Annotated in this window: 52 protein-coding genes (1 of these 52 running past the window's edge); 36 read left to right on the top strand and 16 right to left on the bottom strand. The window is 74.8% G+C overall.

The window, feature by feature from the left end; translation table 11 throughout:
* From ftsH to ACLWS4_RS16785, 3 genes are all read left to right on the top strand, one after another.
* A protein-coding gene (gene ftsH / locus ACLWS4_RS16795; RefSeq protein WP_416874476.1) for an ATP-dependent zinc metalloprotease FtsH crosses the window boundary here: on the top strand, positions 1–379 show its 3' portion. It extends 1,721 nt beyond the left edge of the window; only the last 379 of its 2,100 coding nucleotides appear in the window; its start codon lies beyond the left edge, outside the window; its stop codon occupies positions 377–379.
* 66 nt (positions 380–445) lie between these two features.
* Positions 446–1,285 carry an ammonia-dependent NAD(+) synthetase gene (gene nadE / locus ACLWS4_RS16790; RefSeq protein WP_416874475.1) on the top strand — a complete coding sequence of 280 codons (840 nt, stop codon included), beginning with the start codon at positions 446–448 and terminating at the stop codon, positions 1,283–1,285.
* Positions 1,286–1,437: 152 nt separating this feature from the next.
* A complete protein-coding gene (locus tag ACLWS4_RS16785; RefSeq protein WP_380780416.1) occupies positions 1,438–2,208 on the top strand; it encodes an SDR family NAD(P)-dependent oxidoreductase in 771 nt (256 codons plus the stop codon).
* A gap of 22 nt (positions 2,209–2,230) precedes the next feature.
* Here ACLWS4_RS16785 and ACLWS4_RS16780 read toward each other — a convergent pair whose 3' ends face one another.
* Positions 2,231–3,904 carry a DUF885 domain-containing protein gene (locus tag ACLWS4_RS16780; RefSeq protein WP_416874474.1) on the bottom strand — a complete coding sequence of 558 codons (1,674 nt, stop codon included), beginning with the start codon at positions 3,902–3,904 and terminating at the stop codon, positions 2,231–2,233.
* A gap of 330 nt (positions 3,905–4,234) precedes the next feature.
* The gene (locus ACLWS4_RS16775) at positions 4,235–4,663 is read right to left on the bottom strand and encodes a DUF5997 family protein (RefSeq protein WP_049657333.1); all 429 of its coding nucleotides are present in this window, start codon (positions 4,661–4,663) and stop codon (positions 4,235–4,237) included.
* A 67-nt stretch (positions 4,664–4,730) separates the two neighbouring features.
* Between ACLWS4_RS16775 and ACLWS4_RS16770 the strand changes: the two genes are divergently transcribed.
* Positions 4,731–5,564, top strand: a complete 834-nt coding sequence (locus tag ACLWS4_RS16770; protein ID WP_181970875.1) for a LysR family substrate-binding domain-containing protein — start codon at positions 4,731–4,733, stop codon at positions 5,562–5,564.
* A gap of 55 nt (positions 5,565–5,619) precedes the next feature.
* Positions 5,620–6,201 (top strand): DUF421 domain-containing protein, encoded by a 582-nt coding sequence (locus ACLWS4_RS16765; RefSeq protein ID WP_049657336.1) that lies wholly within the window; start codon positions 5,620–5,622, stop codon positions 6,199–6,201.
* A 55-nt stretch (positions 6,202–6,256) separates the two neighbouring features.
* On the opposite strand, the gene ACLWS4_RS16760 is transcribed toward ACLWS4_RS16765, so the two are convergent.
* The 3 genes from ACLWS4_RS16760 to ACLWS4_RS16750 form a co-directional block, all read right to left on the bottom strand.
* Positions 6,257–6,667, bottom strand: coding sequence for a hypothetical protein (locus ACLWS4_RS16760; protein ID WP_416874473.1), 411 nt, complete (start codon positions 6,665–6,667; stop codon positions 6,257–6,259).
* 10 nt (positions 6,668–6,677) lie between these two features.
* Entirely contained in the window at positions 6,678–7,406 is a 729-nt protein-coding gene (locus tag ACLWS4_RS16755) for a rhomboid-like protein (RefSeq protein WP_416874472.1), read from the bottom strand.
* A 95-nt stretch (positions 7,407–7,501) separates the two neighbouring features.
* Positions 7,502–8,851, bottom strand: coding sequence for a cytochrome P450 (locus tag ACLWS4_RS16750; protein WP_416874471.1), 1,350 nt, complete (start codon positions 8,849–8,851; stop codon positions 7,502–7,504).
* 325 nt (positions 8,852–9,176) lie between these two features.
* On the opposite strand from ACLWS4_RS16750, the gene ACLWS4_RS16745 reads away from it, so the two are divergent.
* On the top strand, positions 9,177–10,580 hold the full coding sequence (locus ACLWS4_RS16745; RefSeq protein WP_049657344.1) for an amidase: 1,404 nt from the start codon (positions 9,177–9,179) through the stop codon (positions 10,578–10,580).
* Between the two features lie 137 nt (positions 10,581–10,717).
* On the opposite strand, the gene ACLWS4_RS16740 is transcribed toward ACLWS4_RS16745, so the two are convergent.
* Positions 10,718–12,661, bottom strand: a complete 1,944-nt coding sequence (locus ACLWS4_RS16740) for an FUSC family protein (protein ID WP_416874470.1) — start codon at positions 12,659–12,661, stop codon at positions 10,718–10,720.
* A 430-nt stretch (positions 12,662–13,091) separates the two neighbouring features.
* Here ACLWS4_RS16740 and ACLWS4_RS16735 point away from each other — a divergent pair, with 430 nt between their 5' ends.
* The 5 genes from ACLWS4_RS16735 (at position 13,092) to ACLWS4_RS16715 (ending at position 18,641) form a co-directional block, all read left to right on the top strand.
* Positions 13,092–14,186, top strand: coding sequence for a phytanoyl-CoA dioxygenase family protein (locus tag ACLWS4_RS16735; protein ID WP_049657105.1), 1,095 nt, complete (start codon positions 13,092–13,094; stop codon positions 14,184–14,186).
* On the top strand, positions 14,168–15,481 hold the full coding sequence (locus tag ACLWS4_RS16730; RefSeq protein ID WP_416874469.1) for a DUF6271 family protein: 1,314 nt from the start codon (positions 14,168–14,170) through the stop codon (positions 15,479–15,481). Before ACLWS4_RS16735 ends, ACLWS4_RS16730 begins: the two co-directional genes overlap by 19 nt.
* A gap of 120 nt (positions 15,482–15,601) precedes the next feature.
* A complete protein-coding gene (locus tag ACLWS4_RS16725) occupies positions 15,602–16,828 on the top strand; it encodes a type III PLP-dependent enzyme (RefSeq protein WP_074004673.1) in 1,227 nt (408 codons plus the stop codon).
* Entirely contained in the window at positions 16,825–17,439 is a 615-nt protein-coding gene (locus ACLWS4_RS16720; RefSeq protein WP_416874468.1) for a GNAT family N-acetyltransferase, read from the top strand. Before ACLWS4_RS16725 ends, ACLWS4_RS16720 begins: the two co-directional genes overlap by 4 nt.
* 5 nt (positions 17,440–17,444) lie before the next feature.
* Positions 17,445–18,641: an MFS transporter gene (locus ACLWS4_RS16715; RefSeq protein WP_416874467.1), complete on the top strand. Its 1,197-nt coding sequence runs from the start codon at positions 17,445–17,447 to the stop codon at positions 18,639–18,641.
* A gap of 92 nt (positions 18,642–18,733) precedes the next feature.
* On the opposite strand, the gene ACLWS4_RS16710 is transcribed toward ACLWS4_RS16715, so the two are convergent.
* Together ACLWS4_RS16710 and ACLWS4_RS16705 are read right to left on the bottom strand one after the other, a co-directional pair.
* Positions 18,734–19,126: a MerR family transcriptional regulator gene (locus ACLWS4_RS16710; protein ID WP_049657112.1), complete on the bottom strand. Its 393-nt coding sequence runs from the start codon at positions 19,124–19,126 to the stop codon at positions 18,734–18,736.
* Positions 19,127–19,142: 16 nt separating this feature from the next.
* Positions 19,143–20,162 (bottom strand): MDR family NADP-dependent oxidoreductase, encoded by a 1,020-nt coding sequence (locus tag ACLWS4_RS16705; RefSeq protein WP_416874466.1) that lies wholly within the window; start codon positions 20,160–20,162, stop codon positions 19,143–19,145.
* Positions 20,163–20,400: 238 nt separating this feature from the next.
* Here ACLWS4_RS16705 and ACLWS4_RS16700 point away from each other — a divergent pair, with 238 nt between their 5' ends.
* A complete protein-coding gene (locus ACLWS4_RS16700) occupies positions 20,401–21,141 on the top strand; it encodes a PIG-L deacetylase family protein (RefSeq protein WP_416874465.1) in 741 nt (246 codons plus the stop codon).
* 7 nt (positions 21,142–21,148) lie between these two features.
* Here ACLWS4_RS16700 and ACLWS4_RS16695 read toward each other — a convergent pair whose 3' ends face one another.
* The 3 genes from ACLWS4_RS16695 to ACLWS4_RS16685 all read right to left on the bottom strand — a co-directional run bounded on the left by ACLWS4_RS16695 (position 21,149) and on the right by ACLWS4_RS16685 (position 22,880).
* Positions 21,149–21,859, bottom strand: coding sequence for a DedA family protein (locus ACLWS4_RS16695; protein WP_416874464.1), 711 nt, complete (start codon positions 21,857–21,859; stop codon positions 21,149–21,151).
* A 44-nt stretch (positions 21,860–21,903) separates the two neighbouring features.
* Entirely contained in the window at positions 21,904–22,098 is a 195-nt protein-coding gene (locus ACLWS4_RS16690) for a DUF1918 domain-containing protein (RefSeq protein WP_049659048.1), read from the bottom strand.
* Positions 22,099–22,217: 119 nt separating this feature from the next.
* Positions 22,218–22,880 (bottom strand): TetR family transcriptional regulator, encoded by a 663-nt coding sequence (locus ACLWS4_RS16685; protein WP_380776949.1) that lies wholly within the window; start codon positions 22,878–22,880, stop codon positions 22,218–22,220.
* Between the two features lie 376 nt (positions 22,881–23,256).
* On the opposite strand from ACLWS4_RS16685, the gene ACLWS4_RS16680 reads away from it, so the two are divergent.
* The 8 genes from ACLWS4_RS16680 to ACLWS4_RS16645 all read left to right on the top strand — a co-directional run bounded on the left by ACLWS4_RS16680 (position 23,257) and on the right by ACLWS4_RS16645 (position 34,269).
* Positions 23,257–24,084: a phytanoyl-CoA dioxygenase family protein gene (locus ACLWS4_RS16680; RefSeq protein WP_375875305.1), complete on the top strand. Its 828-nt coding sequence runs from the start codon at positions 23,257–23,259 to the stop codon at positions 24,082–24,084.
* Positions 24,085–24,095: 11 nt separating this feature from the next.
* Positions 24,096–24,665: a DUF6309 family protein gene (locus ACLWS4_RS16675; RefSeq protein WP_416874463.1), complete on the top strand. Its 570-nt coding sequence runs from the start codon at positions 24,096–24,098 to the stop codon at positions 24,663–24,665.
* Positions 24,662–29,092 (top strand): AMP-binding protein, encoded by a 4,431-nt coding sequence (locus ACLWS4_RS16670; RefSeq protein ID WP_416874462.1) that lies wholly within the window; start codon positions 24,662–24,664, stop codon positions 29,090–29,092. The genes ACLWS4_RS16675 and ACLWS4_RS16670 overlap by 4 nt, the downstream gene beginning before the upstream one ends.
* 11 nt (positions 29,093–29,103) lie before the next feature.
* On the top strand, positions 29,104–30,360 hold the full coding sequence (locus ACLWS4_RS16665; protein ID WP_074004675.1) for an aspartate aminotransferase family protein: 1,257 nt from the start codon (positions 29,104–29,106) through the stop codon (positions 30,358–30,360).
* A 12-nt stretch (positions 30,361–30,372) separates the two neighbouring features.
* On the top strand, positions 30,373–31,236 hold the full coding sequence (locus tag ACLWS4_RS16660) for a TauD/TfdA family dioxygenase (RefSeq protein WP_049659062.1): 864 nt from the start codon (positions 30,373–30,375) through the stop codon (positions 31,234–31,236).
* Positions 31,233–32,048: an SDR family oxidoreductase gene (locus ACLWS4_RS16655; RefSeq protein WP_375875307.1), complete on the top strand. Its 816-nt coding sequence runs from the start codon at positions 31,233–31,235 to the stop codon at positions 32,046–32,048. Before ACLWS4_RS16660 ends, ACLWS4_RS16655 begins: the two co-directional genes overlap by 4 nt.
* A gap of 3 nt (positions 32,049–32,051) precedes the next feature.
* Complete coding sequence (locus ACLWS4_RS16650; protein ID WP_049659063.1) at positions 32,052–32,798, top strand: class I SAM-dependent methyltransferase; 747 nt, start codon at positions 32,052–32,054, stop codon at positions 32,796–32,798.
* Positions 32,799–33,063: 265 nt separating this feature from the next.
* Entirely contained in the window at positions 33,064–34,269 is a 1,206-nt protein-coding gene (locus tag ACLWS4_RS16645; RefSeq protein ID WP_416874461.1) for a glycosyltransferase 87 family protein, read from the top strand.
* Positions 34,270–34,330: 61 nt separating this feature from the next.
* Here ACLWS4_RS16645 and ACLWS4_RS16640 read toward each other — a convergent pair whose 3' ends face one another.
* A complete protein-coding gene (locus tag ACLWS4_RS16640; protein WP_416874460.1) occupies positions 34,331–35,023 on the bottom strand; it encodes a Tat pathway signal sequence domain protein in 693 nt (230 codons plus the stop codon).
* Between the two features lie 305 nt (positions 35,024–35,328).
* On the opposite strand from ACLWS4_RS16640, the gene ACLWS4_RS16635 reads away from it, so the two are divergent.
* The 5 genes from ACLWS4_RS16635 (at position 35,329) to ACLWS4_RS16615 (ending at position 40,294) form a co-directional block, all read left to right on the top strand.
* On the top strand, positions 35,329–36,789 hold the full coding sequence (locus tag ACLWS4_RS16635; RefSeq protein ID WP_416874459.1) for a hypothetical protein: 1,461 nt from the start codon (positions 35,329–35,331) through the stop codon (positions 36,787–36,789).
* 66 nt (positions 36,790–36,855) lie between these two features.
* Complete coding sequence (locus tag ACLWS4_RS16630) at positions 36,856–37,659, top strand: methyltransferase domain-containing protein (protein ID WP_049660250.1); 804 nt, start codon at positions 36,856–36,858, stop codon at positions 37,657–37,659.
* A complete protein-coding gene (locus tag ACLWS4_RS16625) occupies positions 37,656–38,432 on the top strand; it encodes a maleylpyruvate isomerase family mycothiol-dependent enzyme (protein ID WP_387974517.1) in 777 nt (258 codons plus the stop codon). Before ACLWS4_RS16630 ends, ACLWS4_RS16625 begins: the two co-directional genes overlap by 4 nt.
* A gap of 268 nt (positions 38,433–38,700) precedes the next feature.
* Positions 38,701–39,336, top strand: coding sequence for an AAA family ATPase (locus ACLWS4_RS16620; RefSeq protein ID WP_416874458.1), 636 nt, complete (start codon positions 38,701–38,703; stop codon positions 39,334–39,336).
* Between the two features lie 88 nt (positions 39,337–39,424).
* Positions 39,425–40,294 (top strand): NAD-dependent protein deacetylase, encoded by an 870-nt coding sequence (locus tag ACLWS4_RS16615; RefSeq protein ID WP_416874457.1) that lies wholly within the window; start codon positions 39,425–39,427, stop codon positions 40,292–40,294.
* A gap of 48 nt (positions 40,295–40,342) precedes the next feature.
* Here the strand turns inward: ACLWS4_RS16615 and ACLWS4_RS16610 are convergent, their stop codons facing one another.
* Positions 40,343–40,984 (bottom strand): hypothetical protein, encoded by a 642-nt coding sequence (locus ACLWS4_RS16610; RefSeq protein WP_049658637.1) that lies wholly within the window; start codon positions 40,982–40,984, stop codon positions 40,343–40,345.
* Positions 40,985–41,810: 826 nt separating this feature from the next.
* Between ACLWS4_RS16610 and ACLWS4_RS16605 the strand changes: the two genes are divergently transcribed.
* The 3 genes from ACLWS4_RS16605 (at position 41,811) to ACLWS4_RS16595 (ending at position 44,639) form a co-directional block, all read left to right on the top strand.
* Positions 41,811–43,082: an MFS transporter gene (locus tag ACLWS4_RS16605; RefSeq protein ID WP_380738070.1), complete on the top strand. Its 1,272-nt coding sequence runs from the start codon at positions 41,811–41,813 to the stop codon at positions 43,080–43,082.
* 168 nt (positions 43,083–43,250) lie between these two features.
* Positions 43,251–43,697, top strand: a complete 447-nt coding sequence (locus ACLWS4_RS16600; protein ID WP_416874456.1) for a glutaredoxin domain-containing protein — start codon at positions 43,251–43,253, stop codon at positions 43,695–43,697.
* A gap of 228 nt (positions 43,698–43,925) precedes the next feature.
* Positions 43,926–44,639, top strand: coding sequence for a hypothetical protein (locus tag ACLWS4_RS16595; protein ID WP_416874455.1), 714 nt, complete (start codon positions 43,926–43,928; stop codon positions 44,637–44,639).
* A 114-nt stretch (positions 44,640–44,753) separates the two neighbouring features.
* On the opposite strand, the gene ACLWS4_RS16590 is transcribed toward ACLWS4_RS16595, so the two are convergent.
* Both ACLWS4_RS16590 and ACLWS4_RS16585 read right to left on the bottom strand, forming a co-directional pair.
* Positions 44,754–45,776: a hypothetical protein gene (locus ACLWS4_RS16590; protein WP_416874454.1), complete on the bottom strand. Its 1,023-nt coding sequence runs from the start codon at positions 45,774–45,776 to the stop codon at positions 44,754–44,756.
* Positions 45,766–46,287 carry a SigE family RNA polymerase sigma factor gene (locus ACLWS4_RS16585; protein WP_053112272.1) on the bottom strand — a complete coding sequence of 174 codons (522 nt, stop codon included), beginning with the start codon at positions 46,285–46,287 and terminating at the stop codon, positions 45,766–45,768. Before ACLWS4_RS16585 ends, ACLWS4_RS16590 begins: the two co-directional genes overlap by 11 nt.
* A 350-nt stretch (positions 46,288–46,637) precedes the next feature.
* On the opposite strand from ACLWS4_RS16585, the gene ACLWS4_RS16580 reads away from it, so the two are divergent.
* From ACLWS4_RS16580 to ACLWS4_RS16545, 8 genes are all read left to right on the top strand, one after another.
* Positions 46,638–48,158 carry a sialidase family protein gene (locus ACLWS4_RS16580; protein ID WP_416874453.1) on the top strand — a complete coding sequence of 507 codons (1,521 nt, stop codon included), beginning with the start codon at positions 46,638–46,640 and terminating at the stop codon, positions 48,156–48,158.
* Between the two features lie 343 nt (positions 48,159–48,501).
* Complete coding sequence (locus ACLWS4_RS16575; RefSeq protein ID WP_255357452.1) at positions 48,502–48,630, top strand: hypothetical protein; 129 nt, start codon at positions 48,502–48,504, stop codon at positions 48,628–48,630.
* Positions 48,631–48,650: 20 nt separating this feature from the next.
* A complete protein-coding gene (locus ACLWS4_RS16570; RefSeq protein WP_387974496.1) occupies positions 48,651–49,592 on the top strand; it encodes a phosphotransferase family protein in 942 nt (313 codons plus the stop codon).
* A gap of 155 nt (positions 49,593–49,747) precedes the next feature.
* Complete coding sequence (locus tag ACLWS4_RS16565) at positions 49,748–51,091, top strand: GH1 family beta-glucosidase (RefSeq protein WP_416874452.1); 1,344 nt, start codon at positions 49,748–49,750, stop codon at positions 51,089–51,091.
* A 369-nt stretch (positions 51,092–51,460) separates the two neighbouring features.
* Positions 51,461–52,621: an amidohydrolase family protein gene (locus ACLWS4_RS16560; RefSeq protein WP_375875323.1), complete on the top strand. Its 1,161-nt coding sequence runs from the start codon at positions 51,461–51,463 to the stop codon at positions 52,619–52,621.
* Between the two features lie 160 nt (positions 52,622–52,781).
* Entirely contained in the window at positions 52,782–53,414 is a 633-nt protein-coding gene (locus ACLWS4_RS16555) for a TetR/AcrR family transcriptional regulator (protein ID WP_049656129.1), read from the top strand.
* A 300-nt stretch (positions 53,415–53,714) separates the two neighbouring features.
* Positions 53,715–55,274 (top strand): MFS transporter, encoded by a 1,560-nt coding sequence (locus tag ACLWS4_RS16550; protein WP_416874451.1) that lies wholly within the window; start codon positions 53,715–53,717, stop codon positions 55,272–55,274.
* Between the two features lie 470 nt (positions 55,275–55,744).
* A complete protein-coding gene (locus tag ACLWS4_RS16545) occupies positions 55,745–56,464 on the top strand; it encodes a DUF2993 domain-containing protein (protein ID WP_388046196.1) in 720 nt (239 codons plus the stop codon).
* Between the two features lie 19 nt (positions 56,465–56,483).
* Here the strand turns inward: ACLWS4_RS16545 and ACLWS4_RS16540 are convergent.
* The coding region (locus tag ACLWS4_RS16540) for a transposase (RefSeq protein ID WP_416874450.1) at positions 56,484–56,900 on the bottom strand (417 nt) is incomplete at its 5' end.

The following is a 56,900-nucleotide window of genomic DNA, read 5'->3' as shown; positions in this document are numbered from 1 at the left end:
GGTCGGCTACTCCAGCGGCACCCCGCACTACCTCGGCGACAACCCCGAGGACCTGCTGCGCCGCCCGTACTCCGAGCAGACCCAGCGCGCGGTGGACGAGGCGGTGGCCCGCCTGCTGCGCGGCGCCGAGCGGCGGGCCGTCGCCCTGCTCACCGACCACCGGCACCACCTGGACGAGCTGGCGGCGCTGCTGGTCGCCCAGGAGACGGTGGACGGCCGGGTGGTGCTCGACATCCTGTCGCACCCGGCGCCGAGGCCGGAGCGGCCGGTCTCGCTGCGGAAGCCGGACGGGCCCGAAGGAGCGGCGGAGGCGGGTGCGCAGGCGGCACCGGCGGACACGGACGCGCAGGCGGAACCGGGGGAGGCCCCCCGCCCGTGACGGCCGCGTCGTGGGTGGTCGTATCCTCGTGATCGCGTCACGTACCCACCGTCCCGAGGAGTCGGAATGACCGAGCCCCTGCCCGCCGACGTCCAGCGGGAGATCGCCCGTGCCCTCGGGGTCGTCCCCGTGCCGGACCCCGCGAAGGAGGCCGAGCGGCGGGTGGAGTTCCTGGTCGGCCAGGTGCGGGCCACCGGCGCGCGCAGCCTGGTGCTCGGCATCAGCGGCGGCGTCGACTCCACCACCGCCGGGCGCCTGTGCCAGCTCGCCGTCGAGCGGCTGCGGGCCGAGGGGCACCAGGTGACCTTCACCGCCATGCGGCTGCCGTACGGCGTCCAGGCGGACGAGGCGGACGCCCAGCTCGCGCTCGGCTTCATCCGCGCCGACGAGGTGCTGACCGTCGACGTCAAGCCCGCCGCCGACGGCGCGCTCGCCGCCCTGAAGGCGGCCGGCCTGACCTACGGCGACCACGGCCACGAGGACTTCGTCGGCGGCAACGTCAAGGCCCGCCAGCGGATGGTGGTCCAGTACGCGGCGGCGGGTGCCAAGGGCGGGCTGGTCGTCGGCACCGACCACGCGGCCGAGGCCGCGGTCGGCTTCTTCACCAAGTTCGGGGACGGCGCGGCCGACGTGATGCCGCTGTCCGGCCTCACCAAGCGCCAGGTGCGGGCGGTCGCCGAGGCGCTGGGCGCGCCCGCCGAGCTGGTCAAGAAGATCCCGACCGCCGACCTGGAGGACCTCGCCCCCGGCCGCCCCGACGAGGACGCCCTCGGTGTCAGCTACGACGCCCTGGACGACTTCCTGGAGGGCATGCCGGTCAGCGAGGAGGTCTTCCGCACCGTCCTCGGCCACTACCGCCGCACCGAGCACAAGCGCAACCTGCCGGTCGTCCCGCCGGTGGTCTGACCGGTCCGGACGAGCGTGCCGCCGGCGCCGGGGGGCGAAGGCCCTCGGCGGTCTGATCATGACGTGGACGACCAGGCCCCCGGTACCGCCAGGTGACCGGGGGCTGCCGAACATCGCCCGGCGCGTACGGGCCGAAGCCCGAGGGGGGCGGAGTGACGACGGTGGAGCGGCTCGCGGTGGTGTCCGGGGGCGGGACCGGGATCGGCCGGGCGATCGCGGCGCGGCTGGTCGGGGACGGGCACCGGGTGGTGGTCGTCGGCCGCCGGGCGGCGGTGCTGGAGCAGGCCCGGGAGGAGATCGAGCGGACCGCAGGACCGGGGCGCGTCGTGCCGGTGGCGGCCGATCTGACCGACCCGGCGGCGGTCGAGGCGGCGGCGGCCCGGATCGCCGGGCTCGGGCCGGTGGACGTGCTGGTGAACAACGCGGGCGCGATCGTCACCCCGCCCGCCGATGACGGTCTGGCCGCGCTGGCCGCCGCCTGGCGGCGGGACCTGGACGGCAATCTGCTCACCGCCGTGCTGCTGACCACCGCGCTCCAGGACGCGCTGCGGCGGCCCGGCGGCCGGCTGGTGGTGATCAGTTCGGCCGCGGCCCAGCGCGGCGGCGCGGGCCCGCACTCGGCGGGCTCGTACGCCGCGGCCAAGGCCGCGCTGCACGGCTGGGCCTTCGGCCTGGCGCGGCAGTTGGGGCCGGACGGGATCACGGTGAACGTGCTCGCGCCCGGGTACGTCGAGTCCACCGAGATCTTCGGGGCGGGCTGGAGCGAGGAGTTCCACGCGCGGAAGGTGGCCGACACCCTGGTCGGCCGGGCGGGCACCCCGGCCGACGTGGCCGAGGCGGTCGCCTACCTGGCCTCGCCGGCCGCCGGGTACCTGACCGGTCAGGTGATCGGGCTCAACGGCGGTGCGGTGCTGGGCCGTTGAGCCCGGCCGGAGGGCCTGCGGCCTACTGCTCCGCGATCCAGTCCGTCACCAGCTCCTCCAGCACCCCCAGCGGCAGGCTGCCGTGCCCGATCAGCCGGTGGTGGAACTCCCGGACGTCGAACCGGGCGCCGAGCGCCGCCTCGGCCCGCTCGCGGTGCCGCACGATCTCCCGGCGGCCGATCAGGTAGGCGGTGGCCTGGCCCGGCCAGGCGATGTAGCGGTCGATCTCGTTGCGGACGTTGGCCTCGGGGGTCGCGGTGTTGGCCCGCATGTAGGCCTTCGCCCGCTCCCGGGACCAGCCGTAGTGGTGCATCCCGGTGTCCACCACCAGCCGGACCGCCCGCATCGCGTCCAGCGAGAGCATCCCGAACCGGGACAGCTCCGAGCCGTACAGCCCCATCTCGTCCGCGAGCCGCTCGGTGTACAGGCCCCAGCCCTCGACGTGGGCGGTCAGCTGGCCGCTCGGGTTCCGCCGGAACCGCGGCAGGTGGTGCAGGGTCTGCGCGACGGCGAGCTGGAGGTGGTGGCCGGGAACGCTCTCGTGGAAGGCGATCGCCTCGTACTCGTAGCTGAACCGGGTCTCCGGGCGCAGCGTGTTGATCCAGTGGGTGCCGGGCAGTCCGCCCGGGCCCGGCGGCTGGTAGTAGGCCAGCGGCGCGGTCTCCGCCTCGATCGGGTCGATCTCCCTGGTCACGCAGTCGGCGATCGGGTACGGGCGGAACCAGTCCGGGGCGGCGCGGCGGGCCCGGTCCAGCGCCCCGTCCGCCAGGGCGACGATCTCGGCCGCGCTGCCGAAGCGCAGCGAGCGGTCCTCGCGCAGCGCGGTCAGCACGGCGGCCGGGTCGGTGATGCCCAGCACCTTGCCGCCCAGCTCGGCGAACTCCTCGCGCAGCGCCGCGACGGCCTCCAGACCGATCCGGTGCACCTCCTCCGGGGTGAGCCCGGGCCGGGTGAAGCGGGCGACGGCGTCCGCGTAGCCCTCGGCGCCGCCCGGCACGTGGCAGACCCCGGCCTTGTCGTCCGGCCGGGCACCCGGGGCCAGCCGCTGGGCCAGCCCGGCCAGGAAGCGGGCCACCGCGGGGCGGACGGCGTCGCGCACGATCGCCAGGGCGCGCTCGGACTCCGGGCGGCCGGCCAGCGGCCGCAGCAGCTTGTCCTCGGCCGGGGCGGTCGCCAGGTGGGTCTCCAGCTGGGCGACGGCGGCGTCGACCCCGCTGCGCAGCGGGTGGCGGCCCTCGGCGGCGGCGTCCAGGGTGCGGCGCAGGACGGCGTCGAAGTAGTCGGGCAGCGCGGCGAGGCGTTCCAGGTAGGCGTCGGCGCCCTCCTGGTCGATCGAGGTCATGGCGAGCGCGGTGAAGGCCTCGTTCTGCGGGGCGACGATGGTCGCCGAGACGCTGAACTCGGCCAGCCCGTGGGTGATCTGGCCGATGCCGTTGGCGAGCAGCCGGGCGAGCACCCGGTGGGTGATCCGGTCCTCGCCGGCCAGCGAGTCCAGCGGGATCGCGGCCAGCCGGGCGGTGAAGCCCAGCAGGGCCTCGCGGTGGCGGTGCGCGGCCGCGCGGGACGGGTCGGGCACCAGGTGGGCGTAGCCCTCGACCCCGCTGAGGGTCGCGTCGAACGGGTTGTGGGTGTTCTCGGCGTCGAAGAACTCCTCCGCGAGTGCGGCGAGTCCGGTGTGCTGAGGCTGTTCGATCACGGTCGCTCCCCCGATGCGGTGTACCGCGGCGCGGCGTACCGCCGTGCCCGGTCCCGCCGATTATTCGGAGCGACCGGCGGCCCGGTCAATACGCGCTGGTGGGACGGGGGTTCCGTCCCCTCCCGCCGGCGCCCGCCACGCACGGACCCACCTGCGAAGCCGCGTACGGACCCACCTGCGAAGCCGCGTACGGACCCACCCGCGGACCCGCGTACGGACCCGCGCACACGACGGTGCCGGCGTCCGTCGGAACGGACGCCGGCACCGTCGTCGCGCGGGGGCCCGGCAACCGGCGCCGGAGCGCCGCCGTGCCGGGCGGGGGAGGACGGGTCAGCTGGCCTTGGCGGCCTTGCCCTCCTTGGCGGCCTGGGCGGCGGCCTCCTTCTCGTGCTTCTCCTTGATCCGGGCGGTCTCCTTGCGGACGTCCACCTGGTTGGCGCGCTCGTGCTGGAGCCAGAGCGGGTTCTCGGCCTTGACCGCCTCGATCTGCTCGGTGGTGAGCGCCTCGGTCACGCCGCCGCGGGCCAGGCCGGAGATGGAGATGCCGAGCTTGGCGGCGACCACCGGGCGCGGGTGCGGGCCGTTCTTGCGCAGGTCCTGGAGCCACTGCGGCGGCTCGGCCTGCAGCGCGCTGAGCTCCTCGCGGGAGACCACGCCCTCCTGGAAGCCGGTCGGCGCCGCGTCGAGGTAGATCCCCAGCTTCTTGGCCGCGGTGGCCGGCTTCATGGTCTGGCTGGTCTTCTGCTTGAGCGATGTCATGGTGACAAGGGTAAGGGAGTGCGCGGGCGCTCCCGGTCACGGTCGGTAGCCTTGCCTTGTGACAGACATGCAGGTGAACCCGTCCTTCCGGCTCGTGTACGTCCCGGGCGTGACCCCCGGCAAATGGGTCCGGGTCTGGAGCGAGCGGCTCCCGGACGTGCCGCTGGACCTCCTCGCGGTCCCGTTCGGCGACGGCGAGCGCACGCTGCGCGAGGGCGGCGCGGACGCCGGGCTGGTCCGGCTGCCGGTCGACAAGGACGTGCTGAGCGCGATCCCGCTCTACAGCGAGACCACCGTCGTGGTCTTCCCCAAGGACCACTGGCTCGCCGCCGCCGAGGAGGTCGCGCTGGACGACCTGGCCGAGGAGGTGGTCTTCCACCCGCTCGACGACACCCTCGGCTTCACCGCCGACACCCTGCCCGGGCGGCCCGCCATCGCGCGTCCGGACAGCACGGAGGACGCGATCGAGCTGGTCGCGGCGAACGTCGGCGTGCTCCTGGTGCCGCAGTCGCTGGCCCGGCTGCACCACCGCCGGGACCTCACCTACCGGCCGGTGGTGGAGGCGCCGCAGTCCCAGGTGGCGCTGGCCTGGCCGCAGGAGCGGACGACGGACCTGGTGGAGGAGTTCATCGGGATCGTCCGCGGCCGTACGGTCAACAGCTCGCGCGGGCGCGGGGCCGGGCAGGCGGCGCCCGAGGCGCAGCCGAAGAAGGCGGCGGCCGGCCGGGGCAAGCCGCAGCCGCAGAAGTCCGGCGGGCAGAAGGGCGGCGCGCAGAAGGCGGGTGGCCAGAAGGCGGGCGGGCAGAAGTCCGGTGGACAGCGCGCGGGGGCGCCGAAGGCCGGGGGCGCCAAGGCCGGCGGGCGGGGCGCGGCGGCCCGGCGCGGCAGGCCCAAGCGGTGACCGTGGCGTAGCGTCTGCCCCGTTCGCTTGCAGTCGAGGCGGGAGGAGCGGGGCAGTGTGGCACGACCTGATGGCCGTCCAGATTCCGATCGTGGAGAAGGTCCTCCGTACGGTCGCCGTCTACGTGCTGATCCTGGTGCTGTTCCGGCTGGCCGGGAAACGCGGGCTGGCGGGGCTGAACACCTTCGACATGGTGGTCGTCTTCCTGCTCTCCAACGTGGTGCAGAACGCCATCATCGGCAACGACAACAGCCTGCTCGGCGGCGCGATCGGGGCGGTCACGCTGGTCGCGGTGAACGCCGGCGTCACCCGCTGGCTCGCCCGCGACCCGAAGGCCGCCCGGCTCCTGGAGGGCAGGCCCACCACCGTGGTGAAGGACGGCAAGCTGGTCGAGGGCGCGCTGCACAGCCTGGCGCTGCGCCCGTCCGAGCTGGAGCACGCCATCCGGATCCAGAACGGCGACAAGGTCGGCGACGTCGCCCGCGCCCGGCTGGAGCCGGACGGGCAGCTGCTGGTGGCCCTCAAGCACGGCGAGCAGAGCGCCACCCGCGCCGACGTCGAGGACCTGCGGCGCCGGCTGGCGGAGATCGAGCGGCTGCTCACCGCGATCGCCGCCGACCGGCGCCCGCCGGGCTGACGTGGGCTCGCGCTCGGGCACGGGTCCAGGCTCAGAGCCGGGCCCGGGCGCGGGTTCAGGCCCGGCTGCCGGCCCAGACCAGGCGCCCGGTCGACGCCGTGATGCGGTAGTCGGCCTCCGCACCGGGCCGGGCGTAGGCCTCGACCCGGCGGCACACCACGAAGGCCGGGTCCCGCTCCGACTCCAGGACCAGGTAGTAGTGCCCCACGCCGGAGAGCTCGCCCGGGCCGCCGTCGGAGAACTCCCGGATGCTCCTGCGCTCCTCGGGGGTGGCGGAACGGATCGTCAGCGTGGGGTAGTGGGTGTGGAGCTTCATCGCCCGCACGGTCTCGAAGACGATGTCGAGGGTCTCGGGCTCCTGCCTGCCCGCCTGGCTGCGCAGCACCAGCTCCTTGTGGCCGATGCCGTAGTGCCAGAGCTGGAAGGAACGGGGGCTGTGGAAGGGGGTCTTCGCACTCCTGGTCATCCGGGCATGATCACCGGTCGGCCGCCGCCGGGGCAAGGGTTTCGGCGCGCCGGCGGCGGGCGGCGGTGAGGGCCACGGCGGCGGCCAGGGCGAAGCCGAGGGCGGCGGAGAACAGGTGGCCGACGGTGGTGAACGGCGGGAGGGGACCGGGCCATTCGCCGTCGCCGGAGAGCGGCCAGGCGAGGACGAAGGCGGCCCAGGGCAGCCGGGCCCAGCGGGGCAGGGCGAGGACGGCGAGGGCGAGGACGGTCTGGGCGCCGTAGCTGATGCCGTAGTCCGAGGCCTGGCGCACGCTCTCCGGGTACCAGCCGTGCCGCAGGGCGAACACGATCACCGCGGCGGTGAGCAGGGTGGCGCCGATGTGCCCGCCGAGGAGGACGGCGGCGGCGCGCGGGCTGCCGAAGCGGCGCTCGGTCCAGGCGAGGCAGCAGCCGATGCCGAGGCCGAGGGTGATCAGGGTGCCGCCGAAGCCGGTGGAGAGGATCTCGGTGAGGGTGCCGTCGAACAGCAGCGCGCTGCCGAACAGGGCGGTGACCGGGTGGTCGTGGAGGTTGTCGAGGTTGGTGCTGATGTGGTCGCGGAGCGCGTCCGCCCGGTCCGCGGCGAGCAGGTTCCCGACCCAGACGTTCCCGAGCAGGAGCAGGAGGACGTAGCCGAAGGTCAGCGGCGAGCGGCGCGGGTACGTCCGGACGGCGCGGAGCAGCCCGGTCAGGAGCCCCGATGGGGTGGGTGCGTTCATGGTCTGGTGGTGTCCCGGTCGAGCGGTGTGGTCCGCGGCCGGCGCCCGTGCGGCCGGCCCTGCCGGGACAGTACCGAAGCCCGGTGGGGATCCGGTCAGCGGACCCGGCGGGTCAGCGTCGCGGTGAAGGGCCGGGGCACGAGGGAGGAGCCGCGGACGGGGCGGACGGGCCGGCCGGGGGTGGGGGCGATGGTCCAGCGGGCGGCGATGGTGGCGATGGCGAGGACGGCCTCGGTGGTGCCGAAGGCGTCGCCGATGCAGCGGCGGGCGCCGAGGCCGAAGGGCGCGTAGGTGCCGGGGGCGGGGCGGGCGGTGGTGAGCCAGCGGTCGGGGTCGAAGCGGTCGGGGCGGGGGAACAGGTCGGGCCGGCGGTGCAGCAGGTACGGGCTGTACAGCAGGGTGGCGCCGGCCGGGACGCGGTGGCCGCCGAGCTCGGTGTCGGTGGTGGCGGTGCGGCTGAGGATCCACGGCGGCGGGTAGAGCCGCAGGGTCTCGCTGACGATCCGGGCGGTGAGCGGCAGGGAGGGCAGGTCCTCGTGGCGGGCGGGCCGGCCGTCCAGGACGGTGTCGAGTTCGGCGTGCAGGCGGGTCCGGACGGCCGGGTTGGCGGCGAGCAGTGTCCAGGCCCAGGAGAGGGTGGCGGCGGTGGTCTCCATGCCGGCCAGCAGGAAGGTGACCACCTGCTCGTGGACCTCGGTGTCGGACAGGCCCCGGCCGTCCTCGTCCGTGGCGGCGAGGAGCGTGGAGAGCAGGTCCTGCCGGTCGGTGCCGGTGGCGCGGTGTTCGGCGATCAGCCGCCGGGTGATCTCCCGCAGGTCCTGCTGGGCGCGGCGGAAGCGGCGGTTGCCGGGGGTGGGGAGGCGGTCGGCGCCGGGCAGCGGCAGCATCAGCCGCCGGCCGACGCCGCGGGTCACCACGTCCATGCTCCGGTGCACCGGTAGCGAGCCGGCCCGCTCGTGCGCGGCGAACAGGCAGCGGGCGGTGACGGCGGTGGAGAGGCGGTACATCGCGGCGGGGACGTCGATCACGTCGCCGTCGTGCCAGCGGGCGGTGGCGCCGGCGATCTCCTCGATCATCAGCGCGGCGTAGCCGGGCAGCCGGTCGCGGTGGAACGCGGGCTGCAGCATGCGCCGTTGGCGCCGGTGGGCGGCGGCGGGGCAGGTGGCGAGGCCGTTGCCGAAGACCTCCCGGGCCTTGTCGAGGAGGGGCCCGCCCTTGTCGAAGGTCTGGTCGTCGGTGAGCATCCGGCGGACCAGCTCGGGGTGGCAGACCACGTACGCGCGGAGCGGGCCGAGCCGCAGCCGGACGAGGTCGCCGTGGGCGGGCAGGCCGGCGACGAACTCGTGGGGGTGGTGGAGGAGGGCGGGGGCGTGGCCGAGCAGCGGGAGGCCGCCGGGGGCGGTGGCCGCGGTGAACCGGGTGGTCGGGAAGAACGGGGTCGGCACGGGCGTCACCTTGGTTGGGGCGGGAGGACCGGGACGAATCGCGAACGTGATCTTTCCCGGCGGTGTGCGGCGAAACGATCGTGGACCGGCGGACGGGGTGAACGCGGGGGCGCGGGGCGAACGATCGTGCGCCCTCGCTGTCTTGACGGCTCGTCCGCCCGGGAGCGGGCGCCCCGGGCCGCAGGGCGCCCCGGGCCGCAGGGCGTCGCCGGGTGGGCCTACACTCGGAGCCCAGTGAGATTACCGGTCAGTAGAACCGGGCAGGTACGAGCAGCCGGTGCGATGGTCGGACGGCGGAACGTCCGGCGGGGAGTGGGGGGTTCGGATGACCGACGAGCGGGTCCACGCGTTCGCCGACGACGCCCTGGGCGCCCACGACGCGGTGGCGCTCGCCGCGCTGGTCCGGGCCGGTACGGTCAACCCCCGGGAGCTGGTCGGCGCGGCCGTCGACCGGGCCGCCCGGGTGGACGGCGCGCTGCTGCCCGTCGCCCACGCTTCGTACGACAGGCCGCGGATCAGCCGGGAGGGCATCGGCGGTCCGCTCTGGGGCGTGCCGACCTACCTCAAGGACAACGTGGACCTGCGCGGCCTGCCGACCGGGATGGGCAGCGAGGCCTTCCCCGCCCGCCCGGCCCGCCGCAACGCGCGCTTCACCGACCAGTTCCTCGCCACCGGCCTGGCCGTCCTCGGCAAGACCCGGCTGCCCGAGTTCGGCCTCAACGCCTCCACCGAGTTCGCCACCGCCCAGCCGGTGCGCAACCCGTGGAAGCCCTCGCACTCGGCCGGCGCCTCCTCGGGCGGCGCGGCCGCCCTGGTGGCCTCCGGCGTGGTGCCGATCGCCCACGCCAACGACGGCGGCGGCTCGATCCGCATCCCGGCGGCCTGCTGCGGGCTGGTCGGCCTCAAGCCCACCCGGGGCCGGCTGGTCACCAACGCCCAGAGCGGCAAACTGCCGATCGACCTGGTCACCGACGGCGTGCTGACCCGCTCGGTGCGCGACACCGCCGCCTTCCTCGCCGCCGCCGAGCGGCACCGGAGCAACCCCGCGCTGCCCCCGCTCGGCCTGGTCGAAGGGCCCGGCGAGCGGCGGCTGCGGATCGGCCTGGTGGTGGACTCGCCGACCGCCAGGACCGACGGGCCGACCCGGCGGGTGGTCGAGGAGACCGCCGCCCGGCTGGAGGCGATGGGCCACCTGGTCGAGCCCGCCGCACTGCCCTTCGGCGAGGAGTTCTCCCGCGACTTCGTCAGCTACTGGGGCTACATCGCCTGGGCCGTCGCGGCCACCGGCCGGCTGCTGATCGACCCGGGCTTCCGGGCCGGGAGGCTGGACGGCCTGACCACCGGGCTGCGCCGCCGGTTCCAGGCCGAGTTCCCGCGGACCCCCGGCGTGCTGCGGCGGCTGCGCCGGGCCGAGGGCGTGTACGCGCGGATCTTCCGCACCCACGACGTGATCCTCTCCCCGGTGCTGGCCCACACCACCCCGCCGATCGGGCACCTGAGCCCGAACGTGGACTTCGACGAGCTGATGGACCGGCTGACGCGCTACGTCGCCTTCACCCCGGTCAACAACGTGGCCGGCGGCCCGGGCATCGCCCTGCCGGCGGGCTCCGCGCCCGGCGGGCTGCCGGTCGGGGTGCACCTGTCGGCGGCGCACGGGCAGGAGCGGCTGCTGCTGGAGCTGGCCTTCGCGCTGGAGGCGGACCGGCCCTGGCGGCGGATCCAGGACTGAGCGGGCCGGTCCGGGGCCCGGTCGGCCGTTCGGCGACGGCGGCGTTCGGAGTGGCGGCGCTCAGGGCCCCGCTGCTCAGGACCCCGGTGCTCAGGACCCCGGTGCTCCGGGCGGTGACACGTTCCGGGCGGTGACGCTCAGGGCAGCGGCGCCGCCACCGCCCGGGCCGCGCGCACCTCGTGGTGCAGCCGGGCGAGCGCGCAGTCCGGCGACAGCGCGTCCGGCCGCGCCTCCGGCAGCCGCTCGCCGGTGCGCAGCGCCTCGGCCAGGTCGGCCAGCTCCCGGGTGACGGCGGCGACCTCGGCGGTGGTCGGCACCGGCGCGCCGTGCTCGATCCGCACCCGGGTGGCGGTGGTGGTGTCCACGATCCGCTCGACCGCGATCACCACCGGCCACCACGCCCGCGCCCGGGCCCCGACCGGCGGCGGCTCGGTGAGGGCCCGCTGGAACTCGCTGCGCACGGCGGACAGGTCCCGGTAGAGCCGCCGCCGGTAGCGGGCGCGGGCGGCCGGTTCGTCCGGTCCGGGGCCGGTGGCGAAGGCCAGCGACACGTACGAGGCGGTGTCCTGGACGGCGTTGGCGAGGCGGTCGCCGATCCGGGTGTGCCAGGACTCCGGCCACAGCAGGTAGCCGGCCAGCAGGGAGATCCCGCAGCCGATCAGCGAGTCGTAGAGCCGGGGCAGCACCAGGTGGAAGCCCTGGTGGTTGAGCAGGTCGGAGAGCAGCAGGATGACCGGGGTGATGGCCGCGGTCTGGAAGGCGTACCCCTTGGCGGAGAGCACCGGGATCAGCGTCGCCAGCACCGCCATCACGGGGACGTCCCACCAGCCGTGCGGCACCTCGGCCAGGACCGGGATGGCGATCAGCAGCCCGGCCGCGGTGCCGAACGCGCGCAGCACCGCGCGGGAGAACACCGAGCCGAAGTCGGGCTTCATCACGAAGGTCACGGTCAGCGCCACCCAGTACGAGCGGGGCACCGCGATCACCGAGACCAGCACCTGCGCCAGCCCGATGCACAGCGCCAGCCGCAGCCCGTACCGCCAGGACGCGCCGGACAGCAGCAGCGCCCTGGCCGCCCGCCGGGCCCGCACCGCGAGGCGGGCCGGCCGGCCGAGCCGGTCGTCGGCGGCGTACGGGTCGGGCGAGGCCTCGTACGCCACGGTGGCGGCGTGCTCGATCGCCTCGACCAGGGCGCGGGTGGACGGCCCGGCGGGGCTCGGCAGGGCGAGGGGCGGCGCCGGGCCGGCGCGGTCCCGCTCGACGGCGTCGGCGAGCGCGCGGACGGCGGCCGGGTAGTCGGCCGGCAGCGGGCCGAACTCGGGCGGGCGCAGCTGGGCCGCGGGGGCCGCCTCGACCACCGGGATCAGTGCGTTGAGCTGGGCGAGCAGCCGCGCCAGGGTGGGTGAGCGGCCGTGCCGGCGGGCGCGCCGGGCGAGCAGCAGGTCGTAGGACTGGTTGAGCGACTGGGTGAGCGCGTGGCGGCGGCCGTCGTACTCCGGTGTGCCGGCGGCCTCCAGCAGGTCGGCGGCCGCCCGGTAGGTGCCGGCCACCACCGCCCGCTCGGGGACGCCCAGCCGCAGCGGCCAGGCGAGCAGGGTCAGGGTGAGCACCGCCAGGCCGCCGAGCAGCAGCAGGGCGGGCGGCAGCCACCACGGGGAGGGCAGCGGCAGGCCGGCCCCGACCACCGCGTTGAGCAGCAGGAGCAGTCCGGAGACGGAGGCGACCGCGCCGATCGAGGAGATCATGCCGGAGACCAGCGCGACGACGGTCACCGTCACGACGGCCGTCCAGCCGGTGCCGAACACCAGGGTGCCGAACAGCATCCCGAGGGCGCCGAACAGCTGGGGCACGGCGATGTTGAACACCCGCATCCGGTAGGCGTCGGCGGTGTCCCCGATGACTCCGGACAGCGCGCCCATCGACACCAGCGCGCCGTAGCCGGGTCGTCCGGTGGCGGTGCCCACCGCGAGCGGGGCGGCGAGCGCGACGGAGGCGCGGGCCGCCGCCGCCCAGGGGACCGGTGCGGACCGGGGGCGCAGGCCCTCGGTCAGCCACGGGGGAGCCGTCAACGCGCGTGCCATGTGCCCAACGTACGGCGGACCCGGGCGGTTCACCGTTCGCGCTTATGTCAATTCCGGAAACATACCCGCGCTTATGTCAGCCTCCGAAACATAAAGCGAACCCCGAGAGGCGCCGTGAGCTGCGTTGATTTCCCAATCGGTAACCCGCAGGAAAGGGTTGACACCATTAGTTGGTCTAGTCCAACGTATGGGGAGCGCGGTTCGGCAATGGCTGATGCAGGGTGAGCGGCCTTGCCGGACGGACGAGTTGACCCCCTGACGTGGCGCTGTTCCGCGCCCGCGGGCCGAGGGGAGAAGGGCCGTGTGCGGACGGCCTTCCGGTCCGCGCTCGAATTCCCGTTGCGGCCGGTGACCGGCCGCCGACTCGCCGTGCCCGCACCTGGCGTACGAGGAAGCGCTGCGTCGACTACGAACCATGGAGTGACTGCCCATGCCGAGCCCTGCCCCACACTCCGACGGACCCGCGGGGGAATACCTGTACCGGGCCGCGTCGGAGCGCCCCTACTTCAGCGCCGACACCGAGAGCTACCTCGCCCCGACCGCACTGCGCGAGGTCCGCAAGACCCGCCCGCTGCGCGTGCTCTCCGAGGAGGACCACGCCTTCTGGCAGGACTACGGCTACGTGGTGGTGAAGCAGGCGATCCCGGCCGAGGCCGCGCGCCGACTGCTCGACTTCGCCTGGGAGTTCCAGGGCCTGTCGCCGGACCGCCCCGAGGACTGGTACCGCGAGCGCGACTACCGCGACGAACTCGACCGGCACCTGCACATCTACGGCTTCGTCGAGGCCTACCACCACCAGCTCATCTGGGACAGCCGCCAGGCGCAGCGCGTCTACGACGCCTTCGTCGACGTGTGGGACTGCGAGGAGCTCTGGGTCACCCTCGACCGGCTCAACCTCAACCCGCCGAACGTCCGCAACCGCGACCGCGCGCTGATCGAGCCCACCGACCGCGGCTTCGACATCGAGCTGCACTGGGACGTCGACACCACCCGGAGCGTGCTGCCGCAGCGCGTCCAGGGCATCATCGCGCTCAACGACACCGCCCCCGACCACGGCGGCTTCCAGTGCGACCCGGAGCTGTTCCGCCGCTTCAACCAGTGGCAGGCCGCCCAGCCGGCCGACCGCGACCCGATCCGCCCGGACGTCGACCGCGCCGAGTACCCGGTCGTCCGGCCCGAGTTGAAGGCCGGTGACCTGCTGATCTGGAACGGCCTGCTCGCCCACGGCGTGGCGCCCAACACCTCCGCGGGCGGGGTGCGCGCGGTGCAGTACCTGTCGATGATGCCCGCGCTGGAGGAGTCCGAGAAGCTGCGCCGCTCCCGGGTGGAGTCCTGGCGCACGCTCGGCACGCCGGACTGGAACCGCACGCTGGTCGGCGACGCCGACCGGCCCGAGGCGCAGCGCTACGGGACCGCCGAACTCACCGAGCTGGGGGAGAAGCTGCTCGGCCTGCGCTCCTGGAGCGGCAAGCCGTTCGACGAACGCGGGGACACGGGGGAGCGGGAATGCGCGACGTCTGCCTGACCCTGCCCACCAACCGCGCGTGCGCGGACACCATCACCGCGATCGGCGCCGAAGCCGCCCACGCCGTACGGCGGTTCGGCGTCCGGGTGCACCTGCTGGTGCTGGACTCCGCCGACCCCGCGACCCGCGCCCGGCACGCCGCGGCCCTCGCCGCTCTGCCGGCCGTCGAGGGCGTGGTCGTCCACCACCTGGACGAGGACGCCCAACGCGCCTTCCTGCGCGAGGCGGTCGAGCGCTCCGGCGCGGCCGACCCGGACCGGCTGCTGCGCCTGATGCTGCCCGACGCCCTCTCCTACGGCGCCTGCACCAACCGGGCGTTCCTGCTGGCCGCCGCGCTTGGCTGCGCGTCGGTGCACCGCCGCGACTCCGACAGCAGCTACCAACTGCTCGACGGCGAACCGGTGTTCCCGATCGAGCACGAGCTGGCCACGCTCGGCCTGAAGGCCGCCGACGCGGCCGCCGCCGTCACCGAGAACCGCCTCGACCCGGCGCACGCGGACAAGCAGGTCGCGCTGGTCGGCGCCTCCTTCGTCGGCGAACTCTCCGTCGACATCGGCGAGATCCGCGAACTCGACCCCGAGGTCTACCACGACGTGGTCGCGCTCTGGGCGCCCACCGGGGCGAGCGAGCAGGAGAAGCGCGAACTCGTCGCCGAGTCCTTCACCGGCGGCGGCAGCGAGCCGTTCACCGCCGACCGCGCGGTGCTCGACCTGCCCGACATCTGGCACATCGACATGTGCAACATCGGCCTCCACCACGAGGTGTACGAACGGGTGCCGCTGCCGCCCGCCACCGACACCATCGGCAGCGACTACTTCCTGCACCACCTGGTGCGTGACGCGACCCTGCCGGGCGTCACCCACAACCGCCACATCGTCAACTACTACACCCCGGAACGCCGCACCGGACCGGGCTTCACCGCCTACCAGCTGCGCTACGCCAAGTTCCTGCTCTCCATGCTCTACCTCTACCCGGTCTACGCCGACATGGAGACCGCCGGCGGCGCCCTGCTGGACGAGCAGCACCGCGTCCGCCCCGAGGCGATCGCCGACTCCGCCCGTCGCAGCGCCGCGACGGACCGCGCGGAGAACCACCGCAGGCTCGCCGAACTCGACCGCTGCTACCGGCGGCTCGGCGGGAAGTACGCCGACTTCGCGGACCGGTTGGCGCCCCTGCGGGCGCGCCTGCTCGACGAGGCGCAGGCGGACATCGAGGACTTCGCAGCGCTGATCGACGCGTGGGGCCCGCTGGTGCGGGCGGCCAAGGCCACCCCCGCCGACCGGTCGCCGCGCTAGCCGGACGGGGAGCTCACCGTGATACGCCAGACCACCAGCAAGACCAGTACGGCCGCCGGTCACGCCACCGCCCGTGCCGCCGGCCACCCGCCCGCCCACCGCGCCCCGTCCGTCTCCGTGCTGCACACCGAACCACCCCGCGCCGACGAACACGACCGCGGCGCGCTGCGCGCCGCACTCGCCGACGGCACCGACGACCGGATCATCTATGACCTCGACGGCATCGGCCGCCAGTACGCCGCGCTCCGCGCCGAACTGCCCGGCGTGGCCGTCCGGTTCGCCATGAAGGCCTGCCCGGTGGACGAGGTGATGGAGCACCTCGCCGCGCTCGGCTCCGGCTTCGACGCGGCGAGCCCGCAGGAGATCGCCCAGGCGCTGCGCACCGGCGTGCCGCCCGAGCTGATCCACTACGGCAACACCATCAAGTCGGACCGCAACATCGCCGAGGCCTACCGGCTGGGCGTGCGGGACTTCGCCACCGACAGCCTGGAGGACGTCGCGGCGATCGCCGAACACGCCCCCGGCGCAAGGGTGTTCTGCCGGATCGCGACCACCGGCGAGGGCGCCCTGTGGGGCCTGAGCCACAAGTTCGGCTGCTCGCCCGAGGACGCCGTGCGGGTGCTCGACGCCGCCCGGACCGCCGGGCTGGTGCCGTCCGGCCTGTCGGTCCACGTCGGCTCCCAGCAGATGACCGCCGAGGCCTGGACCGCCGCCGTGGACGCGCTGGCCGCCGTGCTGGAGGCGCTCAACTGGCGCGGGATCACCCCGACCCGGATCAACCTCGGCGGCGGCCTGCCCGCCCTCGGCGTCCTCGACCGGGGCGGGCGCCCGCTCGACCCGCCGCTGGACAAGATGTTCGTGGTGATCCGCGAGGGCATGGAACGGCTGCGCGCCGTCACCGCCGGGCCGCTGGAGTTCCTGCTGGAGCCCGGGCGCCACCTGGTCGCCGACCACGGCGCGATCCGCGCCCACGTCTCCCGGCTCACCTCCCGCCACCGCCTCGACGGCACCCGGGAGGACTGGCTCTACCTCAGCTGCGGCAAGTTCAACGGCCTGTACGAGATGGACCAGCTCCAGTACCGGCTGGAGTTCCCCGCCCACCCGGGCGGCCAGTTCGTCAACGCCGTGGTGGCCGGCCCGACCTGCGACAGCGACGACGCGTACGCCCAGGACGGCGGCCGGGTGCGCGTCCCGCGCGCGGTCCGCTCCGGCGACCCGGTCTGGATCCACTCCTGCGGCGCGTACGCCACGGCCTACGCCACCCGCGGGTTCAACGGCTTCGCGCCGCTGCCGTACACCTGCATCGGTGGCGGCGACGGCCGGGACCACCACGGAGGCACCGCATGACCGACGCCCTCGTCGACGCTCCGACCGACCTGCGCATCCGGCTGCTCCGGGAGGAGGACTGGGACGCCGTGGTCGCGCTGGAGGAGCGCGCCTACGCCGCCAGCGGCCTGTCCGAGGGGCGCGAGGCGCTCCGGTCCCGGCACCGCGCCTCGCCGGACACCTGCTTCGTGCTGGAGCACCCGGACGGCCAGGGCGGCGTGGGCGGGTACCTGCTCGCCCTGCCGTACCCGCTGTTCCGCTGCCCGGACCTCGCCCGCAGCGAGGACGGACACGGCGCGGGCGCGGGCGAGCGGCCGACCAACATGCACGCGCACGACCTGGTCGTCGCCGAGGAGCTGCGCGGCCGGGGCCTGTCCCTGCGGATGCTGCGGCACCTGGAGGAGACCGCCCGGACGGCCGGCTACCGGAGCGTCTCGCTGGTCGCCGTCCGCGGCTCGCACGTGCTGTGGACCACGCTGGGCTACCGCGCCCGGCCCGAGATCGACCTGCCCGAGAGCTACGGCACCCGGGCGGTCTACATGGCGATGCCGCTGGACCCCGTCCCGTCCCGGCCGCTGCCGCACCCCACCGACCCGACCCCCGGGCCGCACTCCAGAGCCGAAGTGGGCTGATACCGATGTCCCCCGTTCGCGACGACTTCCGCCGGTCCCAAGTGGCCATCGGCGCACTGTTCTTCGTCCTCGGATTCCAGTACGCGACCTGGGTCTCCCGGGTGCCCGCGCTCAAGGCCAGGCTCGACCTGGGCGAGGCCCAGATCGGCCTGCTGCTGATGACCTGCGGGGTCGGCGCGGCGGTGTCCTTCCCCCTGGTCGCGGTGCTGATGCGGCGGCTCGGCTCCCGCCTGCTCTCGGTGCTGTCCGCGCTCGCCCTCGGCGTCGTCCTGCTCGCGCTGTCGGTGGTGCCGAACTATCCGGTGACGCTGCTGGTGCTGTTCTTCGACGGCGTCGCGGTCGGCGCCCTGAACGTCGCGATGAACGCCCAGGGCGCCGCGCTGGAGGCCCGCTTCGAGCGGACCACGATGTCCCGGCTGCACGCCACCTTCAGCGCCGGCTCGCTGCTCGCCGCCCTGCTGGCCTCGGGCGTCACCTCCGTCACCGGCACCCTGGCGGCGCACTTCGGCGTGGCCGCCGCGCTGCTCGCGGTGCTGGTCATGGCCGCCCGGCCGGGGCTGCTGACGGACGGCCCGGCCGCGGCCGCCGAGCCGGAGGAGCGGAAGGAGCGCCGCGGCTTCGTGCTGCCGACCGCCGTGACCCTCTGGATGGGCCTGGCGATGGTGTTCGGCACCGTCACCGAGGGCGCCATGAACGACTGGTCGGCGCTCTACCTCAAGGACTACGTGCAGGCCGGCGCCGGGCTCGCCCCGATGGGCATCGCGGTGGTCTCGGTGATGATGGTCTGCGCCCGGATCTTCGCGGACGGCTGGCGCACCCGCTTCGGCGACGGCCGGATCGTGCGCACCGGCAGCCTGCTGGCCGGCCTCGGACTGGCCCTCGCCCTGGCGGTCGGCGGTGTCGTCCCGACCCTGCTCGGGTTCGCCTGCGTCGGCCTCGGCGTGGCGGCGGTGACCCCGTGCGTCTACGTCGCCGCCGCCCGGCAGGGCCCCGATGCGCTCTCCCTGGTCGCCGCCATGGGCACCACCGGCCTGCTGGCCGGCCCCGCCGTGATCGGCTTCATCGCCGGCGCCACCAGCCTGCTCTGGGGCATGGCCGCCGTCGCCGCCTCGGCGGCCGTCGTCTCGCTCTGCGCCACCCGGATCCGCTGGCCCGACCAGGACGCCCCCGCCGAACCCCGGCTCGCCGCCGACGCGACCTGACCCCACCCCCGGACCCTCGCCCGGCACCTCGCGCACCCCCGTCGCGAGGTGCCGGGCGAGTCCGTTGCGGAGGCCGGTGACCCGGGCGTCCGTCAGTCCCCGGCCGGGACGTCCGCGCCGCCGGTGGCGATGTGGTGGGCGAGCCTGGCGCGCAGCGCGGTGAGGCGGGCGATCTCGGCGTCCAGGGCGGCCAGCCGGGCGTGGACGACGGGGGCGAAGGTGTCGGGACCGGGGGAGCCGGAGCAGCGCACCGGCGGGTCCTGGTCGAGCAGGTCGAGGCGGTGGGCCCGGCTGGCCAGGTCGTCCACCGTCAGCCCGGTGGCGAGGAGTTGGCGGATCACCCGGACCCGGGCGACCTCGGCGTGGCCGTACTCGCGCTGGCCGGAGGCGGAGCGGGCGGGCGGATGGAGGAGGCCGCGCTGTTCGTAGAAGCGCAGCGCCCTGGGTGTGGTGCCCGCCGCCGCTGCCGCGTCCCCGATCCGCATGCCCGCTCCCTGGTCGTCAGAGTTCCACGACGGTCGTCCCGAAGGTGTCCCCGGTGAACAGTCCGGTCAACGCTCCGACGGCCCGGTCGATGCCCGCCACCGGCGTCCGGGGCAGGACGATCTCCCCGGCGCGCAGCCAGCCGGCCAGGCGCTCCCGCCACTCGGCCTCCAGGTCCGGGTGGTCGAGCACGGTGAAGCCGCGCAGGCTCAGGCCGAGGGTGGCGACCCGGAAGGCGTCGATCACGGCGGGTGCGTCGCCGCCCCGGCGTTCCGGTGCGAGCTGGCCGTCCAACGCGCCGACCAGGGCGAACCGGGCGCCGTGCCGGGCCGCGTCCACGGCGGCGGTCAGCTGCTCGCCGCCGACCAGGTCCAGCACGACGTCGACGCCCTCCGGTGCCGCCGCGGCCAGTTGCTCGGCGAAGGGCCGCCCGCCGGGCACCAGCGCCGCGTCGTAGCCGAGTTCGGCGGTCAGCCGCTCCGCCTTGGCGGGCGAGCGAGTGGTGCCGATTACCCGGGCGGCGCCGAGCAGCCGGGCGACCTGCCCGGCCACCGTGCCGACCGCGCCGGCCGCGCCGGTCACCAGCACCACGTCGCCCGGGCGCACCCCGGCGGAGCGGGTCAGCCCGCCGTAGCCGGCCGAGGCGGCGGAGACCAGGGCGAGCGGGTCCGGGAAGTCCGACGGGACGGGGGTGAGATGCGCGGCCTCGGCGAGCGCGTGGCTCCGCCAGCCGTTCAGGTGGGTGACCAGGTCGCCGGGGCGCAGCGGCCCGTCCTCCGGCGCGGCCAGCACCTCGCCGAGGGCGGGCCCGAACAGCGCGTCCCCGGGGGCGATGTGCGGCATCGGCAGGCCGGAGCCCGCGCCGCCGATCAGCGTGCGCAGCCCGGGGAAGACCAGGAAGGCCCGGTTGCGGACGAGGACCTCCCCGGGGCCGGGCGCCGCCAGCGGCTCCTCGGCCACGGTGAAGTCCCCGGGGGCGGGCAGTCCGGCCGGTGCGGCGGTCAGCCGGACGACGCGGGCGGTGGTGGGCAGGGCCATGGCGGCACTCCTCTGAGCGGGCGGGGGAGGCGGCGGCGGTCGGTGCCGCCGCGGGACGCCCGGACGCTAACCCCTGACCCTTGCGTCAGGGGCAAGCCGCCTGGCCACGGAGGTGTCTGACGGGGCGTGGGGGACGCGGGTCTTCTAGAGTCACGCGTGGTACGGACGTACGACTGTGATACCCCCGTACGTCCGTACCGCCGGACGACCCCGAGCCGCACCGAGAGGAACGAGCAGCATGACCGAGCAGGCCCCCGAGCCCTTCGAGCCCGTCGACGAGGACTGGCGGACGGCGCTGGCGATCGTCGCCCACCCCGACGACATGGAGTACGGCGGGGCCGCGGCCGTCGCCCGCTGGACCTCGCAGGGCAAGAAGGTCGTCTACGTGATGGTGACCAGCGGCGAGGCGGGCATCGACACGCTGGACCCGGCCGAGTGCGGTCCGCTGCGCGAGGCGGAGCAGATCGCCTCGGCGCGCGTGGTCGGCGTCGACACCGTGGAGTTCCTCGGCCACCCGGACGGCGTGGTGGAGTACGGGCTGCCGCTGCGCCGGGACATCGCCCGGGTGGTGCGCCGGCACCGGCCGGACATCGTGATCACCAGCAACTTCCGGGACACCTACGGCGGGGTGTTCCTCAACCAGGCCGACCACGTCGCGGTCGGCCGGGCCACCCTGGACGGGGTCCGGGACGCCGGGAACCGCTGGGTGTTCCGCGAGCTGCTGGACGAGGGCCACGAGCCGTGGAACGGCGTGCGGCAGATCTGGGCGGTGGCCTCGCCGGAGGCGAAGCACGCGGTGGACACCACCGGGACCTTCGACCAGGGCGTCGCCTCGCTGGAGGAGCACAAGGCGTACCTGGCCGGGCTGGGCGGGGCGATGGCGGAGCCGCGGGAGTTCCTGGAGGGCTTCGGCCGGGGCGCGGGCAGCCGGCTGGGGACGCGCTTCGCGGTGCCGTTCGAGGTGTTCCCGCTGCGTTGACCTCCGGCTACCCGGAGCCGGAGCCGGAGTCGGGGCCGGAGCCGGCGTCGGGGTCGGAGTCGGCGTCGGCGTCGGCGTCGGTGCCCGCGCGGCGCCGGCGCCGGTAGCGCAGCACCTGCCGGAGCAGGAGGGCGGCGACCAGCACGCCCAACCCGACCGCGAACCAGACCTGGTAGCGCAGCGCCGTGTGGTACACGGCGCCGATGTTGGCGCCGGCGAGGTAGCCGAAGGTGCCCCAGACCGCCGTCCACAGCACCGCGCCGAGCAGGTTGAACGCCAGGAACCGGCGCCGGGGCATCTCCGTGGTCCCGGCGATGATCCCGTTGTACTGGCGCAGCCCGTCCACGAAGCGGGCGACCGCGACCACCTTGCCGCCGTGCCGGGCGAAGAAGCCGTCCGCGCGCTCCATCCGGGCCGGGGTGAGCAGCACGTAGCGGCCCCAGCGGTGGACGAAGGCGCGTCCGCCGGTGCGGCCGATCAGGTAGCCGAGGCCGTTGCCGAGCGCGGCGGCGCCGGTGGCGATCAGCAGGACGGCGGCGAGGTCGAGGTGCCCGGTGCCGGCGTACACCGAGGCCAGCACCAGGACGGTCTGCCCGGGCACCGGGACGCCGCAGTTGTCCAGCAGGACGAGCACCGCCACCGCGAGGTACCCGTAGTGGTCCAGCAGTGGCGCGAGTCCGGCGAGTGCCCCGGGCAGCGGGGTCGTGGGGGCGGGCACCGCTCCTCACCACCTCGCGCGGGGCGGGGTGGCGGGGGAGTGGGTCAGCGTTCCGCCTGGCGCTGTTCGATGTTGCAGTCGGGGCCGGGGTAGATCAGGCCCTCGTGGCCGTCCTCGAAGCGGACCACGTACGGCGGTTCGCCGTCGGTGCCGCGCACCTCGACGATCTCGCCCTTCTGGTCCACCATGCCCACCGACCTGCTGTGGATGTGGAGCCGGTCACCTACCGCCGCGTGCATGGTCTGCTCCCTCGGGTCGTGTGCCGGGCCGCCTCCGCGGACGGTTCCCGCTATCCACTGTGCTGCGGGGGCGGCGGCCGCGCAACGCCTCGGGCGGGCGGGGCCGGCGGGGCCGGGCCTCAGCGGGCGGACGGCTGTTGCGCGAGGTAGCCGCGGACCAGCCGCTTGCACTCGGCGATCAGCGCCGGATCGCCGTCCGGGGACTCCCGGAAGGCCAGTTTGAGCACCGCGTCGGCGGCCTCCAGGGCCACCCGCAGGGTCAGCATGACGGCCGTCGGGTCGCCCGCCCGGAACAGTTCGCCGCCGAGCGCCTGGAGCCGCAGGGCGACGGCGGTGTTGTTGTCCACGCCCGCGTCCAGCAGGTACCGGTCGTCCCGGACGCCGGTGGGGACGGCCGGTCCGGCCAGGCCGAAGTCCAGCTGGCCGAAGCCCGGCACCGCGCGCTTCATCGCCACGAACTCCTCCACCGCGAGATCGGTGAAGAGGGCGGGGCCGACCGGCGCGGCGGCGGCCAGCCGGGCGTCCAGGCGCTGGAGGTAGTGGTCGAGGTTGCGGGTGGCGAGCGCCGCCAGCAGGTCCTCCTTGCCGGCGAAGAACTGGTACAGGGTGCCGATCGGCACCTGGGCGCGCTGGGCGACCTCCTTGGTGGTGAGCGCGGTCGCCCCGACCTCGTCCAGCAGCCCGGCGCAGGCGTCCAGGATGCGGCCGTACCGCTCCAGGCTGCGCTGCTGGACCGGGCGGCGCCGGACCGGTCCGGGGGCGGGGTGACTCCTGTCGCTCATGACCTCACTGTGCCGCATCCGCTGTTGCGGCGGCGAATCACCGGGGCGCGAACGGACCGGAGTTCCCTGTGGGACGGGAGACGACTGGTGGCCGGAGCTGAACGGCACGGTGGCGGGAAGGTGTCCACGGGTTGGCATTGGTCTTGTCGTGGACGCGAAGACAGGTTCATACTCCTGAGGCGGACTACCTTGCGTGATCAACGCATGCCTCTTCGTGGTGATCACGATTCAGCTGTGGCGGCCGAGGCGCCTGTGACGGACGCTCCGCCGCCACCCGAGGTCTGGATGACGCCGTGTGCCCCCACTGCCCGCGCCACGTCCCGTGGCGCCGATTCCCTGTGTGTTCCCCGCCGAACGGAAGGAGGGGATCGGTTCGGTGACGCCGTCCTCCGGAGGGCGTGAGGCCCTCGACACCGAGCACCGCCGCCAGTTCCTGGAGTCCGGGTACCTGGTCCTGCCCGGCCTGCTGCCGGAAGCGCTGCGCGAACGGCTCGCGCCCGAGGTGGACCGGTGGGTCGACGAAGGCCTGCGGGCCCGGTCGATCGCCGCGTGCGCCGACCCCTTACGGCACGGACCGCCCCCGCTGCTGGAACTGGAACTGCCCGCCCACGGCGAACTCCTCACCCACCCGCCCCTGTTGCGCACCCTGACCCGCCTGCTCGGGCCGGACTTCGTCTTCCACCACCTGCACAGCGACCGCCAGGACCCGGGGATCCCGGGCAAGGCCTGGCACCACGACTGCGAGCCCAACGACCGCTCCGACCCGTCGCTGCTGATGGTCCACGCGCTGCACTACCTCGGCGGACTGGACGAGAAGGTCGGCAGCCTGGCCGTGCTGCCCGGCTCGCACCTGCGCACCGTCGGCAAGTCCGCCTACGCCCACCACGGCACCGGCGAACTGCCCGGCGAGGTGGTCATCGACCGGCTGCCGCCCGGCTCCACCGTGCTGCTCAACTCGGCGCTGTTCCACACCCGCCGGCCGGCACCCGAAGGGCCGGGCCGCCCCCGGTACTTCGTCGACGCCTCCTACTGCCAGGTGGGAGCGCGCTGGCGCCCGGTGAAGCCGTACTGGCGGCAGATGCTCGCCCGGGCCCGCGAACTGGACCTGGCCGACGGCCAGTGGCCCGAGCTGTTCGCGGAGCGGCACTTCACCGAGTACACCGGCAGCGAACACGCCCGCACCGAGTACACCGGAACCGTCTGAGGAGCACTGCCGTGGAGATCGTCACAGCCGTCGCCTACCCCGAGGTCCACGACGCCTACCTGCGGGACCACCCGGTGGATCGGGCCCACGAGGCGAACAGCAACATGTACGGCGAGGAGAACCTCGACCGTGCCGACCGCATCCCCGGCGGCTGGTGGCGGATCCGGCTCTCCCGGACGGACGTCCTGGGCATCGTGCTGCCCTGGCACCTGAGCGAGGGCGGGGAGCTCGAACTGGTGCCGCGCTCCGGGCTGACGGTGGCCGAGGCGGCCGAGCGGGTCCGGGCCGGCGGATCGGCCTGGACCGCCGCCAACCCGGTCTGCGCGGCGAAGCTGCGGCTGCTGAGGTGGGCCCCGCTCACGCCCGTCTTCCTCAGCACCGCCCCGGTCGACCACTCCGACTACGGGGACCTCGTGCTCCGGTCGGGGCTGATCCACCTCGACGGCCTGCACCGCATGCTGGCCTGGGAGTTGGCCGGACGGCTGCCCGAGCGGGAGCTGCTGGACGGCTACCTGGTGGGCGACCCGGGGGTGGCCGCCGGCCCCGCCCGGGCGGGCCGGAGGGGGGACGAGTCGGCGTGACCTCCGCGACGCAGCACCTCCGGTCCGCGGCCTGCGGCCACCCGGCCGACCCCGCCCACCGGGCCCGCTCGCTGCCCGACCTGCTCGCCCACCACGCCCGGGCGCACCCCGACCGGCCCGCCCTGGGCGACGGCGTCCGCACCTTCGACTACCGCACGGTCGACACCGCGGCCGACCGGATCGCCGCCCGGCTGGCCGCCGCCGGCACCCGCCGGGGCGACCGGGTCGCCCTGCTCGGGCCCCGGGACGCCCGGATGCTGGTGCTGCTGTACGGCGTGCTGCGCGCGGGCGCGGCGGCCGTGCTCGCCGATCCGGACTGGTCGGCGGCCGACCTGGCCCGGCGGCTGGCCTCCGTCCGGGTGGCCCGGGTGCTCGCCACCGAGGGCGGCCTCGGCGGGGAGGTGGTGGACGTCGAGGCGCTGCCGGAACTGCCCCCGGTGGCCACCGAGGTACGGGGCGAGGACCTCGCGTACCTCTCCTTCACCTCCGGGTCGAGCGGCGAGCCCAAGGCGGTGGCCGTCACCCACGCCAACGCCGTGCACTACGCCCGGGCCCTGGCCGGGCGGCTCGACCTCACCGAGGCCGACGCGCCCCGCGCCGCCCACGTCACCACCCTGGCCGCCGACCTCGGCCACACCGCCTGGCTGCTCGCCCTGGCCACCGGCGGCTCGGTGCACCTCGTGCCGGACCGCGAGGTGCGCGACCCGGAAGCCTTCTGGGCCTCGCTGCGGCGGGCCCGGGTGGACGTGCTGAAGACCACCCCCTCGCACCTGACCGCCCTGCTGGAGGGCCGCCCGGCCGACTCCCCGCCGCTGCACACCGTGCTGCTCGGCGGCGAGGCGCTGCCCCGCCCGCTCGCCGCCGCCCTGCTCGACGGCGGCACCACCGCGCGGCTGGCCAACCACTACGGACCGACCGAGACCACCGTCGGCGCCACCTGCCTGCTCGTCACCTCCGCCCGCCAACTGCCCGCCGAGGAGCCGACCGTACCGATCGGCACCGCGATCGGCGAGGTGCTGCTGACAGTGGTGGACGGCGACGGCCGGGCGGTGCCGGACGGCTCGGTGGGCGAACTGCTCATCGGCGGCCGGGGCGTGGCCGCCGGGTACTTCGGCCGGCCGGACGAGACCGCCCGCGGCTTCGTCCGGCGCGACGGCCGACTCGTCTACCGCACGGGCGACCTGTGCCGACGGCGGGCGGACGGCAGCCTGGTCTTCCTGGGCCGGGTGGACCGCCAGGTCAAGGTCCGCGGCTACCGGGTGGACCTCGCCGAGGTCGAGCGGGCGATGGACGGCCACCCGGGCGTCGCCCGCTCGGCGGCGCTGCTGCGGGAGACCGCTCTCGGCAACCAACTCATCGGTGTCGTCCGGCTGTTGGACGGCGCGGACGGGGCCGGGAGCCTGGACGGGGCTGGGAGCCTGGACGGGCTGCGGGCGCACCTGCGGGACCGGCTGCCCGGCTACTCCGTGCCGCAGCCGATCCTGGTGCTGCCGCGGTTCCCGGTCGGACCGAACGGCAAGCTCGACCGGCAGCGGCTGGCCGAGCTGGCGGCCGAACTGGTCGAGGCCCGGGCCGAGTCGGACGGAACCGAGTCGGACGGAACCGGGTCGGACGGAACCGAACCGGACGACGCCGGGGTGAACGGCGGCGCGGGGAGCGGACCGGCCGGGGAGATCGCCCGGTTCTGGGCGGGCGCCCTGGGCCTGCCCGCCGTCGGGCCGCGCGCCGACGTGCTCGGCCTCGGCGGGGACTCCATCCTCGCCATGCGCACCATCGCCCTCCTGCGGCGCTCCGGCCTGCGGGTCGCCTACGAGGACTTCTACCGGTACCCGACGGCGGAGGGCCTGGCGGCGGTCGCCGTCCCGGTCGCGCCGTCCGTCCCGGCCCCGCGCGGCTCCACGAGCGGTCGCCGACTCGCCCCGGCCCAGCGGTGGTTGTACCGGCAGCGGACGGTGCGGGACCTGCGGCACTGGAACCAGTCGGTGCTGCTGCGCTGTCGCACCGCCGTCGACCCGGAGGCGCTCTCGGCGGCCGTCGCGGCCGTCCTGGAACGGCACCCGGCGCTGCGCCGGCCGGTCGCCCCGGACGGCTGCGGCGAGGTCCGGGCGGTGGCCGAGCTCGACCCGGTCTCCTTCTCCCGGATCCCGCGCGCGGCCGGGGAGATCGCCGACACCGTCGCCGGGGTCTGCACCGAACTCCACCGCAGCCTCGATCCGTCGGCCGGCCGGCTGCTGCGCGCCCACCTGTTCACCGGCCCGCCCGGCACCGACGACCGGCTCGCGCTGATCGCGCACCACCTGGTGGTCGACGGGCTGTCCTGGCGGATCCTGCTGGACGACCTGGCGCACGCGTACCGGGCGGTGCTCGACCGGAAGCCGGTCGACCTGCCGCCGACGGCGGACTTCTACGCCTGGGCGGCGGTCTCGTCCTCCGCCGCGGCGGAACCCGTTGCCGGGGACGCCGCTGTCGGGGAAGCCGAGGAGGTCGGAGAGGCCGGGGAGGTCGAGGAGCCCGCCGCGCTCAGCTGGGCGCTCGACCCGGACGCCACCGCCCGGCTGATCGCCCGGCACGGTGCCGGGGCCGGGCTGGAGGCCGTACTGCTGGCCGCCTTCGCCGAGGCCGTCACCGGTGACGGCGGCCGCCCCCGGCTCGCGGTGGAGGTCGAGACCCACGGCCGGGACGCGGTCGGCGACCCGGGCGAATTCCTGGACACCGTCGGCTGGTTCACCGCCGTCAAGCACGTCGAGCTGGACGCCGGGGCCACCCCGGACACCGTGGCCCGGCGGCTGCGCGAGGCCCCCGTCCGGCCGATGGACGGGCCCGGCGGACGGCCCGCCGTCGGCTTCAACTTCCTCGGCACCTTCCGGCTGCCCGAGGAGCCCGCGCTGGACTGGACCGTCGCCGCCGAACAGGCCGGCACGGCCCGCTGTACGGGCGGCGACCCGCTGTACGAACTGCGGCTCACCGCACGGGTGGTGGAGCAGCGGCTGGTCGCCGACCTGGTGTACGGCCGGCCCGGCCTGCCGCACCCCGCCGCCGAGCGGATCACCGGGCGGTTCGCCCGCGCCGTGGCGGCCGAGGCGCAGGCCGAGGTCGTCGGCCAGGCCGACACCCAGGCCGACGCCGAGGCGCCGGAGGCCGCACCGCCCGTCCGGGCACCGCTGTCCACCTCCGGCCAGCTGCTGCACCCCGGTGTCGCCCCGACGGCCCGGGCGACGGTGCGCGAACCCGCCCGGGTGCTGCTCACCGGCGCCACCGGCTACCTCGGGCGGCACCTGCTGGAGGCCTTCCTGGCGCGCGGCGCCGAGGTCACCTGCCTGGTGCGGGCCGCCGACGACGCCGAGGCGCTGAAGCGGCTCGGCACCGGCGCGGCGGGCACGGTCCGGCCCGCCCGGGCGCTCGCCGGGGACATCGACCGGGACGGCCTCGGCCTCTCCCCGGCCGCACTGGAACACGCCCGGGGCGCCCACCTGGTGGTGCACGCGGCGGCGGACGTCCGACTGGTGGCCTCACCCGACGAGCTGGAACGCACCAACCACACGGCGGTGCGCCGACTGCTCGACTGGGTCGGGGAGCACGCCCCGGACGCCCGGGTCCACCACGTCTCCACGCTGGCCGTCTCGGGCGGCGTCGACGGCCCGCCGCGCCGCTTCAGCGAGGCGGACCTGGAGATCGGCCAGCACTTCCGCACCCCGTACGAGCGGACCAAGTACCGGGCCGAACAGGCCGTCCGGGCCTGGGCCGCCCGCGGGCACGCCGCCTACCTGCACCGCAGCGGCCACATCGCGGCGCACAGCCGGACCGGCGCGTTCCAGGCCAACGCCGGCGACAACCGGATCTACCAGCTGCTCCGCGGCTACCTGCTGGCCGGCGCCGCGCCGAGCCGGCCGGGCACCGCCTTCGCGTTCTCGTACGTGGACACGGTGGCCGCCGGGATCGCCGCGATCGCCCTCGACCCGTACGCCGCGCCCGGCGCGTACCACGTGGAGACGCCGCACGCCGTCCCGCACGACGAGCTGGTGCGGTGGCTGGCCGGGCACGGCCACGCCGTACGGCTCACCGACGAGGAGGCCTTCGGGGCCGCCCTCGCCCGGGCCGAGCACCGCCACCCGACGGCCGCCCGGGTGGCCGCCGCCTGGGCGGCGCAGGAGGAGCGCCGCGTCCTGGTGGACAGCTCGTACACCACCGCGGTGCTCGACCGCCTGGGCGTGCGGTTCGCCGCGCCGACCCCGCGGTGGTGGTCGGCCGCGCTCACCTGGGCCGCCGAGGCCGGCTACCTGCCGCCCGTCGGCCCGACCCCGCCCACCCGTGACGACATCCGTGACGACGTCCGCGACGGCGCCGGTCACGACATCCGTGACGACGTCCGCGACGGCGTCGGTCACGACCCCCGAGACGACATCCGTGAAGGCAGGACCAACCCGTGAAGGCAGGCCCCGTGTCCCAGCTCTCCCCGGCGCTCAAGCAGGCCACCCCGGTCGTCGCCGTACGCGGCGAAGGACTCCACCTCTACGACGCCGACGGCCGCCGCCACCTCGACTTCACCTCCGGCGTGGGGGTGACCAGCACCGGCCACTGTCACCCGAAGGTGGTCGAGGCCGTCCGGGAACAGGCCGGCCGGCTCATCCACGGGCAGTACACCACCGTGCTGCACGACCAGCTGCTCACGCTCACCGAGCGGCTCGGCGAGGTCCTGCCGTCCGGCCTGGACTCGCTGTTCTACGCCACCGCCGGCACCGAGGCGGTGGAGGCCGCGCTGCGGCTCGCCCGGCACGCCACCGGACGGCAGAACGTGATCGTCTTCGAGGGCGCGTTCCACGGCCGCACCATGGGCGCGGCCTCGCTCACCACGGCCGGCACCCGGTTCCGGGCCGGCATCGGCCCGCTGATGCCCGGGGTCGCGGTGGCACCCTTCCCGGCCGCGTTCCGGCTCGGGCTGTCCGAGGACGAGGCGGTGGCGCACGCCCTGCGCGGACTGGACGAGGTGCTCGCCACCGTCTCCGCGCCCGCCGAGACGGCCGCGATGTTCGTCGAGCCGGTGCTCGGCGAGGGCGGCTACGTCCCGGCCCCGCCCGGCTTCCTGGCCGGGCTGCGCGAGCGGGCCGACCGGCACGGGATCCTGCTGGTGGTGGACGAGGTGCAGACCGGCTTCGGCCGCACCGGCCGGTTCTGGGCCCACCAGTACGAAGAAGGGGTGCGCCCCGACGTCCTGATCACCGCCAAGGGCCTGGCCAGCGGCTTCCCGCTGTCCGCGATCGCCGCGCCCGCCGAGCTGATGGGCCGCGCCTGGCCCGGCTCGCAGGGCGGCACCTACGGGGGCAACCCGGTGGCCTGCGCCGCCGCGCTGGCAACCCTGGACGTGCTGCGCGAGGAGCGCCTGGTCGAGAACGCGGCCGAGCAGGGCGCCCGGCTGCTGGCCGGGCTGCGGGCGGTCGCCGCCGAGGCGCCCGGGATCGCCGACGTCCGCGGGCTCGGGCTGATGGCCGCCAGCGAGTTCTGCCGCCCGGACGGCACCCCGGACCCGGAGGCGGCCCGGCGCGCCCAGCAGGCCGCGGCCGAGCACGGCCTGCTGCTGTTGCTGTGCGGGATCCACCTCAACACGGTCCGGATGATCCCCGCGCTGGTGGTCACGGCCGAACAGATCGACGAGGGCCTGGAACTGTGGGCGAAGGCCGTCGCGGCCGGCGGCCGGTAGGGAGGAGAGGACATGGACGCGGTGACCGAAATCGGCTGGAGCAGCCTGGAGTTGGACGCCCGGCGGGAGCTCTGGTCGCTCCCGCTGGAGGAACGGGAGCGGCGGCTGCTCTGGGCCGACGCGCGGGCCGGGCAGTGGGGCGCGGGTGAGCAGGTGCGAACCAGGCTGCGGGAGTTCGTCCGGAACGCCGCCGACTCGGTGGGCATCACCCACGTGAGCGGCCTGGTGGACGCGACCCGCCCGGAGCAGGAGATCACCGAGGTGCTCTCCTTCCTCCTGGGGGACTTCGGCCGGATCGTCCCGCAGAACGGGCGCGGCGACCTCACCTCGGTGCTGCACGACCAGGACGGCGACGGAAACACCGAGCTGGGCTTCCACTGCGACACCTGCGACCTGCTGGTCCTGCTCTGCCTGCGGCCCGCCTTCGACGGCGGCGGGCTGACCAAGCTGGCGAGCGCCCGGCACGTGCACGACCTGATCGAGCGGGAGCGGCCGGACGCGCTGGCCACGCTCCGCGAGGAGTGGACCTTCGAGCGCAGCGGCCGGGCCGGTCCGCAGGTGGTGGTCACCCCGATCCTGTACGACCGGAAGGACGGGACGATCGGGTGCTACTACCAGACCCGCACCGTCCGCTCCTCTCCCGACCGCGGCGGACCGGAGTTGACGGACCGTCAGTGGGAGGCGCTCGGCGTGCTGGACGAGGTGCTCTACCGGCCGGAGATCGCCTTCGGGCTGCCGATGGCCGCCGGTGACCTGCTGATCATCCGCAACAGCCGTGTGCTGCACGGGCGTTCGCCGTTCATCGACGAGCCGGGCCCGTACGCCCGGCGGATGCTGCGGGTCTGGGTGAACGAGGGGGAGGAGTGGACGCCGTGACCGCTGGAGCCGAGAGCACGGGAGCCGTGACCGCCGGAGCCGGCACCGGAGGCGCGCCCGCACCGCACGGGCGGGTGGCGATCGTCACCGGCGGGGGCAGCGGCCTCGGCCGGGCCTCGGCACTGGCCCTGCTGGCGGCCGGCTGGACCGTGGCCGTCGCCGGTCGGCGCAAGGACGCGCTGGAGGAGACCGCCGCCCTGGCCGGGCCCGGGGCCGCCCGGGTGCTGCCCGTCCCGACGGACATCCGCAGCCCGGAGGAGGTCGCCCGGCTCTTCGACACCGTCCTCGACCGCTACGGCCGGGTGGACCTGCTGTTCAACAACGCGGGCGCCGCCGCCCCGCGCCGGCCGATCACCGAGACCCCGTTCGAGGACTGGAACCGGGTGCTGGACACCATCGTCACCGGCGGCTTCCTCTGCGCCCGCGAGGCCTTCCGGGTGATGAGCACCCAGACCCCGCAGGGCGGGCGGATCATCAACAACGGCGCGCCCTCGGCCTACGTGCCGCGCCCCAACTCCATCGCGTACACCGCCGCCAAGCACGCCGTGCTCGGCCTCACCAAGGTGCTCGCCCTGGACGGCCGGGCGTACGGCATCTCCTGCGGGCAGATCGACGTCGGCAACGTCACCCCGGTGGACGGCGGCCCGCAGCCGGCCGCGATGCAGGCCGACCGGACCATGGCCGTCGAGGCGACCATCCCGGTGGACCGCTTCACCGAGGCCCTGGTGCTGATGGCCTCGCAGCCGCCGGACACCACCATCCAGTCCCTGGTCGTGCTGCCGACCACCATGCCGTTCGTCGGAAGGGGCTGAGCCGTGCTGGTCAGCGCACGCTCCTTCGCGGAGTACCGGGCGATGTTCGCGCTCACCGAACGCGACCTGGCGCAGCGCGTCCTGGACTGCCCGGCCGGCGCCGCGAGCTTCGTGGCGGAGGCCGGGCGGCGCGGCATCGACGCCGTCGCCGTCGACCGCCAGTACGCCGAGCACCGCGAGGAGCTGGGCCTGCTGGTGGAGCGGGAGACCGGCTTCAAGCGCGAGCGGCTGGTGAAGGAGACGGCCGACCACGTGTGGTCCTGGTACACCGACGCGGACGACATGATCCGCCAGTGGACCGCCAACGCCCGGGACTTCCGCGCCGACATCGCCGCCCGCCCGGACCGCTACGTGGCCGGCTCGCTGCCCGAACTCCCCTTCGCCGACGACTCCTTCGACCTGGTGCTCAGCTCGCACCTGCTGTTCTCGTACGGCAACCGGCTGGACGGGGACTTCCACCGGGCGGCCCTGCTGGAGCTCGCCCGGGTGGCACGGCACGAGGTGCGGGTGTTCCCGCTGATGGTGTACGACACGCGGGAGCGCTACCCCGGGCTGGAGCCGCTGCGCGAGGAACTGGCGGACCTCGGCGTCCCCAGCCGGGTGGAGCGGGTGGCCTACGAGTTCCGGCCGGGGGAGAACGAGATGCTGGTGCTCGCCACGGCGGGCTACCGGACGCCGGCCCGGACCGCGGCGGGCGCGGCGGTGGCCGAGGACCCGGTGCGGTGGCGGCACCGGGAGGCCGGGGACTGACCGCTGCCGGTCGCCCGCTCGCGCCCCGGGTCGGAGCCGTACGAGCTCAGGCCCGGGGCGGGCCCGGGCGGGTCGGTCCGCGGGTCGGTCGGCGGCCCGCGGAAATCCGTACCGGTTCGTTGTCGTCCGTTTCCGGTGGGTGCCGCGTCCTGGTGGTATGAACCACTGTCCAGTCCGACCCGAACCCGACCTGCGCCCCGGCCCCCAGGAAGCCGCGCCGGAACGAGGGACCCCGCCTCCGCGCCGGGCCGATCCGGTGGTGCCGGTGCCGGTGCCGGTGCCGGTGCTGGTCGCGGTGGCGGCGGTGGCGTCCGCGCTCCTGCTCCGGGGCCTGCTGCTGCAGTACGAGTCGTCGGACTGGTACTACTTCCTCGGCCCCTGGTACCGGTACATCGCGGCGCACGGCGGATTCCAGGCCCTCGGCGACACCGGCTTCTCGGACTACAACGTCCCCTACCTGTACCTGATGGCCGCGCTCGGCCGGCTGCCGGTGCCCGCGCTGGCGGCGGTCAAGTGCCTGTCGGTCCTCTTCGACCTGGCGCTGGCCTACTACACCCACCGCATCGTCGCGCTGCGGTGGCCGCACCGGCCCTGGCGGCCCTTCGCGGCGGCGGTGACCGTGCTGTTCCTGCCCACGGTCGTGACCAACAGCGGGTGGTGGGCCCAGGCCGACGCGATCTTCACCGCCTTCCTGCTCGGCGGCGTCCACCACCTCCTGCGCGGCCGGCCCTGGTGGACCTGCTCGTTCTTCGGGATCGCCCTGGCCTTCAAGCTCCAGGCGGTCTTCCTCTTCCCCCTGCTGCTCGTCGTGGTCCTGGCCCGGCGGATGCCGTGGCGGTGCCTGCTGGCCGTCCCGGCCGCCTACCTGGCGCTCGACGTCCCCGCCGTGCTGCTCGGCGCCGACCCCTGGCAGCTGCTGACGGTGTACGCCCGGCAGACCGGGACCTACCGGGACCTCACGCTCAACGCGCCGTCGGTCTACCAGTTCGTCTCGGTGCCGTCCGGCGAGGACGACCCGGTGCGCCGGGCGGGCGTGCTGGTCGCGGGCCTGCTGGTGCTGGCGCTGATCGCTCTGGCGGTCCGGGCCCTGCGAAGCTCCGGAGGCGCGGCCGGAGAGTCCCTTGCCGGCAGGTCCACGGCCGGGGGCGGACGGGCGGGGCTCACCGGGACGGGGATCCTGCTGCTGGCCACCGTCTTCGCGATCGCGGTGCCGTTCCTGCTGCCGTCCATGCACGAGCGCTACTTCTACGTCGCGGACGTCCTCAGCGTGATCGTCGCCTTCCACCTGCCCCGGCAGCTCTGGTACCTGCCGGTGCTGGTCCAGCTCGCGTCCTTCGGCAGCTACCTCAAGTTCATCGCACCCGGCGTGGCGCCGTACCTGTCGATGCCGGCCCACGGCGCGCTGATGCTGCTGGCACTGGTCGCCGTACTCCGGGCCGCCGCCCGGGAGTTCGGCCTGCTCCGGGTCTGACCGGAGCCGGGGTGGGCCCGGCGGCGCAGCCGCACCCACCCCGACTCCCTTGCGGGTGCGGTCAGTTGACGAAGACCGCCGGGCTTCCCGACTGGCTGGTGTCCGCGACCGGCCCGTACGTCGCGGAGAAGTAGCCGTCGGCCGGGCAGAGCGTCGAGCCGCCGCTCTTGGCGAAGTGCTCGGTGCGGAAGGCCAGGCTGTGCGCGGTGTTGTCGGCGCTGCCGGTGAACGCGCCGCTCAGCTGGTAGGAGCAGGTGATGGTGCCGAACCAGGTGTCCAGCACGGCGGTGGCCTGGATCGTCCCGGCGGACCCGCCGGTCAGGGTGACCGGCAGGCCGGGCGCGTCGGAGACGGTGACGCCGTACGGCAGGTTGCCGACCGTCAGGCTGCGCACCGAGGTGACCCCGGTGACGTTGGCGGTGCACGAGCCGAAGGTCAGCCCGGTCAGCGACGCGGTCGCGCTGCCCGGCGCGGCCGGGTTGCCCAGCACCGAGGCGGAGAGCTGGGAGGTGGCGCAGGTGACACCGGTGGTGCTGGTCGCGGTCGAGTAGAAGGTGGCCTTGGTGCCCGGGGCGAGCGGTGCGGCGAGCGCGTCGCCGACGGCGACGGCGGTGCCGCCCGCGCTCCCGGCGGTGAGCACCGGGCCGGCGGCGAGGGACTCGGGCGACGCGGAGGCGGGGACGGCGGCCAGCGCGAGCGCGGCGGTCGCGCAGACGACGGCGGCGGTGGCGGGGAGGCGGCGGCTGAAGCGCATGGGAAAACCTCTTCCTCGGTGAGGGGCGAGAAGACGTCCTCTCGCGCGCTCCCGAGCGGTGGGGGCCGGGGAGCGCGCGGCGTTTCCGGGTCCACAGGGTCCAGCCGTGACCGCATGCCGTCAAGGCGATCGGACGAACTTGCTGACATTTCGTCAACAAGACCGTCCGCGCCGACGACGCCACGACGCCACGATGGCGCGGCGCCTCGACGCCACGACGCCCGGGCTTCCGGCGCGGGTCTTCCCTCCACCCGCCGGGAACCGCCACTGTGGTGGACGCGGATCCCTCGGACGGGGTGGGTGGAGTGGGCGACCAGCACGAGACGCACAACAGGATCAGCCAGAGCACCATCCACGGCAACGTGTTCATGGGCGGCGTCCTCACGCTGATGGGCGGCCGCAGACCGCGCCTGCGGCTGCTGATCGCCGTGCTGAGCGTGCTGGCCCTGCTGGGCGCCGGCACGACGTACTGGGCACTGACCGCGACGGAGGGCGGCAAGGGGCCGGAACTCGGAGCCCACTACGACCCCGAGCACGCCGACGCCGACTCGACCACGGTCGTCCCCCGGGTCGTCAAACCGACCGACCCGCCGGCCGTCACCGGCTGCGAAGCCGCCCGGACGTGGGCGCACGCGCAGGGCGGTACGGACGTGGGCGCGTCGCCGCTGTCGGTCTCGATGGTCGGCAACGGCCACACCGTGGCGATCGAACAGGTGCGGGCGACCATCGTGGGCGAGCCCCGCGACCCGCTGCCCGGCACGGTCGTGGACTGCGCCGGACAGGGGGAGGGCAAGAAGATCGACATGGGCGTCGACCTGGACTCCCCGAACCCGGTCGCGCTGATCGGGGCCGCCGGACCGGTGTCGTTCGCCCCCTACTTCACCGACAAGTACCTCTACCTGGAGGACCGGAAGCCCGAGATCGTCAGCCTCACCGTGCTCGCGACCCGGCACAGCTACGACTACGTGCTCACGGTCGAGGGCACCGTCGACGGCAAGCGCCGCACCTGGACGCTGAAGGACGGCGACCGCCCGTTCCACGTCTCCGGGGTGCGCAGGGAGTCCGGCACCGAGCTGTCGACCCACGGCAGGGGCTGGGAGACCAGCTACGGCACCGGCTCCGGCGAGCGCATCCGGTGCAACCCCTGCTACGACCAGGACCAGCAGGAGATCCCGGGCACCACGGTCGCCGTCGCTCCGGCCGGCTACAGCTTCCCCTCCGAACCGGGATACCAGCCGGGGGATCCGATCGCCCCGCCGAAGGACCGGCCGACCGCGCAGACGCCGCCGCTGACGGTGGACGGGCACGACGCGGAGTCCGTCGCGATCGCCTGGGCCGTCACCTCGGGCACCTTCGACACCTCCCGCGGCGACACCGGGCCGGCGGCCGTCCTGAGCCGGTCGCGCCGGTACCTGACGTCCGAACTGGCCGCCGCCGGCGGCGGGTTGACCGCCTGCGAGGAGAACGGGTCGGCCTGGCCCGCCGACCTGACCGCACGCCGGGGCTGGTCGCTGGTCAGATGGGTGGTCGCGGGGCCCGCGGCGGGCCGCTTCGATCCGCGCGACCTCACCGGCGAGGTGGTCGAGCTGGAGGTCTCCGCCTACTGCACCTACGCCGCCGAGGAGGGCTGGTTCCGAACGCCCAGGCAGTCGTACACCCCGCGACTGACGCTCCGACGCGGGCCCGACGGCGGCTACCTGATCTCCGACATCGGCAAGGTGACCTACGACATCCCGGCGCTCACCGACCCGGCCCCGCAGCCCTGAACGGCCCGACCCGAGCGCCGCGCCTCGAGGGCCTGTCTTCGAACCCGCGTCTGCGAGAATCCCGGCATGGCTGAGCACGAGAGCGACCACGGCTACCTCCTGGACAACCGCCAGTCGGAGGCGGGCATCCGCTTCGGCGCCCTCGCCGAACTCTTCGACCCGGTGACCTTCCGGCACGTCGACGCGCTCGGGATCGGCCCCGGCATGCGCTGCTGGGAGGTCGGCGCGGGCGGCCCCTCGGTGCCGCTCGGGCTCGCCGAACGCGTCGGCCCGACCGGCGCGGTGGTCGCCACCGACATCGACGTCTCCTGGACCGCCCCCGCCGCCGGCGGCGTGATCGAGGTGCTGCGCCACGACGTGGCCGCCGACCCGCCGCCGCCCGGCGGCTTCGACCTGGTGCACGCCCGGCTGGTCCTGGTGCACGTCGCCGACCGCGCCGAGGCCCTGCGCAGGATGGTGCGGGCGCTGCGCCCCGGCGGCCGGCTGCTCCTGGAGGACGCCGACCCGGCCCTGCAACCGCTGCTCTGCCCCGACGAGTCCGGCCCCGACGAGCGCCTCGCCAACCGGCTGCGGACCGGCTTCCGCACCCTGATGGCGGGCCGCGGCGCCGACCTCGCGTACGGGCGGACGCTGCCCAGGGCGCTGCGCGAGGCGGGCCTGGTCGACGTCCAGGCCGACGCGTACTTCCCGATCACCTCGCCGGCCTGCGCGGTCCTGGAGGACGCGACCGTCCGGCAGATCCGCGGACTGCTGGTACGGGAAGGCCTCGCGACGGACGAGGAGATCGACCGTCACCTGGCCAACGTCGCCACCGGCCGGCTCGACCTGGCCACCGCCCCGATGATCTCCGCCTGGGCGCGCCGCCCGTGACGTCCCCCGGGCCGCCGCCCGCAGGCCTGGACGGGGCCGGGGCCGGCGCGCTGCTCGCCGAGGTGCGCGCCTCCGCCGGGCGGGTCCTCGCCACCGTCGGCACGCTGACCGACCGGCAGGCCCGCGAGCCCTCGACGCTGCCCGGCTGGAGCCGCGCCCACGTCCTCACCCACCTCGCCCGCAGCGCCGACGCGTACCGGTGGCTGCTGACCGTGGCCCGCACCGGCACCGAGCCGGGTCCGCGCGCCGGGTCCGCCGCGCCGGACCACGCCCCGCGCGAGGGCGCCGGGCGCGGTGCGGCGGAGCCGGCCGCCGACCTGCGGAACAGCCTGGACGGGATGTTCGCGGCCGCCGACGCGATGCCCGTCGAACGGTGGTCCACGCCGGTCACCGCCCTCGCCGGCTGGCGGCACCCGGCGTGGTTCACCCTGCACCGGGCGTGGCGGGAGCTCGAAACCCACCACGTCGACCTGGACCTCGGCCACTCGACCGCCGACTGGCCCACCGGGTACGTCGCCTGGGCGCTCGACGGGACGGCGGCCGCCCTGGCCGCGCGCGGATTCCCCGTCGCCCGGCTGACGGCCACCGACCTCGGCCGCGACTGGGCCCTGGCCCCGTCCGGCCCCACCGTCAGCGGCCCCGGCCACGCCCTGCTCGCCTGGCTGTCGGGGCGCGGGTCGGTGGAGCGCCTGCGGGCGGAGGGCCTGCGGGCGGACGGGCCGCTGCCCGGGCCGCCGGGGTGGCCGCTGCCGCCGGTGCCCGGCTGGGGCTGAGGCGGCGGGTCCGGCGTCCGGTCGCCGGAATGCGGCAACATCTGCTCCTGTAGCGGCGGTTCGGCCTCGTTCACCTCCGCGTCGGCGGGGTTTCCCGAGGGGCGGGTCCACTGGAACGGCGGCTCCGGCGGGTTCCGGCGGCGCGATGCCGCCGTCCGCCACCCGCAGGGGAGGTGGCGGGCGGCGGCCGCCCGGCGCAGACTCAGCAGGCATGACGCCCTCCCTCCCGACCACGGACCGAACCCCCAGCGCGGACCGAACCCCGACCATGGACCGACGCCCGCACCTGCTCGTCGTGAGCGGCCCGCCCGGAGCGGGCAAGACCACGCTGGCGCACGCCCTGGCCGACGCGCTCGGCCGCCCGGCGGTCTGCCGGGACGAGATCAAGGAGCGGATGGCCGCCGCCCGGCCGGCCCCGGCCGAGGAGCTGGGCCTGGCCCTGGGCCTGGACCAGGACCTGAACCAGCGGACGCTGACCGAGTTCTTCCGCACCGTCGACGGACTCCTGCGCGCGGGAACGGACCTGGTGGCGGAAGCGGCCTTCCAGGACCGGCTGTGGCGGCCCGGTCTGCTGCCGCTCGTCGGCCGCGCCGAGCTGCGCATCGTACGCTGCACCGTCGACCCCGGGACCGCCCGCGAGCGCATCGCCCGCAGGGCCGCCGAGGAACCCGGTCGCGCCGTCCACGCGGACGGTGAGCTGCTGCGCCGCATCGCGCGCGGCGAGCGGCCGATCGAGTCCTGGGTGCCGATCGCGCTCGACGCCCCCTGCCTGGCCGTGGACACCACCCGGGGCTGGAACCCGCCGCTGGAGCGGATCACGGCCTTCGCCGCCGGTGCTGCCGGTGCCGCCGAGGAGCCGTCCGGGTGGGTGGGGAACCACGTGCCGCGGGGTCGGAAGAGCTGACAGGACCGCGCGGTGCCGCGATCACGTCCCGATGCGTCCGGGACCTGTGCCGGCCCCTCCTGCGGCGCCACGCCCTAACCTCGACGGTATGGACGCGTTCGAACACCCGGGCGGGCAGGCCGCCGTTCCCCCGGGGGAGGAGTTGGAAGGCCTGGTACGGCTGCTGGACCGGCGCGGCGCGGTGGTGCTCAGCGGGGCCGGCCTGTCCACCGAGTCCGGTATCCCCGACTACCGCGGCGCCACCGGCCGCCGCCGCAGCGGCACCCCGATGACGTACCAGGAGTTCACCGGCAGCGCGGAGGCCCGGCGCCGCTACTGGGCCCGCAGCCACACCGGCTGGCCCGCGATCGCCGGGGCCCGGCCCAACGCCGGGCACCACGCGGTGGAACGGCTGCGCCGGGCCGGGCACGTCGCGGCGGTCATCACCCAGAACGTGGACGGCCTCCACCACGCGGCCGGCACCCGGGAGGCCGTCGAGCTGCACGGCGGACTCCGCCGGGTGGTCTGCCTCGACTGCCGCCGCACCAGCACCCGGGCCGAGCTGGACGGACGGCTGGAGAAGCTCAACCCGGGCTTCCGGCCGGCCCGGGCGGAGCTTCGGCCCGACGGCGACGCGCGGCTGCCGCAGTCCGCGGTGGACGGCTTCCGGGTCGCCGCCTGCACGGCGTGCGGCGGCGTGCTCAAGCCCGACGTGGTCTTCTTCGGCGAGAACGTCCCGCCGCCCCGGGTCGAGCACTGCTACGAACTGGTCGACGCGGCGGGCTCGTTGGTGGTCCTCGGATCGTCCCTGGCGGTCCTGTCCGGGCTGCGCTTCGTCCGCCGCGCCGCCCGGGCCCGGCTGCCGGTCGCGATCGTCAACCAGGGGCCGACACGCGGCGACGGACTCGCCCGGCTCCGCCTCGACCTGCCGCTGGGGGCGGCCATGACGGAGGTCGCCCGGCTGCTCGACGCGGCCTGACCGGGCCGGCCGGCGTTCCAGCCGGCCCGGTCGGCCCGGTCGGCCCGGTCAGCCGGCGGGCAGGGCCGGTCGGCCCGGTACCCACAGCGGCACCCGGCCGGCGCGCGGCATGGAACGTGCCGCGTCCTGCTCCAGCCGGCCGGCCACCCGCTCCGGATCGCCCTCGCACAGCTCCACCAGCGCGGCCGCGGCGATCCGGGTGCAGCACAGCACCAGCGCCAGGGTGTCCTGGCGGCAGTGCCGCTCCCGCACGTACGCCTCGGCGCGCTCCTCGATCCGGCGGGCGTGATCCGGCCCGTCCTCGGCGGTCAGCGCCTGGACCCCGTGCCACACCAGGGTCAGCGCACAGGGCTCGGCCGGGTGCGAGGCGCCCTCCCGACGCGCCTGCTCCCGGGCCTCCGCCGAGCGCTGCCCGAGCCACTCCAGGGCCGCCGGACCGTCCTCCCGGCAGGAGCGCAGCACCAGCTCCGCGGCCCGGGCGACGACGGCCCGCAGCACCTCCGGCGCGGGCGCCCGCAACCCGGACGCGGGCCCGTCCCCGAACGCCAGCCAGGCATCGGCGAACGAGGCCGCCCGCAACCCGCCCACCCAGGCCGGCGCCCCGCCCTCCGTACTCAGCCAGTCCTGCGCCCCCAGCCGCACCAGCCCCACGGCCGCCAGGCGCACCGCGTCCCCGTCCAGCTCCCGCAACCATCCATTCCGCACCAGCACACACCCCCGTCAGCGGTTCATCCCCGTGAGGCTCATCCCACCACACCGGGACGGGAACGAACTAGACAGGGGCACGTCACAATCCGGAAGCGGGCCTTCCGGGTGGTTCTCCTGCGGGGACGGCCGCGCCGCGGGGGCGGGTGGCGGGATCGTCCGGTCGCGCTGCGGTCGGATCGGCGGCGCGGCGCGGCGCGGCGGGTGCGGCGGCCGCGTGAGAGTGACCGGCGGGAGCGCGCGGCCGCGGCCCCGGCGGCGGCGGGATCCGGCCAGGGTTCGGCCGGGTGTGCGGGCCACCGCATGGGGTGGCCGGGTTTCGGTGTGACGGCCGTGGCGTGTTCGGTCGTTCGGGGTGTGGGCGTCGGGTGAGTTGGGCAGGGACGCGTCAGGACCCGGGCGGCTGTGCGGACGCCCGGTGCGTCAGGGCTGGGCCGGTCACGGCCCGCCGTCAGTGTGCCGTGAGCCCGTCGACCGGGCCGCGGGCGCCCTTCACCGATCCCGCCGGGTCGATCACCGGTAGCGGACCCCACGGATGGTGCGGGTGGCGTCCGGCGCGAGGGTGATCCGTTCGGGCCGGTCGACGCCCGCGGCCCGGACGGTGGGCGGGTGCGGCGCCGCGTGCTCGGCGAACGCGACCGGCTGGTCCGTGACTTGGGCGCCGGTGGGGTGGCCCGGGGCCTCGCGGGTGGTGTGTGCGGCCGTGCGGTCTCGATGGGCGCCGGACTCCAGCGTGCGGCCGGGAGCGCCGGCGCCGGGGAAGCAGGGGAGCGATGGGTGGGCCGGTTGCGACGGAAGGGACGGACCGAAGATGGATGTGACGACGCGGACGGCGGTCGCGGCGGACCGCGCAGCGGAGGGGGAGGCGCGACACCGGACCTCGGCGGGGGTGTTCTGGCGCTACTGGACCGGATCGCTGGTCAGCCGGCTCGGGAACCAGGTGTCCGTCGTGGCCCTGCCGCTGATCGCCGTGCTCACCCTGCACGCGACGGCCTGGCAGGTCGGCCTGGTCACCGGCGCCGGGTACCTGGCCTGGCTGCTGGTCGGACTGCCGGCCGGGGTCCTGGTCCACCGGCTCCCGCTGCGCGGCACCCAGGTGGCGATGGACCTCTTGCGCGGGGCGGCGGTGGCCTCGGTGCCGGTGGCGGCGGCCCTGGGCGTACTGGGCCTGCCGCAGTTGGTGGTGGTCGCGCTGCTGGTCGGGCTGGCGGGTGTGGTCTTCGACGTCGGCAACTCCACCTTCCTGCCCTCGATCGTCGCCAAGGAGGAGCTGACCGTCCGCAACAGCCTGCTCTCCGGCAGCAGCGCCGCGACCGAACTGGCCGGCCCCTCGCTGGGCGGGGTGCTGGTCCAACTCGTCGGCGGCGCGGCCGCGATGGTGCTGGACGCGGTCAGCTACCTGGTCTCGGCGGCCCTGCTGCGCAGTCTGCCGCGCGCGGAGCGGCCCGCCCCGCGGCCGGGCGGCGCGGGGATGTGGAGGCAGATCCGCGAGGGCTGGCACTTCGTCACCCGGCATCCGGTGATCGGGCCGTGTGCCGCCTACGCCACCGCGGTCAACTTCGTCTCCGGCGGGCTGATGACGCTCACTCCGGTGTTCCTGGTGGACGCCCTCGACGCCCCGGCCGCGGCCGTCGGTGCGCTGATGGCCACCGGCGGCCTGGGCAGCCTGGTCGGCGCCGTCCTGACGCCCCGGGTGGTCTCCCGGATCGGCAGCGGCGGGGCCCTGCGGTGGTCGGCACGGATCGCCGCGCTCGTCACCTTCCTGCTCCCGGCGGCCGGTTCGGGGTGGGCGGTGCTGCTCTTCGCCCTCGGCAACGCGGGCTTCGCGGCGGGCGTCGTGGTCACCACCATCGTCGCCCGCACCTACCGGCAGACCCACACTCCGCCGGAGCTGCTCCCGAGGGTGATGGCCACCGTCCGGTTCGTCTCCTGGGGCTCCATCCCGGTCGGCGCGCTGCTGGCCGGTGCCGCCTCCACGGCCTGGGGGCCGCGTACGGCGCTGCTCCTGCTGGCGGTGTGCAGCCTGGCCGGCCCGGTGATCCTGACGGCCGGTTCGCTCCGCCGTCGGCGCGACCTCGCCTGACCTCGGCCCTCGGGCTTCCCGGCGGTCCGCCGAGCCATCGCGAGATGTCCTGACGCAGCGTCACCATCAGTTCCTTGCAAGGGTGTTGATTCGAGTGTCGAAGGCCCTCGCGCGGCACAGCCGGGGGAGTGGAGCGGCGGGGGCCGTGTACGGATAGCCTGGGCCGCCATGATGCGTGTGTGGATGCTGCCGTTGTTGTTGTTTCTCTGCGGTGCGGCCGTCGCGGGCGGACTCGTGTTGAGCGGGAGCCGCGGAGCGGCCGTCGTGTACCTGCTGGGGTTCGCGGGGCTCGCGGCCGTGAGCTCGACCCTGGTCTTCCCGAAGTCGCTCGGCGCGGCGGAGGCGCAGCGCCGCAGCGCGGCCGACGGCCGGCCGGTGGTGTACTGGCGGCCGGGCTGCAGGTACTGCCTGCGGCTGCGGATCCGGCTGGGCCGGGCGGCCCGGCGGGTGCACTGGGTGAACATCTGGAGCGACGCGGAGGCGGCCGCGGTGGTGCGCGCGGCCAACGACGGCAACGAGACCGTGCCGACCGTCGTCGTGACCGGCCGGCCGCACACCAACCCCGACCCCGCATGGGTGCGCGGACAGCTGTCCGCCGCCACCGCGAAGCGCTGACCGCCCGTCGGCACGGCCGTACCGACGGCGGTGGCGGGGGATTTGAGTACGGCTCAGCGCCGGCGTGACCGGAGCCGTGCGGCCAGGGGCGTTGCAGTCCGGTGACACGGAAGGCTCCATTCCGTCGACTGTTCGCACTACCTTCGAACTGCACGCGAAGCCGCCCTCCGGTCCCCGCAGGAGAGGGCGCCGCGCGCTCCTCACCCGCACTTCGCTCAGGAGAACCGCATGCCCTTCTCGACGATCCGCCGCGCGACCACTGCCCGTACGCTGGCCGGAACCGTCCTGACCGCGGCCCTGCTGGTGCCCGCCGCGACGGCCTGCTCCTCCACGTCGGGCGCGACCGGCGCGGCCGCGCCGGCCACCGCGTCGGCCGCCGCCACCGCGCCGCCCGCCGCGCCCGCCACCGAGCCTCCGGCCACGGCCTCCGCCGCGCCCACCCCGACCGGCACGCGCGGCGCCACCCCTCCGGCCGCCGCGCCCAGCGGGCACGCCGCGACCACGTCGGCCACCCCGCCCAAGGTGGGCCAGGGGGTCCGTACCGAGACCCTGGTGGACGGCAGCAAGGCCGAGATCCACGACCTCGGCAACCAGCACTACACCGCCAAGATCGTCAACGCCGGTCAGGTCCTCGCCACCATGGAGACGAAGGAGCACGACGACGGGCTCGACGCCAACGGCATGTTCGTCATGCTCTCGCTGGACGGCCGGATCCGCTCCTGGATGGGCGGCAGCCACCAGGGGCCGGGCACCTTCAAGCTGGCGGGCGGCTGGACGGCCAAGGTCACGAAGGTCGGCGAACTCCGGTACCGCGCGGAGATCCTCGGCAACGAGAACGCGGTGTACGGCACGCTGGAGGCGAACCAGCACGATGTCGGGGTCGACGCCAACGGCGTCTCCATCGTGCTCAGCGCCGGCGGCGAGATCAGCGCCCACGAGTGAGCGCGCCGGAACCCGGACACGCCGGACGGCGGAGCCACCGACCCGATCGGTGACACCGCCCTCCGGACCTGGTCCAAGTCCCTTGGTGGCCAATGACGTTGAAAAGAAGGGTCGCTAGCGGACCTCGGCCACCAGGGCCCCGTACTTCGCCTTGATGTCCGCCTCGGCGGACTGCCACTGCGGGGTGTCGACCACGACGCCGGTGCCGTCGATGGCGAGCGTCAGCCCGTCGATCACCACGCCCCTGGCCCGCCACTCCTCGGTGTCCGCGCGGATCCGGTTCAGGACGGTCATGAGCTGCTCGCGGGAGCCCGCGGCGTCGGCGAACCGCACCTTCACCGTGGGCCAGTCGGCCGCCCTCGCGGTCACGGCGGCGTCCAGGCCGCTGCCGGGAACCCGCATCACGTAGAGCGTGCCCGTGTTCCTGTCGCGGCACGTGCCGAAGTAGTGGTCCGGGTAGTCGGTCATCGCCAGCGCCTCGATGGACTCACCCGCCCGGGTCACACGGGCCTCCGCCGGGTCCTCCGACGACAGCGACGACGGCGAGCCCGAGCCCGAGCCCGAGCCCGAGGCCGAGTCCGTGGGCAGGGACGACGGCGAGCCGGACGACGACGGGAGGCCGGAGAACGGCGTGCCTGTCGACGGGACGTCCGAGGACGAGTGTCCCGGCGGAAGGGTGGCAGGCGACAACAGGCCCAACCAAGGGGAGCCCGGCGGCGGCGTCCACGACGACGAGTAGCCCGACGAGGTGATCGCCGACGGCGTCTCCCAGGGCTGCCGGCTGGAGTGCTGGTGCCAGCCCGGTGTCCGCATCGAGGTGGGCCCGTTCACACAGTTCAGCATCACGGCGGTGTGCCCCGGCGCCGTCGCCCCCGCCGTCGGAGTCAGCACGCTGAGGCCCGTCCCGGCCGCCCCCGTACGGTCGCTCCCGGGGCCGCCGCCACCGAGCTGCGTCAGCGCTCCCGCTCCGAGGACCAGCACCGCGGCCGCCGTCACCCCCCGTACGGCGGCCTGCCGCCGGGCGCGCCGACGCCCGGCCCGGTGCAGTTCGGCCAGCGGCGGGGTGCCGGCGATCCCTGCCGCGTGTGTTCCGAGCCGGGTGACCAGCTCCTCCTCGAACCTGTCCTCAGCGCTCACGGCCTACCAGCTCCCTCACGTTTTCCATGTCCTGTCGAAGCGCCTTGATCCCGCGCGCCAGGTGCGTCTTCGCCGTGGGCACCGAGCACCCCAGCTCCTCCGCCACCTGAGCGACCGGCAGGTCCAGGTAGTAGCGCAGCACCACGGCGGCCCGCTGCCGCTTGGGCAGTCCGGCCAGTGCCGCCGCCAGCTGGTCGTCCCGTTCGCCCTCCGGGGCCGCCGGTCCGTCCGGCAGCGCGGAGGTGAGCACTTCGCGTCTGGTCCGCCGCCAGCGCGAGACGTGGGTGCGGACCATCGTCCTGCGGACGTACCCCTCGGTCGCGGCCGTGTCCCGGATCGTCGAACGCTTCGGGTACACCTGCGCGAGGGCGTCGTGCAGCAGGTCCCGGGCGTCGTGGACGTCACCCGTGATCAGGTACGCCCCCCGCAGCAGGGCCTGGTACCGGGCTACGACGAACTCGTCGAACGGGTCGGATCCGGAGCCCCCCGGGAGGATCGATTCGCGCTTCATGCCTTCAGGACGCCCCAGCCACGGAAAACGGATGACAACCAGCCAGTATTCACGTGCACGGGGGCGCCGCCCCGCGCCGGGGGAGGGGCACCGGATCCGACGGTCCGCGAGGCGCCGTTCCGTTTTGGTCGCACATCTTGTGCGATGTCATGATCCGGCTCACACTTCCGATTTGCGAACACGTGTGCACTTCTGCGCGCGGCACGCGATCGGGCGGCGTCGCCCCCACGAGCCTCGACGGCGCCGGACTCCTCCGATCCGCACGCGCCAACCGGGGCGGGTCGCCGCGCCCTCGGACCGCGGCCCGCCCCTCGTCGTCCGTACCTTCCCCCCACGCGAAGGAGCTTCGGATGAAGCACCCGCGCACCCCTGCCCGCTGGCGGCGGCCGTTCGCCGTCGCCGCCGCGGCCGCCCTCGTCCTGACCGGCGCGGCCTGGAACGCCGCCCCGGCCGCCGGCGCCGCCCCGTACGCCCTGACCGTCGACGGCGGCGGACCGCGCCTGCTGCAGGTGAGCGCCGACCCGTTCACCGACACCGGGACCGGAAGCCAGCACGCCACCGAGGTGGAGCCCGACACCTTCGCCTACGGCGGCACGATCGTCTCCTCGTCCCAGGTCGGCCGGTTCCCCGCCGGCGGTTCGGCCGCCCTCAGCTGGAACACCTCGCGGGACGGCGGCGCCACCTGGCGGCACGGCATCCTGCCCGGCATCACCACCCACCAGGGCGGCGGCAACTGGGCCCGGGCCTCCGACCCCTCGATCGCCTACGACGCCAGGCACGGCACCTGGATGATCGCCGGCCTGGTCATCGACGCGGCGATCAACCCCGTCGGGGTGACCGTCAGCCGCTCGGCCGACGGCCTGCGCTGGCAGGACCCGGTGCGGGCGGTCGGCTTCGACGGCCAGGGCTACGACAAGGAGTGGATCGTCTGCGACAACACCCCGTCCAGCCCGTACTTCGGCACCTGCTACATCGAGGTCGACATCCCCTCCTCCGACAACCTGGTGGTGATGTCCGCCTCCCGGGACGGCGGCGCCACCTGGTCCGCCCCGTCGGGCCCGTCCGGCGTCAACCTGGGCCTCGGCGGCCAGCCGCTGGTGCAGCCCGACGGCCGGGTCGTGGTCCCCTTCTCGACCGACACCACCTCGATCCGCTCCTTCAACTCCACCGACGGGGGCCGGTCCTGGGGCTCCACCGTCCTGGTCGCCGACGTCGTGGCGCACGGCGTCGCGGGCGGCCTGCGCGACGGCGAGGGCCTGCCCTCGGCCGAGATCGACGGCGCCGGCCGGGTCTACGTCGCCTGGCAGGACTGCCGGTTCCGGGCCGGCTGCCCGGGCAACGACATCGTCTACGCGACCTCGACCGACGGGACCACCTGGTCCGCCGTGACCCGGGTGCCGATCGACGCCACCACCAGCGGCGCCGACCACTTCCTCCCCGGCCTCGGCGTCGACCGCGCCACCTCCGGGCACAGCGCCAAGCTCGGGCTGTACTACTACTTCTACCCGAACGCCGACTGCATGGACGCCACCTGCGAGTTGGAGGTCGGCTTCATATCCTCCGCCAACGGCGGCGCCACCTGGAGCGCGCCGCGGACCGTCGCCGGCCCGATGCCGCTGTCCCGGATCGCCGCCACCGGAGGCGGCGCCATGGTCGGCGACTACCTCTCCACCTCCGTCCTCGACGGCAAGGCGGTGGCGATCTTCGCGGTCGGCAGGGCCCCGGCCGACGGCCAGGCCTACGACGAGGCCATGTACGCCGTCGAGGGCGGCCTGCCCGTCCGCGGCGGCAGCACCCCGTCCAGCACCGGTCCGGTCGCCTTCACCGCGCCCGTCCGGGAGCGGCAGCTGCCGCCGCCGGTCCGTCACTGACCCGCCACTGATCCCCGCTGACCCACCGCTGACCCACCCGGGCCTGTCCTCCCGCCCCACCGGGAGGACGGGCCCGGGTGGGTCCCGAACCGGGTCGGCGCGGCAGTACGGCGACACGGCAGCGTGGCGGAATCGGCGGAATCCGGCGCGCCGCCCCAGGAGAGCACCAACCAGCTCGCCACGGGCGACTTCCCGGCCGTCATCGGCGACTGCCACGCCGTCCGCGACCTCCAGACCCACACGAGCATCGCCCCGCTGCCGGCCGAGGGAGTTCCCGCAACTGCCGGAGCTGGTCGCCCGGCACTACGCCGGCATCGTCGTAGAGGACGGCCTCCTCCTCGACGTGGGCTGCTCGACCGGTACCCTGATCCGCACCCTGGCGGAGCGTCGCCAGGGCAGCAGGGCCGGGTCCGGCCAGGCCATGACGGCCCAGAAGTACACCTGCTTCGAGGGCTTCCTGGCCGTCAAATGACAAACAGAGGAAGGTTTCTGGTGAGGCTTCCCGCCACTGGACAACTGATCGACCAGGACGTCACGGACGGGCTCGCCGAACTCGCGGGCTCGCTCGGCTACACCCCACCCGTGGTGCTCAGCAGCGGCGTGGAGTTCCTCGTCTACCGGGCGAGCCCGCTGAGCGGCGCGGCGCACGAGGACGTGGTGCTGCGCGTGCCGCGCGCCCGTACGTTCCACACCGCGAACAACGTCGGCGTCGGCGCGGACGGCCTGCTGGAGCAGGAACTCCGGATCACCCAGTGGCTGGCCCCGGACGGCTTCCCGGTCGCCCGCGCCCTGGGCATCGAGTACACCCGGACCGGCACGCCGGTGCTGCTCTCGGCCTTCGTGGACTCCGACGCCCAGGCACCGGACTGGTCCGAGGTCGGGGCGCTGTTCGCGGCGCTGCACGCCAAGCCGGCCCCGGACCTGGCGCCCGTCGTCCAGTACGGCCGGCCCGTCCCCGACCTGCTGGCGCAGCGGCTGCCCGACCGGTTCGGCAGGCTGCTGGACCTCCGCCCGGGCCTGGGCGAGCTGCCCGAGCGCGCGGCGATCGCGGCCCGGCTCGCCGAGACGTCGGCCGAGCCGGCGCTGCTCCACCTGGACCTGCGCCGGCAGAACCTGCTGTGCAGCCAGGGGCGGGTGGCCGCGCTGATCGACTGGTCCAACGTGCTGATCGGCGACCCCGCGATGGAACTGGCGCGGATGTCCGAGTACGCGCTCATCCCGGAGAACGGCCTGGACGAGCGGGCGATCCGCCAGGGCTACGAGGCCGCCGGCGGGAAGCCCTCCGTCACCCCCGCGGCCGACCTCCTCTACCGGCTGGACGCGGCGGTGATGCTGGCCCTGGTCTTCACCTCGGTGGCGCCGGACCCGCGGCTCGGGCCGGTGCAGACGGCACGGGTGGTCGAACTGCTGCGGGAGCTCGCCGACGTGTGGTGACAGGTCCTGGGTGAGTCCCTCACCCCCTGGCCACCGGACGACGGAAGGGACCGAGGCCCTCTGCGGGGCTCCGGTCCCTTCCGTCGTCCCACTCTGGTGTTTCGGCGCCGCGCCGGTAACATGACTTCCCCTCATGTTTCCGTCAGGAGGCTGTCATGCCGGACCGCTTCGACCTGCCGGCGGGGTTCCGCTGGGGTGCCGCCACCGCCGCCTACCAGATCGAGGGGGCGGTGAACGAGGACGGCCGCGGGCCCTCCGTCTGGGACACCTTCGCCGTCCGCCCCGGCGCCGTCCGCGACGGCCACACCGGCGCGGTGGCCTGCGACCACTACCACCGGTACCCCGAGGACATCGCCCTGATGAAGGGCCTCGGACTGGACGGCTACCGCTTCTCCGTCGCCTGGTCCCGCGTCCAGCCCACCGGCGCGGGCGCCGTGAACGCCGCCGGCCTCGCCTTCTACGACCGCCTCGTCGACGCCCTCCTCGAAGCCGGCATCACCCCGCTGCCCACCCTCTTCCACTGGGACCTCCCGCAGGGCCTCGAAGACCACGGCGGCTGGCTGAACCGCGACACCGCGTACCGCTTCGCCGAGTACGCGGGGATCGTCGCCGACCGCCTCGGCGACCGCGTCCCCGCCTGGATCACCCTCAACGAGCCCTTCGTCCACACCGTCTTCGGCTACGCCCTGGGCACCCACGCCCCCGGCCGCACCCTGATGTTCGAGGCCCTCCCCGCCGCCCACCACCAGCTCCTCGCCCACGGCCTGGCCGCCACCGTCCTCCACGACCGCGGCCTGGAGGCGATGCTCTCCAACAACCTCACCCCCGTCGAGCCGGCCACCCCCTCACCCGCCGACCTCGCCGCCGCCGAGGCCTACGACGCCCTCCACAACCGCCTGTTCACCGACCCCGTCCTCCTCGGCCGCTACCCCGACCTCACCGCCCTCGGCGTCCCCGACGACATCTTCGGCGCCGTCCACCCCGGCGACCTCGACCTCATCCACACCCCCGGCCTCGACGGCCTCGGCCTCAACTTCTACAACCCCACCCGCGTCGCCGCCCCCACCGAACCCGGCCTCCCCTTCGACCTCGTCGACATCCCCGACGTCCCCCACACCGCCTTCGGCTGGCCCGTCGTCCCCGACGCCCTCCGCCAACTCCTCCTCAACCTCCGCGAGTCGTACGGCAAGGCCCTCCCACCCCTCACCATCACCGAGAACGGCTGCTCCGTCGAGGAGTCCACCACCCCCGACCAGCCCCGCATCGACTTCATGTCCGCCCACCTCGACGCCCTCGCCCAAGCCACCGCCGAAGGCATCGACATCCGCGGCTACTACACCTGGTCCCTCCTCGACAACTTCGAATGGGCCGAGGGCTACCACCAGCGCTTCGGCCTCGTCCACGTCGACTTCACCACCCAGCGGCGCACCCCGAAGGCCTCGTACACCTGGTACCGCGACCTGATCGCCGCCCACCGGGCGAAGTCGGCGGATCGGTAGCAGCGGCCGCGCCTGGTGGGCTCTACGTACCTGGGCGCTCGTGTCGCAGTGGCAAGTCGTCGAAGACCTGTCGGCTGAAGTGAGCTGCCCGCAGGGCGGTGTGGCGGCCCGCACCGGGATCCGGAGAGAGCGGCGGTGGGCGGTGCGCCCTGCATGGTCCCCTGGACCGGATCTCGCCGCGCCCTGCCCATTGACTCCGACCTTCGCCCCTCTTACCGTAGCGGTCACTACATGAGTCTGTAGTGACCGCTACATGAACGGGTGCGTCCGTGGCGACGCAGACCCGCTGGTCCGGCATGCCTGCTTGGTGCCGATGACGACCCGCCAACGGTTCATGCTGCGTCCCGTTGCCCACAGGAGGTGCGCGTAATGACCGACACCGAAACCGAGAATGCCCCAAGTCCGGGGCGCCGAAGGCTCCTCAAGGCCGCCCTGCCGCTCGCCGTCGCCACCGCGGCGCTCGATCCGACGCCGGCCCGCGCGGCATCGCCCGACCCGGCGCCGCGGTCGCCCGTGACGCGCGGCCGGGGCCGCATCGACGTGCACTGCCACCTGCTCCCGGACTTCTACCGGCAGTCCCTCGCCGCGCACGGCATCGTCGAGATCGGCGGAGTGCCGGTCCCGGTGTGGAGCCCGGCCCTCGCGGTCGACTTCATGAACCGCTACGGCATCGAGGCGCAGGTGGTCTCCGTCTCCGAGCCAGGGGTCACCTATCTGGATGCCGCCGCCGACCGGTTGGCCATGGCGCGACGCCTGAACACCTACATGAGCCGTGAGCTCGTCTGCGGATCCACCTACCGCCAGGGGCGCTTCGGCGGCTTCGCGGTCCTGCCGTTGGGTCGCAGGGTGACCGCGATGGACGTGGGCGACGCGGTGGTGGAAGCCCGGAGGGCGGTGCGTGAACTCGGTTTGGACGGCGTGGGCCTGTTCAGCAGTTACGGCGGGACCTACCTGGGCGATCCCGTCTTCGAGCCGTTGCTGCGCGAACTCGACGACCTGCGGGCCATGGTGTTCGTCCATCCGGTGACCCCCTCGGCCTATCCCGACCTGGGGCTGCCGCCCTTCCTCTACGAGTTCACGTTCGACACCACGCGAGCGCTGGTCAACATGCTCTACAAGGGGGTGTACGAGCGGCACGCGCGCATCCGCTGGCTGGCCGCCCACGCCGGCGGCACGCTGCCCTACATCTCCTACCGTGCGAGCCTGTTGACGCTGACCCCCGAGCTCGCCCAGCGGTTCGGCGCCTCCGGGTCGGCGGACAGCAGTGCGCAGTTCCGCGGCCTCTTCTACGACACGGCCCTCTCGCCGGCGCCCCAGGCGATGAAGTCGGTGCGGGAGCTGGCCGGCGCCGAGCACATCCTGTTCGCCACCGACTGGCCGTTCAGCAGTCCCTTGTTCCTGGGGGCCGGAGATCCCGCGCCCCAACTGGACGAGACGTTCGGTCCCGACGAGCGCCTGGCTGTCGAGCGGGGCAATGCGCTGGCCCAGTTCCCGGCGCTGGCCGCCCGGCTCGGGGCCCGTACGGGCTGACCCCCGAGCCGGACGCGCTCGGCCGATCCGGCAGGCGGAGCGCGCCGGCGAGCGCACTGTGGCACACTTGCTGTAGTGATCGCTCCAATTGGAGTGAACGCTGCAGTAGGATCGCCGTCGACGACAGTCGAACGCACCCGAACACGAGGAGGCACCCGCCATGGCCGGGCCGCAGACGACCCGCAAGAAGCGCGCGAACGGGGTGGAGTCGCGCCAGCGCATCCTGGACGCCGCCGTGGAGATCGCGGGCGAGCGCGGCTACGAGGGCACCTCGATCGCGGCCGTCAGCACCAAGTGCGGGCTGCCCGCCAGCTCGATCTACTGGCACTTCAAGGACAAGGACGACCTGATCGCCGCGGTCATCGAACGCAGCTTCGCGACCTGGCTGGCTGCCGTCGAGCTGCCGGGCGAGGAAGCGGGCACTCCGTTGGAGCGGGTCACCGCCATGGCGGTGAGCGTGGCGAAGTCGCTGATCGACGCTCCCGACTTCCTCCGGTTCGGGCTGATGCTCGCGCTGGAGCGGCGCCCCACGGAACCCCGGGGCCGGACGGTGTTCCTCCAGGTCCGTGAGATCGCGGGCGCGAAGATCGCCGAGATGGCCCGGGAGCTCGTCCCGGACCTCGACGAGGACTCTGTCCGCCTGCTCACGACCTATGCCGTCGCCGGTGCCGACGGACTGTTCGTCCAGCGCGAGATCAACGGGGACGGCGTCGACCTGGTCGCGATGTTCGAACTGCACGCCCGGCTCGTCTACGAGGCGGCTACACGCATGGCGGCGGAGAAGGAGGAGTGAGCCCGGCCGGTCGCGCGACTCCGCGGCCGGCTCCCCGCGCCGCCCGGCCGCCGACCCGGCCGGAACCGGGCAGGGCCGTGCCGCCGGCCCGGACCCGCCCGGTGCCACCCCGTACGCGTCCGGGGCCGTCGGCCGTTCCGACACCGAAGCGCGCGTCCCCGCCCGAGCGTCGCCTCCCGACCCTGCTGCTGTGAGGCGCCCGCCCGATCGCGGTGCGTCCGTTCCGTGCGGCCCGGTGCACCCGCGGCGCGTCCGCCCCTCGGGCCCTCTCAGCACAGCATCGACCGAGACAGGTTCCCCATGTCCACCATCCCTCAACACCAGACCGACGACCGGGCGGGGGAGAGCCTCGGCGCCGTCGCGGCCGGCCGGGCCGGCCACAACGGCGTACTCGCCGCCATGTGCCTGGCCCTGGTCCTCGTCGTGGCCTCCGTCTCCGCCCTCAACCTCGCACTGCCGGACCTGGCGCTCGACCTGTCGGCCACCAACGGTTCGCTGACCTGGATCGCCGACGCCTACACCGTCGCCCTGGCCGCGCTCGTGCTGCCCCTCGGCGCGATCGGCGACCGGCTCGGGCGCCGCAACGTCCTCGTCGCGGGCACCGTGGTCTTCGGTGCCGCCTCCCTGGCCGCTTCCTTCGCCGACTCCACCACCACGCTCATTGTCTGGCGGGTCGTCATGGGGATCGGCGCCGCGATGATCATGCCGGGCACGCTGTCCACCATCACGGCCGCCTTCCCGCCCGAGCAGCGGGCCAAGGGCGTGGCTACCTGGTCGGGATTCGCGGCGGCCGGCGCCATCCTCGGCATGCTCGCCGCGGGGACGTTGCTGGAGTGGTACTCCTGGCGGTCGATCTTCGTCACCGGCGCCGCGGTCGCCTTGGTCGCCGCGCTGGCGGGGATCCTCCTGGCGCCCGACACCAAGGACCCGCACCCCGAGCCGCCCGACGTGCCCGGGGCCGTCTGCACCGCGCTCGGGATCGGCACCCTGGTCTTCGCCATCATCGAGGGCAACGAGCAGGGCTGGACGCAGCCCCCGGCCGTCGCCGCACTCGTCGTCACGGTTCTGGCCTTCACCGCGTACGCCTGGCTCGGCCTGCGCAACGAGCACCCGCTCCTCGACCCCGCCCTGTTCGGCATCCGCGGCTTCCGGGCCGGCGCGATCACCGTCCTCGTACAGTTCATGGCCGTCTTCGGGTTCTTCTTCGTCGGCCTGCAATACCTGCAGCTCATCCTCGGCTACAGCCCGCTCAAGGCCGCCGTCGCCCTCGTCCCCGTCGCCGTGGTCGTCCTGCCCACTTCGCAGCTCACCCCCCGCCTGGTGCGACGGGTGGGGATGAAGGTCACCATGGCCGCCGGCCTGGCCCTGCTGAGCGCCGGCCTGTTCGTCATCTCCCGGATCGACGTCGACTCCGGCTACCTGCCCTTCCTCGGCGGGCTCGTCCTGGCGGGCTTCGGCATCGGCCTGTCCGGGGCCGTGGGCACCTCCGCCATCACCGGCTCGCTCGGCCGCGGCCGGCAGGGCGTCGCCTCCGCGATGAACGACACCACCCGCGAGGTCGGCTCAGCCGTCGGCATCGCCCTCATGGGCTCGATCTACGGCAGCCACTACCGATCCAGCCTCCCCGCTTCCCTCGACCAGCTGCCCGCCGAGGCGGCCTCGGCCGCGCGCGACTCCGCCGCCGCGGGCCTGCACGTCGCCGATCGGCTCGGCGTCGGGGGAGCGGCCCTGGCGGACGGCGTCAAGGCCGCCTTCATGGACGGACTGTCGGCCTCGCTCGTCGCGGTCGGTGCCATCGTCCTGGCCGCAGCCGTCGGCTGCCTGTTCCGCGCGCCGAGAACACCGCCGACGTCGGACTGAACCCGCCCCTCCCGCACCGCCGGTGACGGTCCGTCGAAAGATGTGACCGTCCGTTCGGCAGCTGACCCGATCAACAGTAGGACCGCAGACGCCGCCATGCCGTACATCCCCTACGACGAGTGGGCCGGCCTGACCGGCGGCGGGTACGCGTTGCGCGGGGTGATCGGCCGCGGCGGCGCGGGCGAGGTCCGGTCGGCCGACGACCTGCTCCCGCACCGTACGGTCGCCGTGAAGCCGATGCACCCGCGGCTCGCCCTCGACGACGTCGCCCGGAGCCGCTTCCAGCGCGAGGTCCGCGCCGCCCTTCCCCGCGCACCCCGACGGGCAGCGGACCCAGCCCCTCGGCACCGCGCACGAGCACCGGTCCCGGCCCGGTGCTCCCCCCGTCGCCGGTCCGTCACTGACGAACCAACACCGCCGCTGTCCGACACCGCGGTCGGACCAGGCCATTACCGCAGAGGAGAGAGAACATGCACGAACCGGTCAACGGCCGGGCGCCGCGCCTCAAGCGCCGCCGCAACAGGTGGATCGCGGTGGCCCTGACGCTGCTCGCCGCCGCCGGCGGCGGCGAGGTACTGGCCACGCAGTACACCCAGGAGCGCATCGCCGACTCGGCTCGTCGGAACCTCGGCCTCGCAGCCGCTCCCGAGGTGCGCGTGCACGGTTTCCCCGTGTCTCTGCAGTTGGCCCGGGGAGTGGTCACCGAGGCGGACATCGACGCCGCACGCGTGCCGGCCGACCTGGACGGCCGCGTCCTGACCGTCGAGGACGTTGCCGTCCACCTGCGAGGAGTGCACCGGGAACGGGACGGCGGGGAGCGGGCCGACGAGGCGGAGGTCACGGCGACCGTCGCGTACGACGAGCTCTCGGCCTTCTACGGGGTCGCCATCGGCCGGGGCGAGGGTGACGACCGGGTGGCAGCGACCGCCCGGTTGCCGCTGTTCGGGCAGGTCACCGCCTCCGCCCATGTCGGCGTCGCCGCTCCGGACGCCGTCGGACTCGACGACGTCCGGCTCCCCGAGAACGTTTCCCCGGCCGCACGAACGCTGCTGGCGAGGGCCTTGGAGCGCCGGACCCCGCTCGACGACCTGCCCGAGGGGCTCGCGCTCCGGTCCGTGGCCGTCACCGACCACGGCATCGTCGCCCGCATGTCCGGGCACGGTGTCGAGCTGCGGTCCCGCACCGCCTAGGGCCTGTGTGAGGTTGCGATCAGTCGGCGTCTCGCAGGAGGTCGTCGACCCAGATCATCGAGGCGCGGAGGTGGAGGCCGGCGAGGTAGCTTTCGGGCTTCTTGTCGCAGCGGGTGGCGATGCCTCGCCAGGCCTTCAGCCTGTTGATCAGGCGCTCGACGGTGTTGCGCTCCTTGTAGAGATCCGCGTCGTGGCCGACCGGCCGGCCACCCCTGCTGCCCCTCCTCTTCCTGCTGGCGGCCTGGTCTCTCTTCTCCGGGATGACCGCCTTGATCCGGCGTTTACGCAGGTAGGCGCGGTTGCCGCGGGACGAGTACGCCCTGTCCGCGGCGACCGCGCCGGGCCGGGTGCGGGGGCGACCGACGGGCCCACGGACGCGGACCTTCTCCAGCACGGGGACGAACTGCGGGCTGTCACCGGCCTGCCCCGCGGTCAG

The organism is Kitasatospora sp. SC0581 (assembly GCF_048159585.1).
In the GTDB taxonomy this organism is placed as follows: Bacteria; Actinomycetota; Actinomycetes; order Streptomycetales; family Streptomycetaceae; genus Kitasatospora.
This window is presented reverse-complemented; position numbering and strand designations above follow the sequence as displayed.

Bases quoted from the DNA above. Each gene is read 5' to 3' on its own strand.
- ACLWS4_RS16595 (WP_416874455.1), top strand. From the start codon at position 43,926: ATGCCCTTCTCGACGATCCGCCGCGCGACCACTGCCCGTACGCTGGCC.
- ACLWS4_RS16730 (WP_416874469.1), top strand. From the start codon at position 14,168: ATGCGCGACGTCTGCCTGACCCTGCCCACCAACCGCGCGTGCGCGGAC.
- nadE (WP_416874475.1), top strand. From the start codon at position 446: ATGACCGAGCCCCTGCCCGCCGACGTCCAGCGGGAGATCGCCCGTGCC.
- ACLWS4_RS16545 (WP_388046196.1), top strand. From the start codon at position 55,745: ATGCACGAACCGGTCAACGGCCGGGCGCCGCGCCTCAAGCGCCGCCGC.
- ACLWS4_RS16560 (WP_375875323.1), top strand. From the start codon at position 51,461: ATGACCGACACCGAAACCGAGAATGCCCCAAGTCCGGGGCGCCGAAGG.
- ACLWS4_RS16705 (WP_416874466.1), bottom strand. From the start codon at position 20,162: ATGGCCCTGCCCACCACCGCCCGCGTCGTCCGGCTGACCGCCGCACCG.
- ACLWS4_RS16565 (WP_416874452.1), top strand. From the start codon at position 49,748: ATGCCGGACCGCTTCGACCTGCCGGCGGGGTTCCGCTGGGGTGCCGCC.
- ACLWS4_RS16690 (WP_049659048.1), bottom strand. From the start codon at position 22,098: ATGCACGCGGCGGTAGGTGACCGGCTCCACATCCACAGCAGGTCGGTG.
- ACLWS4_RS16640 (WP_416874460.1), bottom strand. From the start codon at position 35,023: ATGCGCTTCAGCCGCCGCCTCCCCGCCACCGCCGCCGTCGTCTGCGCG.
- ACLWS4_RS16770 (WP_181970875.1), top strand. From the start codon at position 4,731: ATGCAGGTGAACCCGTCCTTCCGGCTCGTGTACGTCCCGGGCGTGACC.
- ACLWS4_RS16585 (WP_053112272.1), bottom strand. From the start codon at position 46,287: ATGAAGCGCGAATCGATCCTCCCGGGGGGCTCCGGATCCGACCCGTTC.
- ACLWS4_RS16760 (WP_416874473.1), bottom strand. From the start codon at position 6,667: ATGACCAGGAGTGCGAAGACCCCCTTCCACAGCCCCCGTTCCTTCCAG.
- ACLWS4_RS16620 (WP_416874458.1), top strand. From the start codon at position 38,701: ATGGACCGACGCCCGCACCTGCTCGTCGTGAGCGGCCCGCCCGGAGCG.
- ACLWS4_RS16605 (WP_380738070.1), top strand. From the start codon at position 41,811: ATGGATGTGACGACGCGGACGGCGGTCGCGGCGGACCGCGCAGCGGAG.
- ACLWS4_RS16550 (WP_416874451.1), top strand. From the start codon at position 53,715: ATGTCCACCATCCCTCAACACCAGACCGACGACCGGGCGGGGGAGAGC.
- ACLWS4_RS16630 (WP_049660250.1), top strand. From the start codon at position 36,856: ATGGCTGAGCACGAGAGCGACCACGGCTACCTCCTGGACAACCGCCAG.
- ACLWS4_RS16735 (WP_049657105.1), top strand. From the start codon at position 13,092: ATGCCGAGCCCTGCCCCACACTCCGACGGACCCGCGGGGGAATACCTG.
- ACLWS4_RS16715 (WP_416874467.1), top strand. From the start codon at position 17,445: ATGTCCCCCGTTCGCGACGACTTCCGCCGGTCCCAAGTGGCCATCGGC.
- ACLWS4_RS16755 (WP_416874472.1), bottom strand. From the start codon at position 7,406: ATGAACGCACCCACCCCATCGGGGCTCCTGACCGGGCTGCTCCGCGCC.
- ACLWS4_RS16720 (WP_416874468.1), top strand. From the start codon at position 16,825: ATGACCGACGCCCTCGTCGACGCTCCGACCGACCTGCGCATCCGGCTG.
- ACLWS4_RS16600 (WP_416874456.1), top strand. From the start codon at position 43,251: ATGATGCGTGTGTGGATGCTGCCGTTGTTGTTGTTTCTCTGCGGTGCG.
- ACLWS4_RS16660 (WP_049659062.1), top strand. From the start codon at position 30,373: ATGGACGCGGTGACCGAAATCGGCTGGAGCAGCCTGGAGTTGGACGCC.
- ACLWS4_RS16580 (WP_416874453.1), top strand. From the start codon at position 46,638: ATGAAGCACCCGCGCACCCCTGCCCGCTGGCGGCGGCCGTTCGCCGTC.
- ACLWS4_RS16555 (WP_049656129.1), top strand. From the start codon at position 52,782: ATGGCCGGGCCGCAGACGACCCGCAAGAAGCGCGCGAACGGGGTGGAG.
- ACLWS4_RS16685 (WP_380776949.1), bottom strand. From the start codon at position 22,880: ATGAGCGACAGGAGTCACCCCGCCCCCGGACCGGTCCGGCGCCGCCCG.
- ACLWS4_RS16710 (WP_049657112.1), bottom strand. From the start codon at position 19,126: ATGCGGATCGGGGACGCGGCAGCGGCGGCGGGCACCACACCCAGGGCG.
- ACLWS4_RS16745 (WP_049657344.1), top strand. From the start codon at position 9,177: ATGACCGACGAGCGGGTCCACGCGTTCGCCGACGACGCCCTGGGCGCC.
- ACLWS4_RS16615 (WP_416874457.1), top strand. From the start codon at position 39,425: ATGGACGCGTTCGAACACCCGGGCGGGCAGGCCGCCGTTCCCCCGGGG.
- ACLWS4_RS16740 (WP_416874470.1), bottom strand. From the start codon at position 12,661: ATGGCACGCGCGTTGACGGCTCCCCCGTGGCTGACCGAGGGCCTGCGC.
- ACLWS4_RS16775 (WP_049657333.1), bottom strand. From the start codon at position 4,663: ATGACATCGCTCAAGCAGAAGACCAGCCAGACCATGAAGCCGGCCACC.
- ACLWS4_RS16700 (WP_416874465.1), top strand. From the start codon at position 20,401: ATGACCGAGCAGGCCCCCGAGCCCTTCGAGCCCGTCGACGAGGACTGG.